This window comes from Limosilactobacillus vaginalis DSM 5837 = ATCC 49540 (assembly GCF_000159435.1).
GTDB classification, from domain to species: Bacteria; Bacillota; Bacilli; order Lactobacillales; family Lactobacillaceae; genus Limosilactobacillus; species Limosilactobacillus vaginalis.
In genome coordinates this window covers 57,672-100,346 of record NZ_GG693415.1, presented here as the reverse complement: position 1 = coordinate 100,346, position 42,675 = coordinate 57,672, and the positions used below count along the sequence as shown (strand labels likewise).

Genomic DNA, 42,675 nt, shown 5'->3' with positions numbered 1-42,675 from the left:
AAAAAGACTGGTTTTTTCACCAGTCTCACTTATATTTGATTATTCAGCTTCAATCAAACCATAACGGCCATCTTTACGACGGTAAACAATGCTGGTTCCGTCGGTTTCAGCATCTTGGAAAACAAAGAAGTCATGTCCAAGCATGTCCATTTGGAGAACAGCTTCTTCTGGATCCATTGGTTTGAGTGAGATTTGCTTTGTCCGCACAATCTTTAAGTCATCTTGACTTTCAGCATCGTCATCGGTTGGGACAAATTCTAAGCTCTTGAAACCCTTTTCACGTGACTTCCGGTTAACCTTAGTCTTGTACTTCCGAATTTGCCGTTCAAGCTTATCGGTAACGAGGTCAACACTACCGTACATGTCATTAGAAGTTTCTTCGGCCCGTAATGTAAGGTATGGTAACGGAATAGTAACTTCTACCTTGTAAGTACGGTTAGGATAAACTTTTAAGTTCACATGGGCAGTTGCTTCTACGTTGTCTTCGAAGAACTTTTGTAACTTATTAATCCGCTTTACCACATAATCACGAATTGAATCAGTTACTTCGATATTTTCACCACGAATATTGAACTTTAACATAGTAATTTCTCCTTTCAGTTCAAGCAATTTGCTTGATCTGGTATCAGAAGGACCACTCTTCTCATATCCTTAATTATATTATAGTGTAGTTAATACTATTTAACAAATAGATCAGGGGAATATTTAGATTTTTTTAACGAGCAAGCGAAAGGCTTTGTACGCGTTTACAGCCATTCTGATAGCAAAGTTCTGCAGCATGATATAAGGTTCGTCCGGTGGTGTAAATATCATCAACTAAGAGAACCTTCCGCCCGCGCAAGTTAATATCTTTATCAAGAAAGAACGGCTGCTTAGTTTTGAGCCGCGATTGACGGTCTTTCTTTGATTGGGCTACTTTTTGCTTTTCACGATGTTTTATCAATTCCGTATACTGAACGTTTTCTATCAATCCCGTCACCTGATTAAAGCCTCGTGTTCTCATAGTATGATTAGTAACGGGAATCGGAACTAAAAAGTCATAATCCATTTGGTTAATTACTTTTTGTAGTGATTGTTGAAAAACTGCCCGCAAATGATACTGCCCTTGGAATTTATACTGTTGCATGAACTCTCTCATTGCCTGGTTATAATGGAAAATCGGGTAGTGGCTTAAATGCCACCCATATTGTTGTTGCCACCTTCGACAATCACCACATAAATTCCCATCATTCTCACGCCCGCAGCCTTGACAAGCATCCTTATCAGAATAACGATTAAATTTTTGAAAGCAATCATCGCAAACTACCTGTTCTCTGATTGGCCCAGGAAAAATGATCTCACTAATCGTTAATTTTTTTGTTAATGAATGGTTACAAAGCAAGCAATTAGCCATGAAGCAACCGCCGACCTTTCCGATTCATATAAGCAATTTGTCGCTGAGCTTCCCGGACTTGGCGACTATATGACTGAATCCAGAACATCACTTTGCCGGTAGGGCGACTAGCCGAACGTCCTGCCCGTCCCGCAATTTGAACTAGCGCCGACGATGAAAAGACCTGATCATCAGCACCAAGAACAAAAACGTCAATTTCCGGGAAAGTAACCCCACGTTCTAAAATTGAGGTAGTAATTAAGAATTCATACTTTCCTTCTCGCATTTGCTGAACCTTTTCAAGTCGCTTAGGATCTGCAGCATGAACGGTAGTAAATTTCTTATCAGTTAAGATTTTTTGCAAGCATAAAAAAGTTGGTTGGAGATCTGAAACATGGGGAACAAATAGGAGGCAGCAATGATTGACCAGCGTCTTTTTCAATTCATTCAAGAGTCTGTTAGGGAGTCTTCTTCGTTGCAACTGTTTTCGCCAATCAAATGTTAGAAAGAGTTTAATTTGGGGAAGAAGGTTCCCGTGATACCGGAGCGGAAGATAACTAACCATTAATTTTTTCTTGTTAATTTGACTGACTAGTTCTTTCCCGGGAGTCGCGGTCATGAACAATATACCGCCATTTTCTTTAACGGCCTGTTTAGTAGCAAAAAGCAATGCCGAATTAGCAGCATACGGGAAGGAATCAACCTCGTCAATAATTAAATTATCAAAGGCATGGTAAAAGCGTAACAACTGGTGAGTCGTGCAAATTGTCAGCTGACGATACTTATATTCCTGTGGCGCTCTCCCATGAAGAAGTGCAATTGGAAAATCAGCAAAAGCAGCTTGGAGTCTAGGATATAGTTCCAGACAAACATCAACCCGTGGTGACGCAATTGCTACCCGCTCACCCCGTTTCAACGCGGCAGCAACTCCTGCAAAAATCATTTCCGTCTTTCCTGCACCAGTAACTGCCCATAACAATTGGTGACAATGCTGATCCATTCGCTCTTTCACCATTGTCGACACCCTAGTTTGTAATGATGAAAGTTGCCCCATCCACGTTAAAATGCGATCAGGAATTTCAAATTGATTTGGTTCTGGAACATGGTAAAATTTATCAAGAGTTGAAACCCGTCCTAATGTAACGCATTGTGGGCAATAGTATTGCCGATTAGGCATTTCAGTAACGCCCTTATTTGTTACCGTTCCACAGCGCAAACAGGTAATCGTCTTTTCTCCTACCTTCAATGTTGGTAAAGTCTGAATTTGCTGACTTTCAATTGGTAATCGTTCTATTTGAGGGCATAGTACTCGCCGCCCATATAATTCACTAATATCCATTCTGGTCCCTCCCATTAAGTTAATACGGAAAAAGATCAGGAATTCATCAAAGGAGTAATAATTAATGTCAGAACCATTTCTCACTATCGCTAAAAACACTAGCAACGAGATGGTCATCAAAAAATCTCGTTTCATATGTTCAATTGCCCGGGTAACCTCTGATGAAGCAGCCCAACAATTTATTAACCAAATTAGTACCGAAAACAGAAAGGCAACTCACAACTGCTATGCCTACATGGTCGGCGATCGTGACCAAATTCAACGAGAAAGCGACAACGGTGAGCCGAGTGGTACAGCCGGAGTACCAATTTTAGAATCACTTCAGTTAGCTAAGCTCCATAATGTAGTTGCCGTTGTTACCCGTTATTTTGGCGGAATCAAGCTAGGTGCTGGGGGACTTATTCGTGCCTATAGCAACTCCACTACCAATGCAATCCACAAAGCAGGACTAGTTCAACTGGTTACTCAAGCTATTCTTGAAATCACCGTTAGTTATGCACAACATGATTCACTTCTCCACTATCTAAAAGAATACAAGATCGAGGTTGCTGATGAGCAATTTAGTGCTACTGTGCAAACAAACGTCTATGTTGATGAGGATAAAGTTGATACTTTTACTAAGTTACTAATCGATCGCTTTAACGATCAATTAACGATCAAAAAAGGAACCTCGCGCGAACACGAGATTCCATATCTTACTGACTAGTTTAATACTGCTTCAATTACGTTAAGAATAACGATAAGCAGCAATAAAATAATAACCCATGTGGTGACCACCTTTGTTTTGTGATCACCACTTTTTAATTTTGACCAATTAAAGCCAATATAGGAAACAATTAGGAGAAATGTCCCTAGTATCCCGATCAAATCAGAGTGAAAGCCAAACCGATCAAGACTGTAGCCGCCCATTAAGAACAGGCCACTAGCAAACAGCAAGCCCAAGACAATATTTCTTTTTCTCACGTTATCCACCCCGCAAATAATTTCCCGGGAAATTTCAAGCTAACTTTTGTATAACATTGAAAACTGCCCTGAACTTCATTAGTATTCATTACTCATGTAAATGATAATTGTAGCTTGCAACAACAATGTTCTGACGCGAATTAAGAACCGTCCGTAGCCGAACACTCGTCTGGTTATGGAGGGCAAGCTGCCATGGGTGCTTAGGGATAAATTGCGGAACTAAGACAGTGGTTGAATAGTTACGAGCAGCTGCTCTTTTAGCAATTACGTCCACAAACCGCAAAGTTGGCTTAGCAATAGACCGATACGACGAATGAATATCGACAAAACGAACATCTGGAAATTCAGCCTTAAATTCATTAGCTGTCTTGTGCTCTTTGCCCGGATTTTCATCAAACGAAACGTGCATTGCGATCACGTAATCACCAATGGAACGGGCATAGTTAATTGCTCCCCGAGTAACTCGCGTAACGTTCCCAACTAGAACAATGACGGTTGCGCCATCATAGTCATGTAACTGCACCTTTGTCTTTTCGGCAACCCGCAATTGCTTGGCAACCTTAATGTAGTGACGGTGAATTGCATGAAACATGTAAAGCAATAACGGCATGATAATTAGGTACGGCCAAACATTGCCAAAGTGCTGCCAGAATAATGCAAGAACTAACGCAAGCGAAATCAGTGCACCAACAAGGTTAATAAATGCTTTCCCTAACCAGAAGCCTTCACGTTCACGGAACCAGTGAATAATCATCCCGGATTGAGACAGTGTGAACGGAACAAAGACCCCAACGGCATAAAGCGGAATTAACATGTTGGTTTGTCCATGGAAGATCAAAATCAGGATAATTGCGCCAACTGCTAACGAGATAATCCCGTTAGAATAGCCTAAGCGATCCCCACGATCCATGAATGCGTGAGGCATGTACTTGTCTTTAGCCATGTTAAAAGCAAGAATTGGGAAAGCAGAAAACCCAGTATTAGCAGCAACAGCAAGGATCATTGCCGTTGATAATTGAAGAAGGTAAAAGCCAATCCCATGGCCTCCAAATACGGCAAGACCAATTTGCGAAAGCACGGTAGTCCGTTTATTAGGGACAATTCCAAAGTAAAAACCGTAGAAGATAATGGCAATGAAGAAGATTGCCAGGATCGTACTCATAATTGCCAGAGTAACCGAAGCGTTCTTTTCCTTTGGCTTATTAAAGTTTGGTACAGCATTACTTACCGCTTCAACCCCAGTTAATGAAGATGACCCAGCAGAGAATGCACGAACAAACAGTACAAATGTCATCCCCGTAACTGGAGTTCCATAATCAGCAGGTGCTTGATAATGAACTTGTCCCGTGATGATATTGTAAGCACCCCAAAGGATCATTACAGAAATCATAATTACGAAAAAGTAAACCGGAATTGTCAGGAAATTAGCACTCTCACTCATTCCCCGCAGGTTCATGAACATAATTAATAGAACAATAACGATTGCAATTGGAACAGAGAACCGGTAAAGTGCCGGGATTGCAGAAGTAATCGCTTCTACTCCTGATGTTGTAGAAACCGCTACGGTTAACATATAGTCAACTAACAGAGATCCCCCGGCAAACAATCCACCATTGCTTCCCCAATTTCGGGTAGCAACAACATAGGCACCACCACCGCTTGGGTACGCACGAATGATTTGCTGATACGAAAGAGTAATTGCTAGCAACAGCAATAATACGATTGCGGCAATCGGAATCGAATACCACATTGCCATCGCAGACAAGGTTACTAAAACCGTAGTAATCTGCTCTGGACCATAAGCGACTGACGAAATTGCGTCGGATGACAGCATCGCTAATGCTTTAAATTTAGTTAGGTGAGTTTGCCCCTCATCTAAAGTTTTCAAAGGTTTCCCAATTAAAACTCGTTTAATATAACGCCACATACTATCCTCCCAATATTCATGGAATGTAATCGTTTAATCGATTTCGGATAACTGAACAATAATACAATTATTTTAACTTCTTTGCAATTGCTAAGACAAGACGTAATTACTATTAACCGTCCATTTTTATTTAAGTCGCTCATTAACTTTCTTGGCTGCCGGGTCGACTTTAGTCATTCGACTGTTAACTGCCCAAGCATAAAAGAATAAGGAAACTAAAATAATCACAATGAAATCAAATGGGTACGGGATCCAGTTTTGACCACCGAAGCCCTCACTCCCTGCATAAGAAATTAAGGAGATAAAAATCATATAACAAATTAACCATGCGGCACTTCTCAGCTGCTGACGCCAATTTGTCTTTTGATAGCGCCATTCATAGTAAAGATAAATCGGTAGACCAAGTGCAATCACAAAAATTACCTGAACCGTTGTTGGCCACATTGTCCAATAAATTGCCAACCCCGTTACCACAAACGCGAATGGTGCCAGCCACTTCATATAGTTAGGTGCAAACGGCCGTTTTAATTCTGGTGCCATTTTTCGTAAAGAAATAACCGTTACCGGCCCAGTTAAGTAGGCAATCAGAGTTGAGCCAGTGATAACCGTTGCTAACAAGCTCCAGTTCCGGAAGACGTTTACCAAAATCGTGGCTAAAATCAAGTCAGCAACCATCGCAAATCGTGGGATCATATAACGACGCTCCAACCGGCCAAGCCATTTTGGCAAGTGTCCAGTATGGGTCATTGCGGCCAATGCTCGTGATGCCGTTGCTACAAACGCAACCCCTGTCCCAAATGGTGAAACAAACGCATCCATGTATAAGAGAATTGCTAACCAGTTCAAACTCAGCAAAATTGCAATATCAGCAAATGGTGACGCAAAGTTAATTCCATGCCAGCCACTCTTTGCTAGTGACGCAGGACTAATCGCACCGATAAATGCTACTTGAAGCATGATATAAATTGCAGCAGTAATCAGCATCGAAATTAAGACTCCCCGCACAATATTCTTATGCGGATTAACCATTTCGCCACCCATATTAATGACAGTTTGGAAAGCATCATACGACATGATAATTCCGGATACCGCTGCTGCTTCGAATATTGAACGACTCCCGTATGGCATGAACGTCTGAACATTATGGCCAAAGTTCCCAGCATGAAAGCCACTAATGATTAGCATTACAATCGTTAAAGTCGGTAATAGAATCTTAAACACTGAAATTAAATTGGTGAAACGAGTCATTAATTTAACAGACCAAAAGTTAATTAAGGTAAAAATCACCATAAAAATGAATACAACGAACATCCCCATTGGAGTAACGTTGCCCCCGCTAACAAAGTGATGAGTCCAGTTAGCCCATGACCATGGCCATGAACTCATATATTGAACAGATGCAACTGCTTCCATTGGGACAAGAGTAATCAATGAAATCCAGTTAGCCCAAGCCGCAATAAAGCCGAGAAGCGAGCCGTGACTATATTGTGCATAGCGACTCATTCCACCGCTTTCTGGAAACATTGCCCCCAATTCAACGTAGGTCAGGGCGATGCTGATTATAATAACCGCACCAATAATCCATGAAATAATTGCTGCCGGTCCAGCAACCTTAGCAGCGGTCCCGGCACCAAATAGCCACCCAGAACCGATCAACGAATTCAGTGCCAGCATTACACCGGAAAATAACGTAATTTTATGCCGTTTCAACTTATCCATGCTTTCTCTCCCGTTAGCTTCTTCTTTTGAATAGACAATTTATCATACCACTAACTTTAACACTTTGTTATCAAAATCAAAAAATACAAGCATCATTTGATAAATATATAATTATTATTTATTTTTTTAATTTTAAAATAGCGCTCCGCTTTAATTAATTTACTAAGGCAATCGCTCGATAATATAAATGATAATTGCCACAAATGAAATGATGGGATGAGAATAAAATTGGTTAATCATGTTGATTTTTACCTTTGGCGCAGTTGCTGCTTCAATCACCTCGCCATTTATTGGTAAGGGATTAGAAAAATTCAATTTTAAGCTGATGTATATTATCGGGATCGTCCTATCAGCATTAGCTTACGTTGTTTTCGGAATTAGTACTAGACTTCCAGTTTTTGTTAAAATAATCTAAAACGAAAGGAGTCATTATGAATTATTTCATCACTAGCCGTGAAGACATCAAAACTTCAGCGATTGAACTAGCTCAAGTTAAACGACTACAAATTTTTGATTACCTTCATCAACCAGCCAAGATTGTGACCATGTATTATAATTTTGCTCATCTTGATGCTGAAAACAAGCTAGGTACTAGCGGACGGGTAATTAATCTTTTCCAATTTTACCAACGACTTCCTTATCATATGGATCCAGGCTTCGATCAATCCCTTATTAAGCAAATTTTAAATGTTCCAGGTTATCAGGTAAAAGGCAACCAGGCTGAACGCAATGGGAAAGTGCGAATTAAAGTTAACCAAGATAATAATCGTCTTTACTATGTCGATTATTTAGATCAGTATGGGTTTACTGATCGGCGTGACTATTATGATTGTGGATGCAAAACTTATACCGAATTCTTTGAAGATCGCGCCCGGCTAGTTTGTCGGCAATACTATGACCAGTCAGGAGCGGTCAAAATAACTTATCATTATCGTGGTGGTCAGGGAAACATCCCCGTTCTTACTCTGATCCAATTAGTTGATCAGAATCAAGAATTACAGTTTGATAACCAAAACGAATTTCGCGCATACTTTCTTGATCAGCTAGTTGCTAACGATCCTGATGCATTATTAATTAATGATCGTTCTGACGTGACATTAGCCGCTTTTCGGTTAATGCATACCTCTCCGCGACGCTACCAAGTTTTTCATTCTGCATTTACCCAAGATGGACAAAGTAACAGTGAGATCTCACCTATTTACCAGCCCATTAATGAAATGCTAAATCAAGGACAGCTAACTGGACTGATCTCATCAACAAAACGCGAAGCAATGGATGCCAGTCGCCGTTTCAATACCAATATGAGTTTCGCCATTCCGGTAACTTTCCTTAGCCAAACACAACTTGAGAAAAGCATTCCACCCACCCAACGGCAGGTCGGTCATTTTATTGCCGTTGCCCGTCTTACAAAGGTTAAACAACTTGATCAATTAATTAACGTTATCATCCGCCTTCATGAAGATTTCCCTAAAGTACAACTAGATATTTACGGCTATTCTGATGGTTGGAATAATTATCAAACAGTGAACGAACTTAAAAAGATTATTAATAACCAAGGTGCTGATCACTACATCCATTTCTGTGGTTATCAACATGATCTTACTCGAGTCTACGAAACTGCCCAAGCTGAAATTCTAACAAGTCAGTACGAAGGATTTGCCATGGCACTATTAGAAGCGCAAGGGCATGGTTGCCCAGCAATTAGTTATGATATTAACTATGGTCCCACTGAAATTATTGATAATAATATTAGCGGGGAACTAATTCCGGCTAATGATTGTGATGCCCTTTACCAAAGTTTGCGCCAACTACTGGTTGATCCTGAATTATCTCATCGGTACACACAAAATGCTCAACATGCCGCTGCTAAATTTTCCCTTAACGAGGTTGCTAAAAAATGGCAGGATTTTCTCAAAAAAGCTTAATTAAATAATTTTTCTTACAAAAAATTGGATTAACTGCTTTAAAGCAAAAAGACTATCAGCCCTTTCATTCTATAACAAAGGACTGACAGTCTTTTAATTAATTAGATTTAATTTGTGATTAGCGAAATTACATCATGCCACCCATGCCGGCACCGCCTTGTGGTGCAGCAGGAGCTTGATTATCCTTTGGTTCTGGCTTATCTGCAACAACGGCTTCAGTTGTAAGAAGCAATGCAGATACTGAAGCGGCATTTTGAAGGGCAGACCGGGTAACCTTAGTTGGGTCAACAATTCCGGCTTCAACCATGTCTTCAAACTTACCGTCAGCAGCATTGTAACCAATTCCTGGCTTTTCGCTCTTCAATTGGTTAACAATAACTGAACCTTCAACACCAGCATTTTCAGCAATTTGCCGAACTGGTGCTTCTAGAGCTGCCTTAACGATTTGAACACCAGTAGCCTCGTCACCAGTTGCTTCAACCTTATCCAAGGCTGGAAGAACATTAACTAATGCAGTACCACCACCAGGAACAAATCCTTCTTGAACAGCAGCCCGGGTAGCGTTCAAAGCATCCTCGATCCGGTACTTCTTTTCCTTCATTTCAGTTTCAGTTGCGGCACCAACACGAACAACGGCAACTCCACCAGAAAGCTTTGCCAAACGTTCTTGAAGCTTTTCCTTGTCAAAGTCAGAGGTTGCTTTACTGATAGCTTGCTTAATTTGGTCAACCCGTTCAGCGATGGCTTCCTTAGCACCAGCACCATCAACAATTGTAGTGCTGTCCTTAGTAACCGTTACCTTGTTAGCTTGGCCTAATTGATCAACAGTAGCGTCCTTCAAGTTCATGCCAAGGTCATCAGAAATAACAGTACCGCCAGTCAATACAGCAATATCTTGTAATTGAGCCTTCCGCCGGTCACCAAAGCCAGGAGCTTTAACAGCAACAACATTAAAGGTCCCACGAATCTTGTTCAAGACAAGGGTTGGAAGAGCTTCACCAGTAATGTCATCGGCAATAATCAGGAGAGCACGGCCTTCTTGAACAACTGATTGAAGAAGTGGCAAAATGTCTTGGATGTTGCTGATCTTCTTATCGGTGATCAGGATGTATGGGTTGTCCAAATCAGCTTCCATCTTATCATTGTCAGTTACCATGTATTGTGACATGTAACCACGGTCGAAGCTCATCCCTTCAACAACGTCAACACTTGTATCAACACCACGGGAGTCTTCAAGGGTGATAACACCATCATTACCAACCTTTTCCATGGCATCGGCAATCAACTTACCAACTTCCTTGTTGTCAGCAGAAATGGAAGCAATTTGGGCAATGTCGTCCTTAGTCTTAACATCGTGTGACATCTTCTTCAAAGCTTCAACGGCTGCCCGAGTAGCCTTGTCAATTCCACGACGAACACCAACTGGGTTAGCACCAGCAGTAACATTCTTCATTCCGGCATTAACGATTGCTTGAGTCAATACAGTAGCAGTAGTAGTACCATCACCGGCAATATCGTTAGTCTTGGAAGCTACTTCAGAAACAAGCTTTGCCCCCATGTTTTCAAAGTGGTTTTCCAATTCAATGCTCTTGGCAATTGTGACACCATCATTAGTAATAGTTGGTGTGCCATAGCTTTGTTCAAGGACAACATTCCGTCCCTTTGGACCCATAGTAGTCTTAACAGTATTTGCTAACTTATCAACACCATGGAGCATTTCGTTCCGGGCGTCTTCAGAAAACTTAATTTCTTTTGCCATATATTATTCACCTCAAAATTAAAATCTGTAACGTTTTTGATTAATCCTGCTAATTAGTCGATTACGGCTACAAGATCCTTTTCATGAACAACGAGGTACTTCTCACCGTTGTATTCAACTTCATTTCCAGCGTACTTATCAAAGAGGACCCGATCGCCTTCCTTAACAGCTGGTGCTAACTTTTCACCATTGTCTAATGTTCGGCCAGCACCAACAGCAATAACCTTACCTGTTGTTGGCTTTTCCTTAACGTTTGAAGCAAGAACAATACCACCGACTGTCTTTTCTTCTTCAGTTTCAGCTTTAAGAACCACGCGATCTCCTAATGGTTTTAACACGTTAATCCCTCCATTTTGATAATCAAAAGTTAATTTAGCACTCTCGTCTTCCAAGTGCTAATTACATTTTCTACTATACCATTTTTAGAGTTGATTGCAACCAATATACCCTTCAGACGATGCTAACTAAAAAGTCGCCGGCAATTACATTTAGCGTAACTACCGACGATTTTATAATTTAGTTTGTTTTTTCATCATGATTATTTTCAGCATAATTCTTGATAAAGTAAATTAATGTTTGAAGTTCATTAGTCAAGTCAATATTTTGAACCTGGACATTCTTTGGAACTGATAGACGAACGGGTGTGAAGTTCAAGATTCCCTTTACCCCAACACTAACTAATTGATCCGCAACCTTTTGGGAAGTTGAGCTTGGAACAGTCAAGATCACGGCATCAATCTGTTGTTCCTTAATCTGCTTTTGCATTTCACTTGCTGGATAAATTGGAATCCCGCTCTTTACGGTGTTTGCTAATTCAGGCTTAGTATCGAACGCTGCGCTAATCCGTAAGTTAGTATCTTGATGGAAATTATAGTTAAGAAGCGCACTCCCTAATGAACCGACTCCAACAAGGGCCACGTTAGTAAGAGTATCCTGATTTAGGATCCCCTTGAAGAAATTCAACAGGCTCTCAACATCGTAACCATAGCCCCGCTTACCCAATTCACCAAAATAAGAAAAGTCACGACGAATAGTTGCGGAATCAACCTGAACCGCCTCTGAGAGTTCCGTTGATGAAACCCGTCGCTTATTTGCACTTAATAGTACGCTAAGGTAACGGTAATAAATTGGTAAACGCTTTGCCGTTGCCTTAGGAATTTTCTTGGTAGCCATTCTTTGTTATTCCTCCTACGATATTTTTATATTATTCAACATTAGTGAGCTTATATTTTCTACTCAATTTTGCTAGTTTGTGAAATCCAATTCTCTTATTATTCTAGCAACAAACTCTCTCATTGTGAACACTCAAACAAAATTATTTTCAAAAATTTTTTCATTTGCTTAATCATTAACGTAATTTACAAGCTAAACTTTGTGAAATCAAGGCTAACCAGCGTATAATGGAAAAGTACATCTTTTGAAGAACGAGGTAAACAAAATGATTCTTTTGCAAGCCAATAATGTAATGCGTCGTTTTGGCGCTGATGTCCTCTTTCATGACATCAATCTCCAAATTCAGGAACATGGCCGGACAGCCCTTGTCGGTCGCAATGGTGCCGGGAAAACGACCCTCTTAAAAATGATTGCCGGAATCACTAGCCCCGATGAAGGGACAATTTCTAAAAGCAAGGATCTAACTATCGGTTACCTGGCTCAGGATCAAGGGTTAGATAGCCAAAATAGTATCTGGGCCGAACTTGATCTAGTATTTGCTCCTCTCCATAAAATGGAAAAGCAAATTCACCAGTTAGAAAACCAGTTAGCTTCACTCGATCCAGCAACTAAAGAATTCCAGCTAACAACGGAAAAATATTCTCAGCTCCAATCTGCTTTCAAGAAACAGGGCGGTTTTGAATACGAGTCACGAATGCGGGGAATCTTAAAAGGATTTGGGTTTGAAGAAGCTGACTACCAAACTGCGATCAATTCCCTATCTGGAGGACAAAAGACAAAACTAGCCCTTGCTAAAATTCTTTTGCAGTCCCCTGATCTTTTGATCCTAGACGAACCAACAAACCACTTAGATATGAACGTTCTTGCATGGCTAGAAGATTATCTAAAGAGCTATCAGGGCGCACTGCTTGTCGTTTCTCACGACCGGTACTTCCTTGATCGAGTTGTTTCTGATATTTACGATCTCGATAACCATACGTTGCGTCATTATACTGGCAATTACACCCAATTTATGCAGCATAAACAAGAATGGCTTACTGCTGAATGGAAGCACTACGAACAACAGCAAAAGAAGATTGCAAAGCTTGAAGACTTTGTCAACCGCAACATTGTTCGGGCTTCAACCACAAAACGTGCTCAGGCGCGTCGGAAACAACTAGAAAAAATGGATCGGATGGATCGTCCCGAGACTGACGATCGGTCAATCCACTTCCATTTTCACAGTGATAAGGATAGTGGTAACGAAGTCCTGGATGTTGACCGCGCAGTAGTTGGTTATAATGATCAAAAGCTTGCCGGGCCGCTTTCGTTTTCCGTTCGTAAGCCCCAACGAGTTGGAATCATTGGGCCCAACGGAATCGGTAAATCAACCCTGCTAAAGTCAATTTTGGATCGGATCCCACTGATTAGCGGTTCGATTAAACTAGGCGCTAACTTGCAAATTGGTTACTACGATCAGGAACAGCAGCAGCTTCATCCCGAAAAATCTGTTTTAAATGAAGTTTGGGACGATCACTCAAACGTTCCTGAAAAGGATATTCGCTCCCTACTTGGTAGTTTTCTCTTCGTTGGCGATGATGTTTATAAACTTGTCCATGACCTTTCCGGTGGCGAAAAAGCTCGCCTAGAGTTAACTAAGCTTTCTTTTAAACCAATCAACTTCTTAATTCTTGATGAACCAACGAACCACTTAGATATTGATAGTCGTGAAGTCCTTGAGAACGCAATCAACGAGTTCTCTGGCACGGTACTATTTATTTCCCACGACCGGTACTTTATTAACCAAGTTGCCACGGATGTTCTTGACATGAGCGCTACCGGAATTAAGCATTATGAAGGTGACTATGATGACTACCTTGAAGCCGTCAATAAGGAATTAGCTTCAACTGCAGGACAGGATGAGCAACAAGTAAACTCAACAGCTAAGCCCAAAAAATCCAGCGCTCAACAGTCTTACCAGCAAAGTAAGGAAACTCAGCGAGCCCGGCGAAAGCTTCAGCGACAAGTTGACAAGTTAGAAGATCAAATGGCTTCCCTTGAAGAACAGTCACAAGCAATTCAAGAGCAGATGAGTCAACCAGAAGTTGCTACTGATATTGGACAACTCGCGGATTTGCAAAAACAACTGAATAAGTTAAATGAACAGTCTGAAGAAGTCGAGTTGGAGTGGACTAATGCAGCCGAGGAGCTAGAAAAGTTTGATCAAGAAAATAGTTGACTTTTAACCAAGAAGAAAGTAAACTGCAATCAAATGATCCAAGTAGGAAGTTCCAGAGAATAGTGGTCATCGGCTGAAAGCCACTTACATAATTCCGAATCCTAATCATTATTAATCCAACACGTAAATAATATTTTTGAAAAAGAGTAAAGCATGTCTTTGAACGAGGATGGTAACGCCGTAACTGGTGCCTCGACTTAGGCATGTTTTTTGTTTAGAAGGGATGGTTAATATGGGAAAGCAGCATCAACGCATTGTTGTTAAAGTTGGGACAAGTAGTTTAATCTACCCCAACGGTCAGGTTAATTTACGGACAATTGACCGCCTGGCGTATACTCTTGCAACGCTGAATCATCAAGGTTACGAAATGGTTTTAGTTTCTTCAGGTGCGATTGGTGTTGGCCTTGCCAGTCTCGGCTTAACAAAGCGGCCAGCTGAAATTGCTCAGCAACAGGCCCTGGCCGCAATTGGTCAAACCGAGTTAATGCGGATCTATTCGCAACGATTTCTGGATTATCAGACTAAGGTCGGACAAATTTTATTAACCCGAGATGTCCTTGACTACCCGGTTAGCCGTCAGCACATTCTTAATACGATCGAAACTCTTCTTGGTGATGCGGTTGTCCCAATTATCAACGAAAATGATCCAGTTTCAGTTGATGAGCTGGATCACCACACTACTTTCAGTGATAACGATGAACTCTCTGCCCAAGTTGCGACTAAAATTAAGGCTGATCTGTTAATCGTTCTTTCTGACATCGATGCCTTTTATAATCGTGATCCGCATAAATTTACCGATGCCCAACCCATTCGTCACGTTAATCAAATGACTCCAGAACTTGAGCAAGCCGCAAGTGGTAGCAGTACCCAATTTGGCACCGGTGGGATGGTCACTAAGCTCCGCGCCGCTGCCACTATTATGCAAGCTAACCAGCACATGGTCCTTTGCAACGGCCGTGATCCCAAAATCATCTTCCAAATCCTCGACGGTAGCGAAGAAGTGGGAACAAGGTTTGGAAAATAGAGTGCGAGCCAGCAAAGAACTTGCGGAAAGCTAACAATTTCTCCCGACTAGATGCTGGAAGCATCTGCGAGGGAGGTTGTTAGCTCTAGCAAGTTCCTGGCAAGCAGATCTTGACTCAGTTGCCTAGAACCTTAGCTCGAGGAAAGTCACGGCGAACACATTTCGACTCAGTCGCCTAAAACACTAGCTCTAGCAAGCCCTGGCGAACAAAGACTACATAACAATAGGAGAAAACTCAAAATTCAACCAAGGAGGATCATATCATGACATCACTCAATCAAATCGGTAAACAAGCGCAAATAGCTGCACGACAATTAGCAATTCTTGATACTGCATCTAAAAATAAGGGCCTAATTGCAATGGCTGATGCTTTAATAGCCAATCAAACTGCTATTCTTACAGCAAATAAACAAGACTTAGCTAATGCTAATGAAATGCCAAAGAAGTTTCTTGACCGCTTAATGCTCAACGAACAGCGAATCACTGACATGGCAAATGGTCTTCGTTCTATCGCCCAACTTTCCGATCCGACCGCGCAAATTGACCGGGGATGGATTAGTGCTGACGGATTACAAATTATTCAACGGCGAGTTCCATTGGGTGTCATTGGGATTATTTTTGAAGCCCGACCAAACGTTACTGCTGATGCTGCTGGTCTTACTTTTAAAAGTGGTAATGCGGTAATTCTCCGTGGCGGTAAGGAAGCATTACAAACTAACCTGGCAATTGCCAAGGCCCTTCGCGAGGCTCTTACCCAATCCGGGCTTCCAGCCGATGCTATTCAAATGGTCGCTGATCCAAGCCATCAAAGTGCTCAGGAAATGATGAATTTAACTAAGTATATTGATGTCCTCATCCCCCGAGGTGGCCGCGGCCTGATTCAACGAGTTGTTAAAACTGCAACCGTTCCGGTAATTGAAACAGGAGCCGGTAACTGTCACGTTTACGTCGATCGTGATGCCGATCTTGAAATGGCAACTGCAATTGCGGTTAACGCCAAGGTTCAACGCCCATCCGTCTGCAACGCTGCTGAAAAGCTACTAATTCATCGTCAGGTAGCTTCAACCTACTTACCAGTGATTGCTAAAGCATTAATCAAACACGGTGTTCAACTTCGCGGTGATGAAGCGGCACGGAAAATTGTTCCCGAGATTATCCCAGTAACCGCAGAAGACTGGGACACTGAGTACAATGATCTCATTATGGCGGTTAAAGTTGTTGACAGTCTTGATGCTGCAATCACTCACATTAATGACCATAGTACCCATCACTCCGAAACAATTATCACTAATAACTTAGAACGAGGACGGAAATTCCAGGAGCAAATTGACTCTGCGTGTGTTTACGTTAACGCTTCTACCCGGTTTACGGATGGCGGAATGTTTGGCTTCGGTGCTGAAATTGGTATTAGTACCCAAAAGCTTCATGCTCGTGGACCAATGGGGCTACACCAGTTAACAACGATTAAGTATGAAATTACCGGTAATGGACAAATCCGGAAATAAAAAAATGTGAGCTTCAGAGTTCGGCTTTACCGAGCACTGGAGCTCACATTTTATTTTTACACACTTATCTTTACTTCATTCGCCCATACATTAATCCCGGTTCTGCATTCAAATCCATTCCGGCACGATCACCGTGTTGGTAGCACATATATCCAGCAGCACCAATCATCGCTGCGTTATCACCACATAGTTTCAATGGTGCCTGGAGCATCGTTACGTCTGGATGGTACTTATGCATGTCATGGTCTAACCGAGAACGAAGGCCATGGTTAGCAGCAACACCGCCAGCTAAGATTAGCTGTTTTACCGGATAACGGTCAAGAGCCCGCATCGTTTTTTCTGCTAACACGTCAACAACGCTTTGTTGGAAGCTGGCTGCTAAATCATACTTATTTAGTTTTTCACCCCGCTGATCTGCATTATGAACCGTATTAATAAAGGCACTCTTTAAGCCGCTAAAACTAAAGTCATAGTTTGCCTCTTTTTCCATTGCTCGCGGGAAGTGAAAAGTATCTTCTCCCTTAGCTGCCCATTCATCGATCGTTTTTCCAGCAGGATAATTAACCCCAAGGACCCGACCAATCTTATCATAGGCCTCACCAGCAGCATCATCACGCGTTTCACCAATGATTTCAAATTCATGTTCAGCCTTCATGTAGACCAACTCTGTATGACCACCTGAAACAAGCAATGCCATTTGTGGATACTTAAACTCGCCAACATACCGAGCAGCATATAAGTGACCAGTCATGTGGTTTACCGGAACTAATGGTAAATTGTGTGCCCACGCAATTGCTTTAGCTGCAGTAACCCCAATTAATAATGAGCCGACTAGTCCCGGACCATAAGTAACCGCGACAGCTGCTATATCGTTATATGAAACATTGGCCTCTGCTAGCGCCTGATCAGTGCATCGGGTAATCCACTCAATATGGTGCCGACTAGCCACCTCCGGAACAACACCGCCAAATCGTTGGTGGCTATCAATCTGAGTGGCAACAATATTTGATAAAATCTTAGTGCCGTTTTCAACAACCGCGACACTTGTTTCATCACAGCTCGTTTCAAATGCCAAAATTAACGTTCTTTCTGCCATAACTAAGTATTTTCCCCTCTACTTTGCAATTTTACTTCCATCTCAACCGCGTCTTCTCGGTTATCAATATAATAGTGCGATTTGATATTGGTTTGATGAAATCCTAGTCGTTCATACAATTTTCGTGCTCTTAGATTATGAATCCGCACTTCTAGTGTCATTCGCGGATAGCCATGGTTGCCAGCATAAGTCTTTAAAATTTGAATCAAATTAGCACCGATTCCTTGATCCTGATATGCCGGACTCACACCAATATTGGTAATGTGGCTTTCGTGTTCATACCAATTAAATGAACAACCAGCATAGCCAACTACCTGCCCATCGTAGACCGTTACAAGATAAAGTCGATCGTGATCCCGCTCCAGTTCAATTTGAAAAGCATTTGCGTTCCAAGGAGCCGTCCCGTAAATCAATTCCTCAATTCTAATAATTGAAGAAATATCGGTGAACCTTGCACGGCGAATGGTAAACTGGCGTCCATTGATTAGCTTCGTTTGCTGTTCAAAAATTAATTGACCAGCTTCCTGATGATGTTTAAGCCAGTTCTTAAACTTCGCGAACATAATTTTGCCTAGTCTCACCTGGGTGAAGCTTTTGCCAATTGGCTTCCGCTTCTGTAATCCGTAGATAATGTGGAATCATCGAATCAATATCCGTAACTGGCTGAGCATCTTCTCCAGCAAGTGCTAACTGGTAAGTCGAAGGGATGGCAAATGGTCGTGGGGCTAACTGAATATTGGCTGGCATTTCTCCCATTGTCTTCTCAATTCGCTCAGTTAAGTGCCCAACTAATAAAATTGGTTGCTGTAATTGAGCAAGTTGCTGCAGGAGTTCCTTCATTGCCAAATGTTGATCGGGAATCCGATTAACTAATTTTCCATCTTGCCACTGGTATGCGCCTGCAAAAACGTTTCCGCGCCGGGCATCGAAAAATGGCACAATTACTTCTTTAGTTGTTGGAACAACATTCCGCGCTAACACTTCAAGACTCGAAATACCTACTAACTCCTTCTTCAAGGTGTCAGCGAGTACCTTAGCGGTTGAAACTGCAATTCGAATGCCAGTATACGATCCTGGTCCCTGGGCAACAGCGATCCGGTCAACGTCTTCTGGTTGCCACTTGACAAGCTTAAATAGCTTATCAATTGCTGGCATTAAATAAATACTATGGTTACGTACCATGTTCAATGTTTCAGTTGCCAAAAGCTGATTATCCTCAACTACCGCAACACTCATTGGATGGTTTGACGTATCAATGGCAAGTACTTTCATTTCTTCGATCATCCTTTCAATCATCTAACATCTTATCACACCAGCCACTTTTTGCATTAATTTTACGTCAAAATAAAAAGTAGCGTTTAGCTAAACTCCCCCTGCTAAACGTTACTTTTTGAAGGTTTATTATTATGAGTACATTCTAAGCATTAATAACTAGTCGCGGTCATCGTAGCCCTTTGGGTGGGTTGAATGCCACTTCCATGCAGTTGCGATAATGTCATGAACATCATCGTACTTTGGATCCCAGCCAAGAACGTTCCGGGCCTTGTCACTAGCGGCAACTAATGAATCAGGGTCTCCTGGACGCCGTGGGGCAATCTTTGCGGGAATTGGTTCGCCAGTAACTTCTCGAGCTGCTTCAAGTATTTGCTTATTAGAGAACCCGGTTGATGAACCAAGGTTGAATGCATTACTTTCGTTACCAGCTTCAAGGTACTTAATTGCTAAGATGTGGGCATCAGCCAAGTCCATAACATGAACGTAGTCACGAACGTTAGTCCCATCTGGTGTATTGTAGTCATCACCAAAGATGCTCAATTCTTTCCGCTTTCCTTGAGCAACTTGGAGAATGATCGGAACTAAGTGTGTTTCAGGACCGTGGTCTTCACCAATAGTTCCATCTGGAGCAGCACCGGCAACGTTAAAGTACCGAAGAGCAACAAACTTAATGCCATAAGCCTTGTCAGCCCAGTGCATCATCTTTTCCATCATTAACTTACTCAAGCCGTATGGGTTGATTGGGTTTTGTGGATCAGTTTCCTTAATTGGCATGTGTTCAGGAACACCGTAAGTAGCAGCTGTTGAACTGAAGACAATGTACTTGATATTGTGGTCACGCATTGCTTCAAGCAAAGTGATCATTCCACCAGTATTGTTGTCAAAGTACTTCAAAGGCTTGCTCATTGATTCAGGGACAATTGAAAAAGCAGCGAAGTGAACAACCGCTTCAATGTCTTCATTATCAAAGATCTTGTCCAAAAACTTCCGGTCACGAATGTCACCTTCGTAGAATTTTGCCTTTGGGTTGATTGCGTCACGGTGACCTGTAGAAAGGTTATCAGCAACGACAACTTCTTGACCGTGTTCAACTAAGTCCTTAACCATGTGTGAACCGATATAACCGGCACCACCAGCAACTAAAATTGCCATGTTGTTTCCTCCTTATCCGACAACATCTGCTATTACCAGACTGTCTACTAATTCCTTGTTCAAATATGATTGTAGCACTTTTATAATTGGCCGTTTAGTAAAATTAAGTAAAATTTTAGTAAATAATGTAACCGATTACAAAGTGATTAAGTTTTCTAAGCTAGTTTCGTGTTCAAGGTACCGAAATAGCAATCCTTCGCGAAGACCACTATCACTAAATTGGATTTGTTGAATTTGCTGCTGGCGGACAATACTCATTAATGGTAATAGGCCACCCACAATAACATCAGCTCGTTCTTTGTTAACACCACGAATCTTAGCCCGTTCACTTCGCGAGCTTCTCAACAGCTGCTGCATAATTGTAAATGCTTCATCGGGACTCATTGTTAAGCCATGAACTGGCGCAACCCGACTTGAATTAACTGCTTGTTGCCAACGAAAGATTTTTGCCAATGCTCGGTTACAACCTCCTAGCGCAACCAGTTCTCCATGGCGAACACGGTTTAACCATAATTCCTTACTTAGGACCTGATCAACCTTTACAATCGCGTTAAACAGATTGGTAGCACTAATTTGGTCACCAAGGTCATACCGTTGCGAGAGCAAAACTGAACCGAGTGGAATACTGACCACTTCTTCAGCCTGACCGTCATTAACCAGGATAATCTCCATACTAGCACCGCCAGTATCTAAGATGGCACCGTTTTTAAGCGCCAGAGTATGACTAACCCCAATATAGTCAAGGTAAGCCTCCTGTTCACCAGAAATCACGTGAATTACAAAGCCAGTTTTTTCCTGAACTTGTTGTAAGAAATCACTCTGGTTCTGTGCTTGACGAACCGCTGCCGTCGCCACAGCAAGAATTTTAAGATGCTTATACTGATCACAAATCTGGCGAAATTCAGTCAGGGCTTTTAGCGTTCGTTTAATTGGTTCGGGTTTTAAAATCTTTTCTGGTCCCATATCTGACGAAAGACGAACATACCGTTTCTCATACTGTTTTGTCTGGTATGAACCATCAAGATTAATCTGATCAATCTTTAAGCGGACTGAGTTAGAACCAAGATCGATAATTGCTAGGTATTGAGAATCCTTACTCATGGCGTTCACCCTTTCGTGAATCGAGATGGAGACTTGGAACGTGACGGCTTAAAGTTTCAAAGACGTTTGAAAAATGACGCTTTGACTTTTCCTGTCGTTTTGTTTGCTTGCTTTCAACATTTGCCCGTTGAACAAAGAATTCTTGGGAATTAAATGGCTCTTCACCATGGTTGTCAATTCGTTCATAGTGATCACCAACAAGAACCCGAGCCTTAACGTTATCCTTCCACATATCGTCAAGGATTGAAATTGCCTTCTCTTTGGTATCTGCTTGTTCCACCGGATAAAGTTCCTCAACCCGCCGATTAAGGTTTCGGGTCATCATGTCAGCACTTGAAAGGTAAATTTCTTCATTACCATTGCCTTCAAAGTAGTAAATCCGGGAGTGCTCCAAGAACCGGCCAACAATTGAGTGAACTTCAATATTCCCGTGCAGTTCTGGTAAATCATTCCGTAAACAGGTGATTCCCCGAATAATCAACTGAATCTTAACTCGCTTAGATGCTGCTTCATACAGGTGCGCAATAATTTGTTTATCCGAGAGTGAATTCATCTTCATCCGAATGAGAGCCGGATTACCACTTTCAGCAATTTTAATCTGCTGATCAATCTTTTGGTTAATAAAGTTCCGAATTCCGTTTGGCGAAACCCGAATCTTATTGAAGTACGGTGGCCGAGCAAATCCCGAAAGCATATTGAAGAGGTTGGTCATATCCATCCCAATCTCTTGATCACAGGTCAGAAGTCCCATGTCAGTGTAGAAATGAGCAGTTACATCATTATAGTTTCCAGTTCCCAGGTGCATGTAACGACGAAGGCCGTCTTCATCCCGCCGGATAACCAAGGCAACCTTACAGTGCGTTTTAAGGCCGACAAGTCCGTAAATTACGTGACAGCCCATTTGTTCCAATCTTTGAGCCCACCGAACGTTATTTTGTTCATCAAACCGGGCCTTAACTTCTACCAGAACGGTTACTTGTTTTCCTCGTTGGGCAGCCATCCCTAAATACTTAATAATTGGTGAATTTCCGGATACCCGGTAAAGAGTCATCTTGATTGCAAGGACTTCTGGATCGAGGGCAGCCTGGTGAATGAAGTTAACTACCGATTGGAAACTATCATACGGGTGCTGCATTAAGTAGTCGTGCTTCCGGATAGCAGCAAAGATATTGTGCTCCATGTCTAAAGCAGGATTTTGGTAAGCGTGGAACGGTGGAAAACGGAGATCAGTATGTCCGTCAACCATTCCAGAAAGTTTCTTCAAGAAGGTTAAGTCTACCGGACCATTTACCCGGTAAATTGAACGTTCATTCACGTGCAGGTTGTCAATCAGCTGATCCTCTAGCCACTCATCAATTGAATTTTCAACTTCAAGCCGCATTACCTCACCGTGTTCCCGTTCACGTAATTGGTGTTTAACGGCCCGTAATAGGTCAGAAGTATCTTCTTCCGCAACATCCAAGTCCATATCACGCATTACCCGGTAAGTTGCTGAAGCCAAAATTTGATAACCTGGGAAGAGCTGGCCAAGGAAACGCTTAATGACTTCATCAATTAGGATAAAGTTGTTCTCTCCCGGTAAGCGAACTAGTCGCTTATAAATGGACGGAACACGAACAGTGGCAAACTTAATATCTGATTCTCGACTATCATCATGGGGTTCTAGCTGACGACTCTTAACCTCCTGATCGCCTTCAAGAATTTCTTGTTCCTGAACAGCTTTCTTTTGCTTTGGATCCCGGCGTAATTGAATTGCAATGTTAAGTGAGTTGTTAGCAATGAACGGGAATGGCCGTGAAGTATCATCTGCCATTGGTGTTAGTACCGGCATTAACTCATCACTGAAGTACCGCCGAATAAATTCCTTTTGCCGATCATCTAAATCGGCTAGGTGCATAATATTAATCTGGTGTTGTCGTAAGTCAGGAATTATCTGTTTGTTATAAACTTCATAACGTTCCTTCACCATTTCATGCTCTTTTTTATTTACGGCCGTTAATTGTTCCTCAGGTGTCATTCCCGAAGCATCCGTTGTTGTTACATTTGCTGCTGCCAATTTATGAAGTGACGCAACCCGTACCATAAAGAATTCATCGACGTTGCTTTGGGTAATCCCTAAAAAGTTTGCCCGTTCAAGAAGCGGGTTGCTGGTATCAGTTGCTTCTTCGAGAACCCGTCCATTAAAGTCAATCCAACTAAGTTCCCGATTAACATAATTTTGTGGTTTATAAAATTCCTTGTACATTTTACCGCCCCTCTTTTTCCTTTAATACAGGTTTAATACCGAAGACATCGTCAAAGAGTTGTGACTTTTGGCTAAATGACCAGCTTTCTAGTACTAAATCGTCTGAGCTAGTCGCTTTAATAATTAGTCGCCCGTTCTTTAATTTTAGCTGAATCCGACTAATCTTTTGCTGTCGTGAATCATCTAGGGAATCAACTAATCTTAAGATTGCCGCTAACTTGGCAACTGGCATCTGAATATCCTCGTCCAAATGACGATAATGAGACTGGTCAATGGTTGGGCTTTCAGTACTGTGGTAACGGGCAACTTCCGCAATAATTAGGTTATCTTCATTGGAGAGACCGATCATGGGATTAGCCTCCAAAATATATGCCGAATGTCGATAGTGCCCTTGCTGGTTAATAAAATTCCCAATATCATCAACCTTAGCCGCCACTTCAAGCAAAAGACGGTAATGGTTGCTTAGTCGGTGAATTGGCCGTAATTCATCAAAGAATTGAAGTGCATACTTCTTAACAAAGTCCGCATGATTAAAATCAATCCCGTACCGTTTAGCAATATTATCAGCAGAGGTCTGAATCATATTATTTACGGTAGCTTGAGAAACATCATTGGCCGTTGCGATCCCGTTTGAAATGCCATCCATAATCGAAAGGTTTGTCACATAAAGACTTGATGGATTAATCAGATCTGACATTCGAGCAATCACCAAATAGTTTGGTAAAATATATTCATCCTGAGCTTCTGTCGGGTCAATATCATTGTTATACATGTATCGATCCTGAGGAATTAATAGGTGATTAAACGTTTCACGGAATTTTTGACGGTCAATTTCACCAATTTTTTGGTGCTTATCCACATAGCGTTTTGCCAACGAAGGCGCATTCTGAACAATCATCGTCGTCTTCTTTTGCCGCGTTAATTCAGGCGCTAAGTAACCAAGCTTACTACCAATGTAATCCTGAATAATTTCTGTCGGATTAGTCGTCGTCTGCCGTAACTGGTTAACAAGGCGGTGAATCTGGGCCCCGCCAAGATCAATTTCCCATGAAGTCTCAAAATTACCATGATGGAAAAATGCCAGTGTTGAGCTATCTAATCCAATACTCAAAATATACAGGCAATGCTTGCTTAAATTCTTAAATTCTGGTAACTGATCAACAATATAACTCATTGACTGGGCCATTAATTGATTATTATTCAGCCATTCAATTTTCAGTCCCGTACGAACCTTCAGCTGATCACCAACATAACTTGCGGTGACGCTATCCATATCTTCATAGGCTCCATAGAATTTAATATCATCAACCTGATAATCGCTAATCAGTTCCTTGAAGCCTTCAATATTATCAGTGATTGCTGCCATGTTCTTTCGATAATTAGCAGTTTTATTATCTTCACCAATAGCAAATAATCCAGAACGGACGTCATTAACTACTTTGAGGCTTGGGAGCTTGATAATTCGTAAGAAAATCTGGTCCGGTTGTAAATAAATTACTGCCGTCAACGAATTTTTCATTCTAATCACCCCTCAATGTTTTTCCACTTTAAGTCTACCATTAATGAACATAAAGAGCGTGCTAAAAAGGGTTCAGAAAAAGCAAAATGTTTTTTCTGAACCCTTTTTCGAATATCTTAAATTCAGCAATTCTTAACCCAACCAGCTAAACTTAGCCTTCGTACAAAGTTTACCGTTGCTTTTAATCTGGTGAAGACTGGTATGTGGATCTGCCATCGTAAACTCACTAGTAATATCATGGTCGGCACGAACTTCTTGATGGTATTGAATTGAAAACGACTTTAATTGGTGGGTCGTTAAAAACTGCTCACCAAGCGGATCCAAGAGCCAATCAAAGTAGCGGGCATTGTTGACATGACGATTAGCATCTAAATCAAAATAACGAACATGGTATCGTTTTTCTGTTAATAATGCATCTGCGGCAATCGGCTTAGGTCGTCGTCCCCGTGGCACACGTTTAACTTTTGGTGCTTGATAAGCTGTAATTATCTTTTCGGGAATTGGTTCCATTTTTCGACTGGTTAAATTCATGAATGCCAATAAAGATTGAACATGAGCATACTCTTTTTGACCATCCTTATCACGGAGCCAAAACTCACGGGTCGCAAAGAAACGATTATATCCGGTCGCCCGCGTTCCAAGGATAACGGTATCACCAATTTTTAGTGATTGCAGGTCAAGCGTTCCTTCAAAACTAACAATAACCCAGGTTCCACCAGTCGCCTGAATATTTTCCTGGCTTAACCCCAGTTGGTCACTTTGTTTATCAGCAACAACCATAAGCATACTCATTACCATACTTAGAGTTGGATGACCTAATTCATTGCATTCGTAATAAGCAAGCTGATGCGGTATTTCATATTCCTGTGCCGATTGTTTTAATTCCATTTTTACTCCTAAATATTATGATATTGCTTATAGAGTTCTTGACGATTCAACTTATTTTTCTTGGCAACTAATTTAATTGCTGCATTAGTAGATAACCCTTCACTAATTTTCTGATCAATCTGTTCAATTGGTGTTCCGGCTTCATCATTTTGAACATCTTCATCAGGATGAGGATTCCCAGCTATTAGCACAACATATTCTCCTCGTGGCTGATGTTCATCATAAAAGGCAGTTAACTCAGCTAAACTTCCCCGACTAAACTCCTCATAACGTTTAGTTAATTCACGAGCTAAAACTGCTTGGCGGTCGTCACCAAAAACTTCGGCCATCACTTTGAGAGTTTTCTTCAAACGGTGAGGTGCTTCATAGAAAATCATGGTCTCAGAACGATTCCGTAATTGCTCTAATTCTTGCACTTGCTGCTGGTGCTTCCGTTCAAGAAAGCCATAGAAGTAAAACGGCTGGGGAACGAGACCAGAGGCAATTAAAGCGGTCAACCCAGCGTTAGCACCTGGTAACGGAACAACTGGGATCCCTTCTTTTACTGCCGCTGCAACTAATTCTTTCCCGGGATCAGAAATTGATGGCATCCCCGCATCACTACATTGCACAATCGTAAGGCCAGCCTTTAATTTACCAATTAATTCTGGAATGCGTTGTTCCGTATTATGTTCATGGAAACTAATCTCAGGCGTGTGAATATCAAAATGGTTTAATAATTGTTGAGTATGCCGCGTATCCTCAGCTGCAATCAAGTCAGCCCCAGTTAACACCTTAACTGCTCGAAATGTCATGTCATCTAAATTACCGATCGGTGTCGGCACAAGGTATAACGTTCCTGAATCCTGATTTTGAAAGCTACTAACCTGTTGCATTGTCCTCTCCCTACTTAATCGTTGGCTGATCATGACCAAAAATCGTGTCTAAACAAAAAGTACACGATTCATTCTGTTCAAGCCGCTTGCCAAAATATTCACTGCAAACATGAAAACCTTGCTGATACAATTTCTTTAAGTTTTCCCGTGAACCAGAAAGATGATCATCATCATGTTTTTGCTGATGCATCTTCTTTAACATTGTTCGTAAATGGTCATTTTCAATTGAAAGTTCAGCATTCGTTTCCATTAATTCTGTCACCTGGGCCTGGAGCTGTTCCATATTAGCAACTAGGTCATGCGTTTGCTTAGTTACCTGAGCGAAGCGATCATAAATATTACTTGGATTACCATGTTCACTCATTGTGATTACCCTCCTATGCCGAAAGTGCTTGAACAATTTTGATAGTTAACTGTTCCACAACGTTTTGAAATGCCATATTTTGATCCAAGAGGTGTCGGCTAGTCAATGTTTCCTGACTAATTTCTAACAATGTTTGTACAGAATATTGTTGGGCAATTGTCGTTAGAAGTTCCTGAACCTGTAAAAAGTGCAGATCTTCTTCAGCAGTCATCCCGTTTGCAACCAGTAAGGTATCTCGCCAAATTAATGCCATGAGGTCGAGAATCAACTGCTGCTTTTGACGATCGGTTGCTAGTTTGACGATCTCTGTTTGAATATCAACGAAACCTAGCATGTTTTCATTACTGGTATGCCGATACCACAGTGAGATTGCTGAAATTGCTTGCTTTAACCAGTCATCTTTTCGCCATTCCAGAATCTCGCTTACAGAATCCGTTAACCCGATAGCAACACTTCGTTCGGTCCGTGGAATTTCTTGCTTAGCCAATGCTTTTTCAAGTTCAGCCCGTGCCAATGGACGCAGCTCAATCACTTGTGTCCGCGAGCGAATTGTTGGTAAGACAGCACTCTTATTGGTTGTTAACATTAAAATGTAAATTCCTGGACCCGGCTCTTCAATAAACTTCAACAAGCTATTAGCAGCATTATTCGTCATCTTTTCGGCATCATGAATTACAAAAAGCTTTTTATTGCCCTCAACAGCACTTTTAGTAAATTCATCCTTCAAGTGACGGATCTCGTCAACCCTAATCTGTCGGCCTTCCGGTTTAGCAACGACCACATCAGGATGATTACCGCTTAAAATTCGCTGACACTCTGGACAGGTAAGGTCAGGCTCACCATTTTGCAAATGGAGACAGAAAAGTCGTAACGCTAACCACGTGGCCAATTGACTTTTTCCTGAGCCGGTTGGACCAACAAAGAGGTAAGCATGTGCTAATTCATGATTTTTTATTACCGTTTGCAGTTGTTTAACTATTAAAGGCTGCAAACGCTCTGCCTGCAACTGGTCAGCCACTTCTTTTCACCTACTCAACTAAAACTTGTGGAACTGTTCCACTGGCATTACAAAGACGGTTGCTCCACCAATTTGAACATTAACTGGAAAGGCAGAACCACCTTCAACATCCATGTGCATTTGCGACGTAACATATTGTTCACGAGACTTAGCGTTCTTCTTGATAATCTCAAGAACATCTTGAACCCGTTCATCTTCAATCCCGATCAAAAACGTTGCGTTCCCTTCACGGAGAAAGCCACCTGTTGTAGAAAGCTGAGTCATTTGGATATGGTTCTTGGCAAATGCTTTCCGGAGCCGATTACTGTCCTTGGATTGAACAATCGCAATTATCATTTTCATAATAAATCACCTTTCTTTAAATGCCACTAGCTTAAAATAAATCATTAAACTTCGCATGAATCGTTTGCTTCACGTCACTAATTACCTTAGGCAGTGACTGACTAGCATCAATCAACTTAATTCTTTCTGGATTTTCTCGTTGAAGGCGAAGAAATGCTTCACGAACAGTTTTATGGAAACTTAACTGCTCTTCGTCTAACCGGTTAACTTGATCGGCCCGGTGTTCAGCAATTCGCTGCAACCCTAATTTTGACTCAATATCCAAATAAATAGTTAAGTCAGGCAACAACCCATCAATCGCATACTGGTTAATTTGCCAAATCTTCTGCTCACCGAGATGGCGTCCAGCTACCTGATAGGCAATTGAACTATCGACGTAGCGATCACAAAGAATTACCTTGCCATCTTTTAAGGCTGGCAAAATCTCTGAAACGATATGCTGACGACGGGCAGCCGCAAATAATAGCGCTTCCGTTCGGCCATCCATATCAGTGTTGTGCTCATCAAACAAAACCCGGCGAACTTGCTCAGAAATATGATTACCACCAGGTTCCCGCGTATACATTACCTTTTCTTTACCAAGCTGTTGCTCTAGTTCAGCTTGAATTGCAGTAATTACGCTTGTTTTCCCTGCGCCATCCGGTCCTTCAAATGAAATAAATTTTCCTGCCATTAATCCTCTTCCTAACGATCGATTACGCTCTGGTTTAGTTCACCATGTACCTTAAATTTGCGCGCAATTCGGTAAAGGTACAAATATTTTTGTTCTTGCAAGCGACTTCGATAATGAAGTTCCGTACTTGCATTAGCCTCATAAACAGCTCGCTCGGTTTCCTTTGCATGATCCCAGCTTGCTTTTGTTTCATAGATCAAATTCAATAATCGCTGGTCACGCTCTTGCTTTATCTCTTCTTGATTTCGATGATGGAAAAGCATTCGTTACATCTCCGTCCGTCCTTGAACAGCCTTAAATAGGGTTACTTCATCCGCATAGTCAATATCAGCCCCAACAGAAAGTCCGTGGGCTAACCGCGTAACTTTAATTCCGGCAGGCTTAATTAATTTTGCAAGGTAACTAGCAGTTAACTCGCCATCCGACGAAGCGTTAGTTGCAATAATCACTTCTTTTATCTCATCGTCTTTTTTCAGACGATCTAATAGGCTAGTAATATTAATATCTTCCGGGCCAGTCCCTGCAACAGGTGAGATTACACCATTTAAGACGTGGTACAAGCCATGGTACTCATGCATTCGTTCCATTGCCATGACATCCTGTGATTGCTCAACCACAAGGATTTGTGAACGATCACGAGTCTTATCTTGGCAAATTGGGCAAGGATCATCTTCCGTAATGTTGCCACAAATACTACAACTATGGAGATCACGCTTAGCTGATAATAATGATTTAGCAAAGTTTGTAACGTCATCGCCTTGCATCGTCAGTGTATAAAAAGCTAGCCGGGTAGCCGTCTTTTGACCGATACCCGGTAGTTTTGTGTAGCTTTCAATTAGCTTTGCTAGCGGTTCAGGATACTGCACTCTTACATCCCCAAGCCACGAGTGTACTTACCCAAAGTACTTTGAGTAGCATCGTTGACCTTCTTCATCCCATCATTAACGGCTGCCAGTACAAGATCTGAAAGCATGTCAATGTCATCAGGATCAACGGCTTCTGGCTTAATTTCCAGATTAACTAACTTATTATCACCAGTAAAAGTTGCGGTTACCATGCCATCTGGTGCTTGACCAACGAATTGCTGCTTAGCAAGTTCTTCGTGTTCAGCCATCATTTTCTTTTGCATTTCCTTAGCTTGCTTTACCATTTGTTGCATATTCATACCGTTCATCATAATTTATCATTCCCCTTTAATTATTTTCTACTTTAACAATATCACTACCGAACAGCTCTTGGGCAGTTGTAACCAAATCTTTTTGCTCGTCTGACTTTGGTTGTGGTTCTTGAACCGTTGCCGGCGCGGTTGAAACCGGCTCCTCTGCTGGCGCTTCAGCACTTGCTGCCGCGGGTTGCGGATTATTACCAGTAGAACGAGAAGACCCTTTTCCTAAGCCATGACTTTGAATATACTCTTTACGTATTTGCGGCCATTGATCTTTAGGGACAAACACAACTTTTCGCTGATCACCACTTAAGCGTTGAAGACCATCTTCCATCGCTTGAATTAAAGCTTGATCATCAGTTGCCTGCTGAAAAAGAAATGCATAGTCAAACGCCACGATAATTCCATCCGGACTGGCGGCCACTGGTTGAGAAACGTGTAAGAGCGATCGTTGAGGGACGCTAAGCATATTAAGCATATCTCCCCAGAGTTCCTTCATTTTAGCAAGATCCTGACGCGTAGCTGCACCAAGAACTGGATAAATCTGGTGCAAATTGACACGATTACTTCGTGATTTAACACGTGGTTGCTCTTTTGCTGCTTTAGAAGCACTATTAGCAACTGGCTTACTAATAGTAGTAGTTCCTTGTTGCTGAAGCACCTGGACAGTCTGTTGCAGTGCTTGAATCTGCGCTTGAAGTTTATCAACTTCTGCTTGGTTTGCTTCTTGGTGAGCCTGAGTTGGTTTTGATACGCTAGCGACAGGCTGCTCTGCTTCTGGCTGGGATAATTTAACGGTCAAAACCTCTAAATAAACATCCGGATGAGTCGTAAACCGCATTTCCATTTGAATATTATTTAGGTCATCAATCATTCGGTATAATATTGTTGATGAAGCTGCTTTACTCAGTTCTGCAAAATCTTCATCTTTTAATCCCGTACTCTCAACCTTTATTAAATCAGGCGACTCTTGATACAAAAGGACATCTCGAATGAACGAGATCAAATCTTCAATAAACCGCTGACCATCTTTACCCTCGCCGAGAATCTGCTTCATCGTTTCCAGCGCAGGAGCACTTTGGCCTTGACAAACTTCCAGGAAGTACTTCTTTAACAGCTGCTTAGTAACACTCCCAGTTACTAAAAGGGCATCGTCAAGCTTAACCTGGTTATCACTAAAGGAAAGAACCTGATCCAGGATACTTAACGCATCCCGCATTCCTCCCTCTGCAGCATTTGCAATCACCCATAGTGCCTTTTCGTCATACTCCACCTTTTTCTGATCCAAAATGTACTTCATGCGTTCGAATGAATCAGTAGCCGAAATACGGCGGAAATCAAACCGCTGAACCCGCGAAATAATTGTAAGCGGGATCTTATGCGGCTCAGTTGTCGCCAAAATAAAGATTACATTGGCAGGCGGCTCTTCCAGCGTCTTAAGCAAAGCATTGAACGCCCCTGTTGAGAGCATGTGAACTTCGTCAATAATGTAAACTTTATAGTCCGCTTGCGTTGGCGCATACTTCGCCTTATCACGAATATCACGAATCTCCTCCACACCGTTATTTGATGCAGCATCAATTTCAATAACATCATTTAATTGACCATTAGTAATTGCTTTACAAGTATCACATTCATTACATGGTTCACCATCTTGAGAGTGGTGGCAATTAACAGCCTTGGCGAAAATCTTAGCCGCAGAAGTCTTCCCAGTACCCCGCGGCCCAGCGAAGAGGTAGGCATGACTAATTTGGTGAGTAATAATGGCGTTTTTGAGTGTCCGGGTAACAACTTGTTGACCAACCATATCGTCAAACCGCTGTGGACGCCATACACGATATAATGCCTGGTAACTCATTAATCAGCTTCCTTTCCGTAATTTTAATGCTGCTTAATATTATACTAGCTTTTATCAAAAGAAAAATCATTTGAACCGAATTTAAGATAAATAAAATTTTCAATTATAAAATTAAAGAGGCCAGGAAATAGTATCCCGACCTCACGGTTAATTTCTTAAAAAACTTAGAGCACAAGATACATCAAACTTAGTGCTGCTTCCTTCCGGACCTGACACGGTTCGTAAGCATACCCTTGCTCTAAGGCCTTACGGCAAATATCATCATACAACATTTTATTTAGAATTACTAGTCTTTTTCTTTTTTCGGGCCAGTTTACGTTTTTTCCGCACTGCCCGGAAAAAGTCCTTTAACATTTGACTACACTGTTCACCAAGAACGCCAGCAGTCACATAAGCCTGATGATTTAATCGGTCATCACCAAGTAAATGATATAAACTATCGACTGTTCCCGCCTTAGGATCAGTTGCCCCGTAAAAGACATTTCTGATTCGCGCGTTTACAATTGCTCCGCTACACATCATGCACGGCTCAAGAGTAACGTATAGATCACAATCTTCAAGGCGCCAACTATGAAGGTAGGAACAGGCCTCCATAATTGCTAGCATTTCTGCATGATAAGTCACGTCCTGAAATTTTTCTCGCATGTTATGGCCGCGTCCTATAATTTTCCCTTGATAGGTCACTACTGCACCAATAGGAACTTCATCTAGCAACGCTGCTTTTTTTGCTTCAGCAATGGCCGCTCGCATAAACTTTACTTGTTCTTCTCGGGGAACTGTTACTCTTTCCTTCATCGTAAAAATTCTCCTTTAATTTATGTTAAATTTCTCTTTTCAAGTGTATAATATTAGTTTGTTGATCAATCTATCATTTATCAAGAAATAAATCAAAAAGTTTCACATACATAATTGCCCACCTTATGTGCTATATATTGTGTTTCACTATTTAAAGTCACACAATATATAGCACTTTTTCATTGATTTTTTACATAAGATCGCTATACTAGAAAACATCAAATAAGACGAGTGAGGGGATCAAAATGGTTACTGTGTTTTCTAAAAATAACTGCATCCAATGCAAAATGACTAAGAAATTCTTAAAAGCCCACAACATTAATTTCGTTGAACATAATATTGATGAACAACCAGAATTTATTAACAGTTTAAAGTCAGAAGGTTTCATGGCAACACCAGTTGTTAAGTTGCCAAATGGTAATGCCTTTTCTGGTTTCCGTCCTGACGAATTAAACAAATTAACTCAAGCAATTTAATCTAATCGCAAGGACTATTCAAAATTCATCAATTTATACCGGAATTTGGTGATTTTAGAGTGGTTAGTGATAGAAAGTATTTTTTATCGCAACCGCTTTTTTTATTCGCTATTTAAAAAAATGATAGAAAGTGAGAATAAACATGGCACTATCTGATATTGATTTAACACAAGTTAAGTACTATGACCTTAACAATGAGGTTAATATTCCCAAGGATGGCAAAATCCAGTTAGATAAGGATCAAGCTGCTCTCAAAGACTTTATTGAGAATAACGTAAAGCCTAATACCAAGCAATTTGCTTCCGTGACCGCTCGCTATAAGTGGTTAGAAGACAATGACTACATTGAAGACGGCTTTATGGATAAGTATAGTGATGCTTTTATTGAAAAGTTATACGACTACTTAAAGCAACAAAATTTTCATTTTCATTCATTTATGGCCGCTTACAAATTCTATGCCCAATATGCTCTGCGGACTAATGACAAGGAATATTACCTTGAAAACTATATTGACCGGGTTGCAATGAACGCCCTTTACTTAGCGAATGGAGATGAAGAGCTAGCAATGATCCTGGCTGATGAGATTATTCATCAACGCTATCAACCAGCAACCCCTACCTTCTTGAACGTTGGTCGGAAACGGCGGGGAGAGTTCGTTTCATGCTTTGCCATTCAGCCAACGGATAACATGAACACTATCGGTCGAACAATCAATTCTGCGCTCCAGCTTTCTAAGATTGGTGGCGGTGTGGGAATCAATCTGAGCAATCTTCGTGAAGCAGGTGCCCCAATTAAGAAAATCGAAAATGCTGCTAGTGGGGTTGTCCCGGTAATGAAATTGTTAGAGGATAGTTTTTCCTACTCTAATCAGCTAGGTCAGCGTCAAGGTGCCGGGGTTGTTTACCTTAGCGTCTTCCACCCGGATATTATTGAATTCCTAGGTGCTAAAAAGGAAAATGCTGACGAAAAGATTCGGTTAAAGACCCTCTCTCTTGGAGTTACTGTTCCTGATAAGTTCTATGAATTGGTTGAAAAAGATGAAGATATGTACCTTTTCAGCCCCTACGATGTAGAACGGGTATACGGCAAACCATTCTCCTATGTTGATATTACCGAAGAATACGATAATATGGTTGCTAACGATGAGATTCACAAAAAGAAAGTGAATGCCCGTGACCTCGAAGATGAAATCAGTAAGCTTCAACAAGAATCTGGCTACCCTTACATTATCAACATTGACACCGTTAACCGTGACAATCCAATTGACGGTAAAATCGTGATGAGCAACCTCTGCTCTGAAATTGCCCAGGTTCAAACCCCATCCATTGTTGCCGATGATCAAAGCTACGAGACTCTTGGTACTGACATTAGCTGTAACTTAGGTTCTACTAATATTGCCAATATGATGAATACACCAGATTTTGGCCGTTCAATTCGCGCAATTGTTCGCGGTCTAACACGGATCAGTGACGTAGAAAGTCTTGACGTGGTTCCTTCAATCAAAAAGGGAAATGAGCTTAGTCACTCAATCGGACTTGGGGCAATGGGACTTCATGGCTACTTGGCCAAGAATCATATCCAATATGGAAGTCCGGTTGCTGTTGAATTCACTAGCGTTTACTTCATGCTACTTAATTACTGGTCACTAGTTGCTTCTAATGAAATTGCAAAGGAACGCCACGAAACGTTCCATAATTTTGAAAAGAGCAAGTACGCCGATGGTTCATACTTTGATAAGTACGTAAGTAAGGATTGGGGTCCTAAGTCTGACCTTGTTAAGAAGCTTTTTGCGAACATCCATATCCCAACGATTGATGACTGGAAGAAGCTAAAGGATGACGTTATGGCTGATGGACTTTACAATGAATATCGGTTAGCGGTTGCGCCTAATGGTTCTACTTCCTACATTAATGATTCAACTGCAAGCTTGACACCAATCATTAACCGGATTGAAGAACGGCAAGAGAAGATGATTGGGAAGATTTACTACCCCGCTCCATATCTTTCTAATGACACAATGCCATATTACCGTTCCGCATATGACATGGATATGCGAACAGTAATTGATACTTACGCAGCTGCCCAACAACATGTTGATCAATCACTATCTCTTACCCTCTTTGTTCGTTCAACAATGCCAGAGGGCCTCTATGAATGGAAGAACGGTCGGACAAATAAAATGACTACTCGTGATCTCAATATTCTGCGCCACTACGCTTATAAGAAAGGGATCAAGTCAATTTACTACGTCCGGACATTTACCGATGATAATGATGAAATTGGTGCAAACCAATGTGAAAGCTGTGTTATCTAAGCGGGATTAAATTGATTTTCAGATCGATGCTTGCTAAACTTAAAAATATATGAATTTTAAAAATTCACGTCTTAAAAATGGTTGATTGCGAATAAGGAGCCTAATAAATGAAGCTTGAAGAATATAAACCTTTGACAGAATACAAAGCGATTAATTGGAATGAAGTTTCCGATATGATCGATAAAGCAACTTGGGAAAAGCTGACAGAGCAATTCTGGCTCGATACGCGGATTCCCGTTTCAAACGACTTAGATGATTGGCGAGAACTTGACACCGATCATCAATGGACTGTTGGTCACGTTTTCGGTGGATTAACCCTTCTGGATACTGTTCAGTCTGAAGCTGGTTTAACAGCCTTAAAGCAAGACGTTAAAACACAACACGAAACAGCAGTCTTGAATAACATCCAATTCATGGAATCAGTTCACGCCAAGAGTTACTCAACAATTTTTTCAACATTAAATACCCCTGAAGAAATTAACGAAATTTTTGACTGGTCAGATTCCGAAGAGTACTTACAAAATAAGGCGGTTCAAATTGCTAATATTTACCGCAATCCAGAGGAAGATCCATTAAAGAAGAAGGTTGCCAATGTTTTCCTTGAAACTTTCCTCTTCTATTCTGGTTTCTATACCCCACTCTATTATCTAGGACACAATAAGCTGAATAACGTTGCCGAAATTATTAAGTTAATTTTACGGGACGAGTCAGTTCACGGAACTTACATTGGCTACAAGTTCCAAGTGGGGATGCACGACCGAACAGAAAAGCAACAACAAGACATGAAGGACTGGATGTATAACTTCCTTTACGAGTTATATGATAACGAAGAAAAGTACACCCACTTGCTTTATGATCAAGTTGGCTGGACAGAAGACGTCTTAACCTTCATTCGTTACAATGCCAACAAGGCACTAATGAACCTCGGGCAAGACCCGCTCTTCCCCGATACTGCTTCAGATGTCAATCCAGTCGTTATGAACGGGATTTCCACATCAACGGCAAACCATGACTTCTTTAGCCAAGTAGGAAATGGCTACCGTTTAGGTGCTGTTGAAGCAATGAATGATGATGACTACAACGTTGCGGATCCAAACGCTACAAAAGATAAGAACGATAAAGAATAAAATTAAACATCTTATTTAATAAGCTGCGAGATAATCATTACTTAAAGTTATCTCGCAGCTTTTTCTTTATCCTGTTCAACTAAGAACATGGCTATCAATTATACACTGAATATCTCTATTATAAGATTGTGAACTAAGTTTCAATCGTTAACAAATAAAAGATCTTTTATCAGTGGACTATCCCAAAAATAATACCAATATTTTTATTGTTTTTACAGTCATTGAGGCTATAATATTGGAAACGCTAACATTAGCATTTACCATTGTTCATTCAATCACATAGCTATTTACTTTTTCTAAAAATATAGTATATTTATTTATGTTCAATGATTAACAAAAATAAAAATTAAAGGAGCTTATTCTCATGGCTAAAGATAAGAAAAATCTTGAAACTACAACACCTGTTGATAAAGAACAAGAAGCTCAAACTATGATTAATGACTTAGTAGAGCGTAGTCAAAAGGCTTTTGACAAATTACGTTACTACAGCCAAGAACAAGTTGATAAGATCTGTCAAGCAATGGCATTGGCAGCAGAAGAACACCACATGGATTTAGCCGTAGACGCTGCGAACGAAACTGGTCGTGGTGTTGCTGAAGATAAAGCAATTAAGAACATCTATGCTAGTGAATACATCTGGAACAACATTCGTCATGATAAGACTGTTGGTATTATCAAAGACGATGATGAAGATCAAACAATTACAATTGCTGATCCGCTGGGAATTATCGCTGGTGTTGTCCCAGTTACTAACCCAACTTCAACCACAATTTTCAAATCCATTATTTCCGCTAAGACACGGAACACGATCATTTTCTCCTTCCACCCTCAAGCTTTGAAGTCATCCATTAAGACCGCAAAGATTCTTCAGGAAGCTGCTGAAAAAGCTGGTGCTCCTAAGGACATGATTCAATGGATTCCACAATGTAGTCTTGAAGCTACTAATGCATTGCTTCGTCACCCTAACATTGCTACTATTTTGGCAACTGGTGGTCCTGCATTAGTTAAGGCTGCCTACAGTTCAGGTAACCCTGCATTAGGTGTTGGTCCTGGTAACGGTCCTGCTTACATTGAAAAGACTGCTAACATTGCTCGTTCCGTTTACGACATTGTTTTATCCAAGACCTTTGATAACGGTATGATTTGTGCTACTGAAAACTCAGTCGTTGTTGATGACGAAATTTACGACCAAGTAAAAGAAGAATTCAAGAAGTGGAATTGTTACTTCGTTAAGCCAAATGAATTAGATACCTTCACTGAAGGATTTATTGACACTAAGCGGCACCAAGTACGTGGCCCGATTGCTGGTCGTTCTGCTAACGCAATTGCCGAAATGTGTGGCTTGAAAGATGTTCCTGAACACACTAAGGTAATTATTGCTGAATACGAAGGTGTGGGTGACGATTACCCACTTTCAGCTGAAAAGCTTTCCCCAGTTCTTACTATGTACCGGGCAACTTCTCACGAAAATGCCTTTGATATTTGTCGTCAATTACTTCACTACGGTGGTGAAGGACACACCGCTGCCATTCATACCCTTGATGATGATTTGGCTACTAAGTACGGTCTTGAAATGCGTGCTTCCCGGATTATCGTTAACTCACCATCTGGTATCGGCGGTATTGGTAACATCTACAACAACATGACTCCATCCCTTACTCTTGGTACCGGTTCATACGGTGGTAACTCAGTATCACACAACGTTACTGACTGGGATCTATTGAACATTAAGGTTATTGCTAAGCGTCGTGAAAACCGTCAATGGGTTAAGATTCCCCCAAAAGTATACTTTCAACGCAACTCACTAAAAGAATTGCGCGACATTCCTAACATTGACCGGGCTTTTATCGTTACCGGTCCAGGAATGAGCAAGCGTGGTTACGTTCAACGAGTAATTGACGAATTACGTCTTCGTCAAAACGAAACTGCTTTCTTGGTATTTGATGATGTTGAAGAAGATCCATCAACTAACACCGTTGAAAAGGGTGTTGCTATGATGAACGACTTTAAGCCTGACACCATTATCGCCCTCGGTGGGGGTTCACCAATGGATGCTGCCAAAGCAATGTGGATGTTCTATGAGCACCCAGAAACTTCCTGGTACGGTGTTATGCAAAAGTACCTTGATATCCGTAAGCGTGCTTACCAAATCAAGAAGCCTACTAAGTCACAATTAATTGGAATTCCTACTACCTCAGGAACTGGTTCAGAAGTTACTCCATTTGCCGTAATTACTGATTCCAAGACCCACGTTAAGTACCCACTTGCTGACTACGCATTAACTCCAAACATTGCGATTGTCGATTCACAATTCGTTGAAACTGTTCCTCCCAAGACCACTGCTTACACGGGTTTGGACGTCCTTTGTCACGCTACTGAATCATATGTTTCAGTAATGGCAACTGATTATACTCGTGGTTGGTCACTTCAAACTATCAAGGGGGTTATGGAATACCTTCCTAACTCCGTAAAGGGTAACAAGCTTGCTCGGCGGAAGATGCACGACTTCTCAACAATGGCTGGGATGGCATTTGGTCAAGCATTCCTTGGAATTAACCACTCTCTTGCCCACAAGATGGGTGGAGCATTCGGCCTTCCTCACGGTTTATTGATTGCAATTGCCCTTCCACAAGTTATCCGCTTCAATGCTAAGCGGCCACAAAAGCTTGCTCTCTGGCCTCACTACGAAACTTACCACGCAACTAAGGACTATGCTGACATTGCTCGTTTCATCGGTCTTCAAGGAAACTCTGATGAAGAATTAGCTGAAGCATACGCCAAGAAAGTAATTGAACTTGCTCACAAGTGTGGTGTTAAGTTAAGCCTTAAGGACAACGGTGTTAGCCGGGAAGACTTTGACAAAGTTGTTGATAAGCTTGCTGTTCTTGCCTACGAAGATCAATGTACTACCACTAACCCAGTTGAACCACTCGTTAGCCAACTTAAGGAACTCCTTGAACGTTGCTACGAAGGTACTGGTGTAGAAAAAGACTAATCAACTGATTAAATTCAAAAAGAAGATCGAGTTTTCTCGGTCTTCTTTTTGCTACTTAAATTCCTTACTTTAATACCAGTTCCGCTTTACAAAATTTTCTCATATTGTCCCAATCAATTTCGTAGCCTAGCCCGGGCTGATGAGGAACATTGACGTAAGTTCCATCTAGCTCAACTACTGGTTTGATAATATCTTGATTATAATAACGAGTTGAGGCAGCAATATCATTAGGAAGTGTATATCCTTGGAGAGTAGCAATTGCAACATTTTCTGCCCTTGCAACTCCAGAATCTAACATCCCGCCACACCAACATTGAATACCATGCTTACTTGCATATTCCTGAATTTGTTTTGCTGCTCCTAGTCCACCAACCCGAGCAACTTTAATATTAATAATACGACCACTACCTAATTGAATCATTTTCTTAGTATCAGCCAAAGAAAGGATACTTTCATCCAGACAAATTGCTGTCTTTAATTTGGATTGAAGTTGTGCATGATCAACTAAATCGCCCGGTTCCAACGGCTGTTCAATCATGAGTAACCCCAACTCATCAAGCCGTTGTAACATTGGTAGATCTTTTAAGCGGTATGCAGAATTGGCATCAGCCATGAGCATTGCTTCTGGGAACTCGTTCCGGACAGCTTTAATGAACTGATAATCGGCTCCCGGTTTTATTTTCATTTTTATTCGCCGATAGCCATCGTTGAGATAGCCACGAACTGTTTCAACTAATTTCTCCGGTGAGGATTGAACACCAATACTAACCCCAACTTCAACTTTTTGTTTGTCTCCGCCCAGCGCTTTTGCTAACGGTAGCTGAAGCCGTTTAGCATATAAATCCCAGAGTGCGCAATTTACACATGCCTTGCTCATATTATTTCGCCGAATATGGCTAAATAGTTGATAAATATCATCTGGATGATTAATGTCATGGCCAACAACTTTAGGTAATAATTGTTCTTTTAATAGGTCCCATGCTCCTGAGCGAAATTCTTCATTATAAAACGGAACATCAAAAGCTGAACACTCTGAATATCCACAATTGCCATCCTGATCCGTCAACTCTAAGATAATCGTGCGCTTATACTTAATTACCCCGAAGCTAACCTCAAAAGCATTCCTTAAGGGTAAATCAATTTTAAATAATCGTGCTTTTTCAATTTTCATCTCATCACTTTCTCCCTACTAGTTTGCCTTTTTACCATGGATAGTTAATGAAGCAACAAATGCCAGTAATGCAAAGAATGTTAATACCAAGAAGGCTGCCGTATAGCTATGAGTACCTTGGATAACAAGGCCAATTAAAATTGGTGCTAAGAAGCCCGCAAGTTGTCCACCAAAATTAACTACCCCAATTGATGCTCCGTAATTTGTTTTTGCAACCAATTGTGCCACAAACGCATAGGAGGCAGCGAAACCAATTGATTTAGTAAAGTAGGCCAACACTTCAAAGGTAATTACTCCAGTTAAGCTTAGCGAATGGAACATTCCATACATGAATACCATAGTCACTAATGCTGAAAGAGAAATTAACCATTTCTCATGACCGGTAAAGAACTTAACCATGATGAATCCGGCAATAAATGATCCAATCCCTGCCGTAATGGAAGGAAGAGGAACTAACCAAGCAATTCCTTTTAGATTAATATGGCGTGCTTGAAGAAGATAAGTAGGCATCCAAGTATCTAATCCCTTTGTAATCACACTAAAGCCAAACACAACTACCGAAAAGCTTAATACTCGCCAGTCAAACTTTCCTTTAACCTTTTGATCTCCTGTATCATAATCTGGAATTTCGCGATTTAATGGTCGTTCGAAGAAGTAATAGAACGCCAAATAAACAAGGCCTAACACTCCAACAACATGAAACGCGCCACGCCAACTTAACAGGGCAATCAAGGGAGCCACAATAAACGGTGCTAGTGCGTTCCCAATATAATTAGATGAAATAGCAACCGCGGATGCTTGACCACGTTTATTTTCCGGGAATGCCAAGCGAACCTGTTTCATTGCTGCTGACGGATATGATCCTTCACCAATTCCAAACAGAACCCTAATAATAATCAGCGAAGTAAATGACCAGGCAAATCCTGTCATCACAGTAAATACTGACCAGGCCAAAAGCGAGAGTACCGTCATCCATTTAGTGCCAAACCGGTCAACAAGCCAACCACCTGGAACCTGCATTAATGAATAACTAAAGAAAAACGCAGAGCCGACTACTCCTAATTGAGCCGGAGTCAACGTAAAGCTTTTTCCAACATAAGCAAGCGCAATATTCATTGCGGAACGATCAATAAAACAAACAATAAATCCCAAGAAAACCAATACTAGTGTTCGATATGACTTTGGCCTTTCATTCTGGCCCATTAACTGTTGTGATTCATCCATAAGGTAACCTTCTTTCCACTATTTAGAATTTAAATTTCGACAGAGGTAAGTAATAATTTTTATTCCATCAAGAAAAGC

Annotated in this window: 39 protein-coding genes, 1 other RNA gene and 1 pseudogene (1 of these 41 cut by a window edge); 10 read left to right on the top strand and 31 right to left on the bottom strand. The window is 41.2% G+C overall.

The features are described from left to right. Nucleotides 1-39: 39 nt before the first annotated feature. The 3 genes from hpf to HMPREF0549_RS07010 form a co-directional block, all read right to left on the bottom strand. Nucleotides 40-582: a ribosome hibernation-promoting factor, HPF/YfiA family gene (gene hpf, locus HMPREF0549_RS07020; RefSeq protein WP_040531589.1), complete on the bottom strand. Its 543-nt coding sequence runs from the start codon at nucleotides 580-582 to the stop codon at nucleotides 40-42. 133 nt (nucleotides 583-715) lie between these two features. Further along, nucleotides 716-1,393: a ComF family protein gene (locus tag HMPREF0549_RS07015; protein WP_003717577.1), complete on the bottom strand. Its 678-nt coding sequence runs from the start codon at nucleotides 1,391-1,393 to the stop codon at nucleotides 716-718. After that, nucleotides 1,386-2,711, bottom strand: coding sequence for an ATP-dependent helicase ComFA (locus HMPREF0549_RS07010; RefSeq protein ID WP_040531586.1), 1,326 nt, complete (start codon nucleotides 2,709-2,711; stop codon nucleotides 1,386-1,388). Before HMPREF0549_RS07010 ends, HMPREF0549_RS07015 begins: the two co-directional genes overlap by 8 nt. Before the next feature lie 64 nt (nucleotides 2,712-2,775). Between HMPREF0549_RS07010 and HMPREF0549_RS07005 the strand changes: the two genes are divergently transcribed. Continuing rightward, nucleotides 2,776-3,417 (top strand): YigZ family protein, encoded by a 642-nt coding sequence (locus tag HMPREF0549_RS07005; RefSeq protein ID WP_003717575.1) that lies wholly within the window; start codon nucleotides 2,776-2,778, stop codon nucleotides 3,415-3,417. Here HMPREF0549_RS07005 and HMPREF0549_RS07000 read toward each other — a convergent pair. The 3 genes from HMPREF0549_RS07000 to HMPREF0549_RS06990 form a co-directional block, all read right to left on the bottom strand. Beyond that, the gene (locus HMPREF0549_RS07000; RefSeq protein WP_040531583.1) at nucleotides 3,414-3,674 is read right to left on the bottom strand and encodes a hypothetical protein; all 261 of its coding nucleotides are present in this window, start codon (nucleotides 3,672-3,674) and stop codon (nucleotides 3,414-3,416) included. The genes HMPREF0549_RS07005 and HMPREF0549_RS07000 overlap by 4 nt on opposite strands. An 88-nt stretch (nucleotides 3,675-3,762) precedes the next feature. After that, a complete protein-coding gene (gene kimA, locus HMPREF0549_RS06995) occupies nucleotides 3,763-5,601 on the bottom strand; it encodes a potassium transporter KimA (RefSeq protein WP_003717573.1) in 1,839 nt (612 codons plus the stop codon). A gap of 126 nt (nucleotides 5,602-5,727) precedes the next feature. After that, complete coding sequence (locus tag HMPREF0549_RS06990) at nucleotides 5,728-7,320, bottom strand: APC family permease (RefSeq protein ID WP_003717572.1); 1,593 nt, start codon at nucleotides 7,318-7,320, stop codon at nucleotides 5,728-5,730. A gap of 241 nt (nucleotides 7,321-7,561) precedes the next feature. Between HMPREF0549_RS06990 and HMPREF0549_RS10155 the strand changes: the two are divergent. Then, nucleotides 7,562-7,720 (top strand): annotated as a pseudogene (locus HMPREF0549_RS10155) (conjugated bile salt MFS transporter); the annotation flags it as partial. Nucleotides 7,721-7,751: 31 nt separating this feature from the next. Continuing rightward, nucleotides 7,752-9,245 (top strand): glycosyltransferase, encoded by a 1,494-nt coding sequence (locus HMPREF0549_RS06985; protein ID WP_003717570.1) that lies wholly within the window; start codon nucleotides 7,752-7,754, stop codon nucleotides 9,243-9,245. 127 nt (nucleotides 9,246-9,372) lie between these two features. Here the strand turns inward: HMPREF0549_RS06985 and groL are convergent, their stop codons facing one another. The 3 genes from groL to HMPREF0549_RS06970 all read right to left on the bottom strand — a co-directional run bounded on the left by groL (nucleotide 9,373) and on the right by HMPREF0549_RS06970 (nucleotide 12,177). Beyond that, nucleotides 9,373-11,004, bottom strand: coding sequence for a chaperonin GroEL (gene groL / locus HMPREF0549_RS06980; RefSeq protein ID WP_003717569.1), 1,632 nt, complete (start codon nucleotides 11,002-11,004; stop codon nucleotides 9,373-9,375). A gap of 53 nt (nucleotides 11,005-11,057) precedes the next feature. Then, complete coding sequence (gene groES / locus HMPREF0549_RS06975) at nucleotides 11,058-11,342, bottom strand: co-chaperone GroES (RefSeq protein ID WP_040531580.1); 285 nt, start codon at nucleotides 11,340-11,342, stop codon at nucleotides 11,058-11,060. 178 nt (nucleotides 11,343-11,520) lie between these two features. Continuing rightward, nucleotides 11,521-12,177, bottom strand: coding sequence for a redox-sensing transcriptional repressor Rex (locus HMPREF0549_RS06970; RefSeq protein ID WP_003717567.1), 657 nt, complete (start codon nucleotides 12,175-12,177; stop codon nucleotides 11,521-11,523). Between the two features lie 265 nt (nucleotides 12,178-12,442). On the opposite strand from HMPREF0549_RS06970, the gene HMPREF0549_RS06965 reads away from it, so the two are divergent. The 3 genes from HMPREF0549_RS06965 to HMPREF0549_RS06955 all read left to right on the top strand — a co-directional run bounded on the left by HMPREF0549_RS06965 (nucleotide 12,443) and on the right by HMPREF0549_RS06955 (nucleotide 16,924). Beyond that, entirely contained in the window at nucleotides 12,443-14,395 is a 1,953-nt protein-coding gene (locus tag HMPREF0549_RS06965) for an ABC-F family ATP-binding cassette domain-containing protein (RefSeq protein ID WP_003717566.1), read from the top strand. A 223-nt stretch (nucleotides 14,396-14,618) separates the two neighbouring features. Next, nucleotides 14,619-15,419, top strand: coding sequence for a glutamate 5-kinase (proB, locus tag HMPREF0549_RS06960; RefSeq protein ID WP_003717565.1), 801 nt, complete (start codon nucleotides 14,619-14,621; stop codon nucleotides 15,417-15,419). 263 nt (nucleotides 15,420-15,682) lie between these two features. Next, entirely contained in the window at nucleotides 15,683-16,924 is a 1,242-nt protein-coding gene (locus tag HMPREF0549_RS06955) for a glutamate-5-semialdehyde dehydrogenase (protein ID WP_003717564.1), read from the top strand. A gap of 70 nt (nucleotides 16,925-16,994) precedes the next feature. Here HMPREF0549_RS06955 and tsaD read toward each other — a convergent pair whose 3' ends face one another. From tsaD to tadA, 19 genes are all read right to left on the bottom strand, one after another. Then, nucleotides 16,995-18,020 (bottom strand): tRNA (adenosine(37)-N6)-threonylcarbamoyltransferase complex transferase subunit TsaD, encoded by a 1,026-nt coding sequence (gene tsaD / locus HMPREF0549_RS06950; protein WP_003717563.1) that lies wholly within the window; start codon nucleotides 18,018-18,020, stop codon nucleotides 16,995-16,997. A 2-nt stretch (nucleotides 18,021-18,022) separates the two neighbouring features. Further along, nucleotides 18,023-18,583 carry a ribosomal protein S18-alanine N-acetyltransferase gene (gene rimI, locus HMPREF0549_RS06945; RefSeq protein ID WP_003717562.1) on the bottom strand — a complete coding sequence of 187 codons (561 nt, stop codon included), beginning with the start codon at nucleotides 18,581-18,583 and terminating at the stop codon, nucleotides 18,023-18,025. After that, a complete protein-coding gene (tsaB, locus tag HMPREF0549_RS06940) occupies nucleotides 18,567-19,292 on the bottom strand; it encodes a tRNA (adenosine(37)-N6)-threonylcarbamoyltransferase complex dimerization subunit type 1 TsaB (protein ID WP_040531576.1) in 726 nt (241 codons plus the stop codon). The genes rimI and tsaB overlap by 17 nt, the downstream gene beginning before the upstream one ends. A gap of 159 nt (nucleotides 19,293-19,451) precedes the next feature. Next, on the bottom strand, nucleotides 19,452-20,447 hold the full coding sequence (gene galE, locus HMPREF0549_RS06935; protein WP_003717560.1) for a UDP-glucose 4-epimerase GalE: 996 nt from the start codon (nucleotides 20,445-20,447) through the stop codon (nucleotides 19,452-19,454). 135 nt (nucleotides 20,448-20,582) lie between these two features. Further along, nucleotides 20,583-21,548 carry a Ppx/GppA family phosphatase gene (locus HMPREF0549_RS06930; RefSeq protein WP_003717559.1) on the bottom strand — a complete coding sequence of 322 codons (966 nt, stop codon included), beginning with the start codon at nucleotides 21,546-21,548 and terminating at the stop codon, nucleotides 20,583-20,585. Continuing rightward, entirely contained in the window at nucleotides 21,541-23,793 is a 2,253-nt protein-coding gene (locus HMPREF0549_RS06925) for an RNA degradosome polyphosphate kinase (RefSeq protein ID WP_003717558.1), read from the bottom strand. The genes HMPREF0549_RS06930 and HMPREF0549_RS06925 overlap by 8 nt, the downstream gene beginning before the upstream one ends. A 1-nt stretch (nucleotide 23,794) precedes the next feature. Further along, nucleotides 23,795-25,312 (bottom strand): hypothetical protein, encoded by a 1,518-nt coding sequence (locus HMPREF0549_RS06920; protein WP_003717557.1) that lies wholly within the window; start codon nucleotides 25,310-25,312, stop codon nucleotides 23,795-23,797. Between the two features lie 132 nt (nucleotides 25,313-25,444). After that, the gene (locus HMPREF0549_RS06915) at nucleotides 25,445-26,200 is read right to left on the bottom strand and encodes an acyl-[acyl-carrier-protein] thioesterase (protein ID WP_003717556.1); all 756 of its coding nucleotides are present in this window, start codon (nucleotides 26,198-26,200) and stop codon (nucleotides 25,445-25,447) included. Between the two features lie 8 nt (nucleotides 26,201-26,208). Then, nucleotides 26,209-27,075 (bottom strand): 16S rRNA (cytidine(1402)-2'-O)-methyltransferase, encoded by an 867-nt coding sequence (gene rsmI / locus HMPREF0549_RS06910; RefSeq protein ID WP_003717555.1) that lies wholly within the window; start codon nucleotides 27,073-27,075, stop codon nucleotides 26,209-26,211. 10 nt (nucleotides 27,076-27,085) lie between these two features. Beyond that, the gene (locus tag HMPREF0549_RS06905; RefSeq protein WP_003717554.1) at nucleotides 27,086-27,439 is read right to left on the bottom strand and encodes a DNA replication initiation control protein YabA; all 354 of its coding nucleotides are present in this window, start codon (nucleotides 27,437-27,439) and stop codon (nucleotides 27,086-27,088) included. A 13-nt stretch (nucleotides 27,440-27,452) separates the two neighbouring features. Further along, complete coding sequence (holB, locus tag HMPREF0549_RS06900; RefSeq protein ID WP_003717553.1) at nucleotides 27,453-28,457, bottom strand: DNA polymerase III subunit delta'; 1,005 nt, start codon at nucleotides 28,455-28,457, stop codon at nucleotides 27,453-27,455. Nucleotides 28,458-28,475: 18 nt separating this feature from the next. Continuing rightward, nucleotides 28,476-28,799 carry a cyclic di-AMP receptor DarA gene (gene darA / locus HMPREF0549_RS06895; RefSeq protein WP_003717552.1) on the bottom strand — a complete coding sequence of 108 codons (324 nt, stop codon included), beginning with the start codon at nucleotides 28,797-28,799 and terminating at the stop codon, nucleotides 28,476-28,478. Between the two features lie 31 nt (nucleotides 28,800-28,830). Then, entirely contained in the window at nucleotides 28,831-29,472 is a 642-nt protein-coding gene (gene tmk / locus HMPREF0549_RS06890) for a dTMP kinase (protein WP_003717551.1), read from the bottom strand. Nucleotides 29,473-29,483: 11 nt separating this feature from the next. Beyond that, nucleotides 29,484-29,735, bottom strand: coding sequence for a YaaL family protein (locus HMPREF0549_RS06885; RefSeq protein ID WP_003717550.1), 252 nt, complete (start codon nucleotides 29,733-29,735; stop codon nucleotides 29,484-29,486). A 3-nt stretch (nucleotides 29,736-29,738) separates the two neighbouring features. Beyond that, entirely contained in the window at nucleotides 29,739-30,338 is a 600-nt protein-coding gene (gene recR / locus HMPREF0549_RS06880) for a recombination mediator RecR (protein WP_003717549.1), read from the bottom strand. Between the two features lie 2 nt (nucleotides 30,339-30,340). After that, complete coding sequence (locus HMPREF0549_RS06875) at nucleotides 30,341-30,649, bottom strand: YbaB/EbfC family nucleoid-associated protein (RefSeq protein WP_003717548.1); 309 nt, start codon at nucleotides 30,647-30,649, stop codon at nucleotides 30,341-30,343. A 16-nt stretch (nucleotides 30,650-30,665) separates the two neighbouring features. After that, a complete protein-coding gene (gene dnaX / locus HMPREF0549_RS06870) occupies nucleotides 30,666-32,495 on the bottom strand; it encodes a DNA polymerase III subunit gamma/tau (RefSeq protein ID WP_003717547.1) in 1,830 nt (609 codons plus the stop codon). A gap of 153 nt (nucleotides 32,496-32,648) precedes the next feature. Then, nucleotides 32,649-32,746, bottom strand: an RNA gene (gene ffs, locus HMPREF0549_RS09390) — signal recognition particle sRNA small type. 22 nt (nucleotides 32,747-32,768) lie between these two features. Then, nucleotides 32,769-33,290 (bottom strand): tRNA adenosine(34) deaminase TadA, encoded by a 522-nt coding sequence (gene tadA, locus HMPREF0549_RS06865; RefSeq protein ID WP_003717546.1) that lies wholly within the window; start codon nucleotides 33,288-33,290, stop codon nucleotides 32,769-32,771. Nucleotides 33,291-33,535: 245 nt separating this feature from the next. On the opposite strand from tadA, the gene nrdH reads away from it, so the two are divergent. The 4 genes from nrdH to adhE all read left to right on the top strand — a co-directional run bounded on the left by nrdH (nucleotide 33,536) and on the right by adhE (nucleotide 40,202). Beyond that, nucleotides 33,536-33,766 carry a glutaredoxin-like protein NrdH gene (gene nrdH, locus HMPREF0549_RS06860; RefSeq protein ID WP_003717545.1) on the top strand — a complete coding sequence of 77 codons (231 nt, stop codon included), beginning with the start codon at nucleotides 33,536-33,538 and terminating at the stop codon, nucleotides 33,764-33,766. A gap of 142 nt (nucleotides 33,767-33,908) precedes the next feature. Beyond that, a complete protein-coding gene (gene nrdE, locus HMPREF0549_RS06855; RefSeq protein ID WP_003717544.1) occupies nucleotides 33,909-36,080 on the top strand; it encodes a class 1b ribonucleoside-diphosphate reductase subunit alpha in 2,172 nt (723 codons plus the stop codon). 107 nt (nucleotides 36,081-36,187) lie between these two features. Continuing rightward, on the top strand, nucleotides 36,188-37,207 hold the full coding sequence (gene nrdF / locus HMPREF0549_RS06850) for a class 1b ribonucleoside-diphosphate reductase subunit beta (RefSeq protein WP_003717543.1): 1,020 nt from the start codon (nucleotides 36,188-36,190) through the stop codon (nucleotides 37,205-37,207). A 364-nt stretch (nucleotides 37,208-37,571) separates the two neighbouring features. Next, a complete protein-coding gene (adhE, locus tag HMPREF0549_RS06845) occupies nucleotides 37,572-40,202 on the top strand; it encodes a bifunctional acetaldehyde-CoA/alcohol dehydrogenase (RefSeq protein WP_003717542.1) in 2,631 nt (876 codons plus the stop codon). Between the two features lie 64 nt (nucleotides 40,203-40,266). Here the strand turns inward: adhE and menC are convergent, their stop codons facing one another. The 3 genes in view from menC to HMPREF0549_RS06830 are tightly spaced (at most 18 nt apart) and all read right to left on the bottom strand, a layout consistent with a single transcriptional unit that may run on beyond the window. Further along, a complete protein-coding gene (gene menC, locus HMPREF0549_RS06840) occupies nucleotides 40,267-41,373 on the bottom strand; it encodes an o-succinylbenzoate synthase (protein ID WP_003717541.1) in 1,107 nt (368 codons plus the stop codon). Nucleotides 41,374-41,391: 18 nt separating this feature from the next. Further along, the gene (locus tag HMPREF0549_RS06835) at nucleotides 41,392-42,597 is read right to left on the bottom strand and encodes an MFS transporter (RefSeq protein ID WP_003717540.1); all 1,206 of its coding nucleotides are present in this window, start codon (nucleotides 42,595-42,597) and stop codon (nucleotides 41,392-41,394) included. An 18-nt stretch (nucleotides 42,598-42,615) separates the two neighbouring features. After that, on the bottom strand, nucleotides 42,616-42,675 hold the end of the coding sequence (locus HMPREF0549_RS06830) for a M20/M25/M40 family metallo-hydrolase (protein ID WP_003717539.1). It continues 1,275 nt past the right edge of the window; 60 of the gene's 1,335 nt are visible here — the last part of the coding sequence; its start codon lies off the right edge, out of view; its stop codon occupies nucleotides 42,616-42,618.

What these genes read in the sequence shown, in the direction of transcription:
- hpf (WP_040531589.1), bottom strand. Translation starts at nt 582, where the DNA reads ATGTTAAAGTTCAATATTCGTGGTGAAAATATCGAAGTAACTGATTCA.
- HMPREF0549_RS07015 (WP_003717577.1), bottom strand. Translation starts at nt 1,393, where the DNA reads ATGGCTAATTGCTTGCTTTGTAACCATTCATTAACAAAAAAATTAACG.
- HMPREF0549_RS07010 (WP_040531586.1), bottom strand. Translation starts at nt 2,711, where the DNA reads ATGGATATTAGTGAATTATATGGGCGGCGAGTACTATGCCCTCAAATA.
- HMPREF0549_RS07005 (WP_003717575.1), top strand. Translation starts at nt 2,776, where the DNA reads ATGTCAGAACCATTTCTCACTATCGCTAAAAACACTAGCAACGAGATG.
- kimA (WP_003717573.1), bottom strand. Translation starts at nt 5,601, where the DNA reads ATGTGGCGTTATATTAAACGAGTTTTAATTGGGAAACCTTTGAAAACT.
- HMPREF0549_RS06990 (WP_003717572.1), bottom strand. Translation starts at nt 7,320, where the DNA reads ATGGATAAGTTGAAACGGCATAAAATTACGTTATTTTCCGGTGTAATG.
- HMPREF0549_RS06985 (WP_003717570.1), top strand. Translation starts at nt 7,752, where the DNA reads ATGAATTATTTCATCACTAGCCGTGAAGACATCAAAACTTCAGCGATT.
- groL (WP_003717569.1), bottom strand. Translation starts at nt 11,004, where the DNA reads ATGGCAAAAGAAATTAAGTTTTCTGAAGACGCCCGGAACGAAATGCTC.
- HMPREF0549_RS06970 (WP_003717567.1), bottom strand. Translation starts at nt 12,177, where the DNA reads ATGGCTACCAAGAAAATTCCTAAGGCAACGGCAAAGCGTTTACCAATT.
- HMPREF0549_RS06965 (WP_003717566.1), top strand. Translation starts at nt 12,443, where the DNA reads ATGATTCTTTTGCAAGCCAATAATGTAATGCGTCGTTTTGGCGCTGAT.
- proB (WP_003717565.1), top strand. Translation starts at nt 14,619, where the DNA reads ATGGTTAATATGGGAAAGCAGCATCAACGCATTGTTGTTAAAGTTGGG.
- HMPREF0549_RS06955 (WP_003717564.1), top strand. Translation starts at nt 15,683, where the DNA reads ATGACATCACTCAATCAAATCGGTAAACAAGCGCAAATAGCTGCACGA.
- tsaD (WP_003717563.1), bottom strand. Translation starts at nt 18,020, where the DNA reads ATGGCAGAAAGAACGTTAATTTTGGCATTTGAAACGAGCTGTGATGAA.
- rimI (WP_003717562.1), bottom strand. Translation starts at nt 18,583, where the DNA reads ATGTTCGCGAAGTTTAAGAACTGGCTTAAACATCATCAGGAAGCTGGT.
- tsaB (WP_040531576.1), bottom strand. Translation starts at nt 19,292, where the DNA reads ATGAAAGTACTTGCCATTGATACGTCAAACCATCCAATGAGTGTTGCG.
- galE (WP_003717560.1), bottom strand. Translation starts at nt 20,447, where the DNA reads ATGGCAATTTTAGTTGCTGGTGGTGCCGGTTATATCGGTTCACACATG.
- HMPREF0549_RS06930 (WP_003717559.1), bottom strand. Translation starts at nt 21,548, where the DNA reads ATGAGTAAGGATTCTCAATACCTAGCAATTATCGATCTTGGTTCTAAC.
- HMPREF0549_RS06925 (WP_003717558.1), bottom strand. Translation starts at nt 23,793, where the DNA reads ATGTACAAGGAATTTTATAAACCACAAAATTATGTTAATCGGGAACTT.
- HMPREF0549_RS06920 (WP_003717557.1), bottom strand. Translation starts at nt 25,312, where the DNA reads ATGAAAAATTCGTTGACGGCAGTAATTTATTTACAACCGGACCAGATT.
- HMPREF0549_RS06915 (WP_003717556.1), bottom strand. Translation starts at nt 26,200, where the DNA reads ATGGAATTAAAACAATCGGCACAGGAATATGAAATACCGCATCAGCTT.
- rsmI (WP_003717555.1), bottom strand. Translation starts at nt 27,075, where the DNA reads ATGCAACAGGTTAGTAGCTTTCAAAATCAGGATTCAGGAACGTTATAC.
- HMPREF0549_RS06905 (WP_003717554.1), bottom strand. Translation starts at nt 27,439, where the DNA reads ATGAGTGAACATGGTAATCCAAGTAATATTTATGATCGCTTCGCTCAG.
- darA (WP_003717552.1), bottom strand. Translation starts at nt 28,799, where the DNA reads ATGAAAATGATAATTGCGATTGTTCAATCCAAGGACAGTAATCGGCTC.
- tmk (WP_003717551.1), bottom strand. Translation starts at nt 29,472, where the DNA reads ATGGCAGGAAAATTTATTTCATTTGAAGGACCGGATGGCGCAGGGAAA.
- HMPREF0549_RS06885 (WP_003717550.1), bottom strand. Translation starts at nt 29,735, where the DNA reads ATGCTTTTCCATCATCGAAATCAAGAAGAGATAAAGCAAGAGCGTGAC.
- HMPREF0549_RS06875 (WP_003717548.1), bottom strand. Translation starts at nt 30,649, where the DNA reads ATGATGAACGGTATGAATATGCAACAAATGGTAAAGCAAGCTAAGGAA.
- dnaX (WP_003717547.1), bottom strand. Translation starts at nt 32,495, where the DNA reads ATGAGTTACCAGGCATTATATCGTGTATGGCGTCCACAGCGGTTTGAC.
- tadA (WP_003717546.1), bottom strand. Translation starts at nt 33,290, where the DNA reads ATGAAGGAAAGAGTAACAGTTCCCCGAGAAGAACAAGTAAAGTTTATG.
- nrdH (WP_003717545.1), top strand. Translation starts at nt 33,536, where the DNA reads ATGGTTACTGTGTTTTCTAAAAATAACTGCATCCAATGCAAAATGACT.
- nrdE (WP_003717544.1), top strand. Translation starts at nt 33,909, where the DNA reads ATGGCACTATCTGATATTGATTTAACACAAGTTAAGTACTATGACCTT.
- nrdF (WP_003717543.1), top strand. Translation starts at nt 36,188, where the DNA reads ATGAAGCTTGAAGAATATAAACCTTTGACAGAATACAAAGCGATTAAT.
- adhE (WP_003717542.1), top strand. Translation starts at nt 37,572, where the DNA reads ATGGCTAAAGATAAGAAAAATCTTGAAACTACAACACCTGTTGATAAA.
- menC (WP_003717541.1), bottom strand. Translation starts at nt 41,373, where the DNA reads ATGAAAATTGAAAAAGCACGATTATTTAAAATTGATTTACCCTTAAGG.
- HMPREF0549_RS06835 (WP_003717540.1), bottom strand. Translation starts at nt 42,597, where the DNA reads ATGGATGAATCACAACAGTTAATGGGCCAGAATGAAAGGCCAAAGTCA.